This window comes from Bacillus cereus group sp. BceL062, from assembly GCF_051780025.1.
Taxonomy (GTDB): domain Bacteria; phylum Bacillota; class Bacilli; order Bacillales; family Bacillaceae_G; genus Bacillus_A; species Bacillus_A toyonensis.
This window is the reverse complement of the sequence record NZ_JBPWGY010000002.1, coordinates 115343-173013: the sequence shown is the minus strand read 5'-3', so window position 1 is coordinate 173013 and position 57671 is coordinate 115343. Positions and strand designations below refer to the sequence as shown.

The window sequence follows — 57671 nt, the reverse complement described above, 5'->3', positions numbered from 1 at the left end:
TTGTTATAATCGGCGCTATTTTATCAGCAGATTCATCACCTACCATATCTCTATATTCCATATATTCTTCTTTATAATACTCGAATATTGCTTGTTCAGCTTCTTTTGTAAGTCTGTTTATATCAGTAATGAACTTCCTATATGCTTCTTCTTGAACTTTAGGAATTAAATCATCTTCTTCTCCATCAATAGTTAAAGAAACTATTTTTTCCTGCCCAAAAATAGTTATCTTTTGTTGTCCGCTCCAATATAAATCGTGAACAATTTCACCAAATAATTCATGGTTTATTTTTTTCATAATTTTATTCTCCTGAATTTTTTCTCGATAACCAATTACGCCCATATTCCCCGAATAAAAAAAATAAACTCATGTTAAACTTTTCTTATTCTTTAGGAACACAGCTATTACATTTCCATTCTTATCAATAACTACTCTCAAATTGTTAATACGCCTTCAATTAGCTGTAGCACCAATAGATTCTTTGAAAGTTTGTTCGCAACAAATAGTATGATTATAAATTTTAAAAATAAATGTTATAGTCACCCGAAATAAAAAGCGTGAGCTATCTAGCCCACACTTAAGAAGAGTCTTAATTTAAATGTTTTTATAAAAATTATTTTTTAAATTGTTATTTTTATACATTTTTTTGTGCTTGTCCCCATATCTCAATTAAATCTCTAAGTTCAGTTGTTTCTATTTTACATATATTAGGATCATGATTAGAATATAAATCGACTAGCAGAGTTTCTTCTTTTTTCACTTGAACTGCACATAGATTACCTTGAAATTCATTATATTCTTTTATATTGTTTAATACTTCATCGATTTGTTGTAACCACCATTTAATGGGAATCCCTTGGATATCATCTTCTAAAAATGTGGCTACAATTTCTATTTCTTTAGGCAATTCTATTTTTAAAGAATCTACATCTTCATATTTTGTTATTTTATAATCATATTTCATTTTTGGTACCTCACCATCTTTAGTACTTTGGATAAACAGTTATAATTTTATCATTAATAAGAACAAATCTAATTTCCATTCCCTCAGAAGTCTTACCAGAATATACATTGCCATGTCGATGTCTTTTATTTTTAAAAGCCTTATGAATGGCTTCCATTACTTTAGTTCTATCCCAATGTTTTGGGAAAAAGGTCGATGGTGATTCCTTTAGAACCCCATTAACTTCGATTTCAGCAGTATATACACCAAAACGATTAGGTGGTGACTCAGTTCCAGGTTTTATTTTTCCGCCTCCCATCATACTCTCATGATGGTACCCACCAGGTTCTCTATTTCTATTAAAGTTTCCATGAAAAAGATGTTCAACAGCTTTATTATTCAAGAAAACAGAATTAGGGTGTGCTTTGAATTTATCGAAGAATAAAAAAGTATCTTTAGCTTGTGTAAAAGTATTACCTGTAATATTGGATTTTAAAGTAGTTCCACCAGCAAAAGCAAATTGGTCTTTCAATGGTATTTGATTCGAAACGGAAGAGATACCTTCTGAGAATTTTGCTAGATTCGCGCCTTCACCGAGTGTAGTTATTTTCCCTACTCTGCCTATCCCTTTATCCCCAATCCATCCTATCCCAACTTCCATAAAAGTACTTGTTCCCCATTTTGCACGACTTTCTGCATCACCATGCCAAAAATCATTTACAAATGAATCAGAAAAAGTATTATACATGGTATATGCTGTCTCTAAGGGATGACCTATAGCATACTTAATATTTTCTTTTGTTACTGTATCATCTAGTGAATTGAATCCTTCTACAATCCCTCCGATAACTTGCCCAGAACCAACGTATATACCATCCCAAATTTTTCTGAGCATAGATTTTTCAGTGGGGGTATCATACATTGTACCTTCTTCGATATTATCATCTGATAAATTATTATTTACAAAATTGTCCGCTTCGCGTGCCTTAGCTTCTGTCATTTTTTGAATGGAAGTCGTCCAGTCCATATTCAACCCCTGTGTACTAAATGTACCACTTACGGGACTAAACCCTTTCCCACTTTGAACTTCCGCAAGACCTGCAGCAATACTAGTTGCTAATTGAATTGCTGTACTATAATTATTACTAGAGGTCTGATTGAATTGATACAAATGATCCAGCTTTTCTTGCAGTTTTTGCCTCATAACAATAAAAAGATTTACCATGGCATCCATACCTGGGATTGGCATAGCTTGATTAACAGCTTCCATACTTGTTTCAATTACATCTGCCTGAGCTACCTGTGATTGAAATTAATAAAAAACTGAAATAACATCAAGAACTTGCAGATTTACAATATTAAATATCTATCAATATGATTTATTCTATTGATAGATATTTAATTAATTTTACACTTCAACTAAAGCTTACAAGTATTCGTATGACTTATCTCAAAATCCTTATCGATGTTAAAGTTATTTATTTTTAAGACTAGAAACAAATTAATATTGTAAATTCAAATTTTAAGGGCACTACCCCAACCTTCAAATAAAGAATATATTTATGATTAAAACTAATTATATTTTTTTACCTTTAAAGGAATAGATATAAAATACAAATCTATAGCATAAATAGTAATCAAAATACCTTTACCTTCATCAGCAAACTTTGATTGATGAAACTGTTCTGAAACTTTTCTTTTTCCCCATTTTTTAGGAAACCATTGAAATCCTGAAAACATATAATTAATCTACCTTTTCACTAAAATTTTGATAGTTTATTTCTTAACTCTAACTCTTCAACTGTTTCAAAACCTTAAAAAAATAAACTAGCAATTTGATTATGATTAAAAAATACATTGTATTCTTTAGACAAATTTCCGTGAGGATATGGACAAGACACGTAATCCCACATTCTTTTAACAGAACAATAGAACCATTTGGTAAAAACTTTTCTTTAGATAATTGCGTAATTTCCCGTCCTTCCTTTATCTAAATGTAATTCTATATTCATGATGTTGTTTCTCCCTTCTCTTTTCCATAGTCTTTACTGACTAGAAGAGGACCGCAACCACAATACTTAAAATTCAATAAACCTCTTTAAAAGGTTGTATGTGTTCTACCCCCATCTTCTATATGCTTCCTTAAATAATAGTACCTATGGAGTTCCATAATGAAATGAAACAAAATAAACGAAAGCATGGAGTATACACACAGTAATACAATTGCTACCATCTTTTGTGTTGCAAAACCAAGACTGATATTAGCAACGAGTTGACCCAATCCTATAAAAGCAACTACTCCGAAACCAGAGTTTTTTTTCGATGATTTTGATTTTTTGATTGGTTCCTGAAGTTTTTTAATATGATTTTTATAATAATAATTCAAAGCAAAAATATACAAACCAACCGAAAAAATAAAGTAGATGGGAGTTTGTAATCCTAACATTCCATATGCAAACTTTTGGGTTATAACTAATAATCCTACTGAACATACGATGCCAAATACCCCACGAAATAGAGTATATTGTAATTGCCGCTTCCTAGGATTTATAACAATCCATATTGCCCATAAATTTAAAAAAGCAACTGGTGGAACTATTATGTACATATATATCGGTTGAACAGGATTCGCAAAAGCAGGTAAAAGCACAAATATATCTGCTATCCCAATCACAAGAGTAATTATAGTCGATCTTATATCATTTGCAGCATAAAGAGCCATATAGTATTCAAAAGCTTTTTTATTATAATCTGTATTTTTTTTCATGTTAATTAAACCACCCTGCTACTGTTGACCAAGTTTTTTTCGCACCCGTGTTCACCATATCCTTAATACTATCATCTTCACCCTCACCATCTAAATCAACATCTCATTTTACACCTTCTGTGAAATATTATTCGCTTCTCGAAAAAAAGATCAACCCATTAATAAGATCTAGACTTATCAAAAATTTAAAAAAGCCAAAGATTTTGCTGGTATCGAATCTATTGGGACTCACACCATGCGCAAAACCTTCGGCTATTGGTTCTATAAACAAACTAAAGCTGTAGCCGTGTTGCAAGAAATTTCAAATCACAGCACACCACAAATCACACTAAAATACATTGGTATCAACAAAGAAGAAAAAGATAATATTCTTGATACATTTTTTATTAAAATTTATCGAAAATCAACATAGATTTCCTTTTCCATACTGATTACACATCTTTTGTAGATTAATAATATCAATATGTCCAAGTTTAGTAGATTACTTGCAAGAATTTCGCACCAAAACCACCTTAAATCAGTATGCCACAATTATCATAAAACAAGTTAAACAGCAACGTAATCAAAAGTTATTCGAAGCATCTAGAGCAGCATATGAAATTGGCAGAAAGGCAGATATTTAGATAGAAAAGAATTTTTTTCATAAAAAAGACATACTAAATTATAGCATGTCATCTTTTAAAGATTTCTCCCAAGACGTTTAAAGTATTCTTACTAAAAGGATATTTATAAACAAAAGCTTTATTTACATTTCTAATAACTTTTCACGTAAAACTAATTCTTCATCTGTCATGTATCCTTTATGCATTTCTTCTGTGATTTTATCGTAGTTAAAACACAACACATTCTCATTACCTATAAATCCAATAGGGTAAAGAACACCTACATAATCAAATTCACGTTTATCTTCTGAAATAGCCATTCTGCCAATAATCATAACGCTTTGTTCCATATCTTCTAGCTTAACTACTGTTCCAATTGGTAATAGTTTCATTGATACTTTTGCCTCCTAAATATTAAATGAATTTCGCGAATTATAAATCTACTGTTTTTTCTTATTGTCTATACGTTTATAGATATACTCTACTGTAAAGTATGCAATAACATTGCAAATTAGTAGCACACCTATAAGTAAAAGTTTATCTTCTAACCGTATAGTAGAAGAAGCCCCAATTAACAACATAAACATAATACATACAGTAAAAGTCAGAATTCTATTTATTGTACGCATATCTTAATTACTCCAGTCTTATATTAATCCCGTTTTTTTGTAAATTTATCATAAAATTTCTCTTGCGCCCACCGTCCGAATTTTAAAAAACATATTAAACCTGCTCCCAAAAGAATGAGAACGATAGTTCCTAACAATTTTTCCCACCAATTGTTGGATGGAGTAATCATTAACCCTATAATAGATACGGATATTACGACATACACTAAAATATATAATGGTTTATACGATGGTGTTTTCATATCATTTTTTCTCCTCAGGTTTTTCAAATTTAAAACTACTTCCCACAGTAAACCCCTCTAAAACAGGAACTGTTATACCAGTTTCTTTTCCAACGCTACCTTTCAAACCTATTGCACCCAATCCCAAATCACCTTTAATTTTTAGGTCTGTACCTCCAATAATTGGCAACCAATCTGGAAAATGTAGCATACTTACCTCTACTTCATACTTAAGTGTAGAAGCTTCCGATGCTGCTTTTAAGGAGTAATCGTCAATACCTGCTACAACTTCTCCTGAAAAAATTTTTTGAGTAACTGTAACCTCTCTATCTTTTAATTGTATAATACCTAAAGGTGTCATGAAAGGAATTGTGGATTTAAATTTATATGAGTTATCTAAAATACCTGCTTCCCCTTTTAAGCCAATAACTTTACTAGCAAATACATCTTCTTTTAAACTCTTCCAATCATAGGGTATATTCACATCCAATTGCCCAGCTATAGCCTTTGTTGAAAGCTCATCAATATATCGTTCCTTAGTAAGCTTATCACCATTAGAGAAGCTGCTCTTTTTTTCCATTATAGACCCTTCAGCCTCAAATCCAACTCGCTTTCCTTCTTTACCCTTTACTGATCCCTCCATGAACTTAGCATCTTCGTCTCGTGAATTTTTCTTATCTGCTTCAAGAGTTTTCTTTTCTGTAATTTTCTGAATAGGCGCTATCCAATCCATATTCAATCCTTGTGTACTAAATGTACCGCTGACAACACTAAACCCTTTCCCACTTTGAACTTCCGCAAGACCTGCAGCAATGCTAGTTGCTAATTGAAGTGCTGTACTATAATTATTACTAGAGGTCTGATTGAATTGATACAAATGATCCAGCTTTTCTTGCAGTTTTTGCCTCATAACAATAAAAAGATTTACCATGGCATCCATACCCGGCATTGGCATAGCTTGATTGACAGCTTCCATACTTGTTTTCATTCGGTCAATTTCTCGAATTTGTTCTAACACTTCTTGTTCAATAACATCTGCCTGAGCTACTTGTGATTGAAATTGACTTGGAAAGGCATTATTCTGACGGATTAGCTCTTCACATAAGTAAATAATTCCTTGCGCTAAAGGACGAAAGGTTTGTACAAAAAATGCTTTTGCACTGCTATATGTTTGCCCCTGTAACACAGTATCAGTTGCAAAAGCGTCAATCGACTGAATGGCTTGTTCCATACCTTGAATGGTAGCGGTACATACAGCATTCATACTTTGAGTTTGGCTTCGTACTTCTCCCAAATACATATTTAAACTCATGCATTGACCTCCCTTGCTAATTGTTGTTGTTGATAGGAAAGGGCGTTTTCTAAATCATTAAGGTCTCGTTTTTCTTTAAGCAACGTTTCTTTTTTGTTTTCCAATTCAAATGTGACTTTTTGTTCAATATGTTGTGCATCTTGATACGTATTCATAAAAAACTGGGACATTTCTCTATCACCATGCCAAGTTCCTAAAATTCGATCAAACAAACGACGATTTCGACTTCTACATTCATAAAAATCTGCTTCCGCTTGTTCTTGAGCTTGAATCGCAGATTGATTTCGGTCTTGTTCTTCAAATACACTTCGTAACTTTTGATTTACTTGATTAATTTGTTTTTCAATATCTTGACTCATCTTTTTCCTCCTACTATATTACTTTACGTAGGTTGTCACATTAGCGAAAAGTATTGTGAAGTTCGTTATCCATTCTCTCAAATTCATTAGATACCGAATGAATATTATCAACCGCTTGTTGAAAGGCAGCGGAAAATTGTTTCGTCAAGTCTAACATTTGTTGATTCGCTTCTTTTGCTTTGAAGTTAACAGATAATGTTGTACGCGTCGCCTTTGTTATAGAACGAGTTGTTGCACTTTGAATCCTATCAGAGGCTGATGCCATTTTCGTAGCAATTTGCGTTGCTGTTTGTAAATTACTTTGAAATTGTCCCATTCTTTCAAACCCTTTCTATAAGTTTTCCAAACGCATCAAAGAAATCTCATAAAATATATATCCCTATCAATATCACTCGCTCTAGGCATGCAATCAAATGAGCCATACAATATAAGCTGTATGGCTCATTTGAAATGCTTGTTATATAGAGTAAAGCAATTTTTATTTCAAACCGAAATTACGTGATAATTCTTCATCATGAGAAGCAACAGCCTCTGCAGTTTTATTAAGCTGCATATTAATTTCTTGCAATAGCTGTGCAAAGTTTTGTACTTTTGGCTTTAATTCATTGAACTGTTGATCAAAACCTTCGAAAGCACGACCTTCCCATTCTCCTCTTAATTCATTTTGTAAGTTTTGTAATTGACGTAAAATATCCTCAATTTGATTTGCACCTTGTCCATATCGAGTCGCTTTTGATTTAAGCTCCTCTGGTGACATACGAATTTGTCCAGCCATTTTCATTTCCCCTTTAATACATAATAAGCAAAATATATATTGGTTAATTTTACTAAACATATTATAATCTATTATTCTGAACTTTTAAACATTTTATCTTTCTATTGAATATTAGAATATTATCAATTCTAATCATTAAATATTCTACTTCTTCTCGCTTTAATTGTTTCTAAAATATAGAAAAGAATCCCTAGATCAAATATCTTTTCAGCGTTAGAGATATTATTTCCGAATGTAATAATAGTTGCATTTAATCCAAATCTTTCATTCCATAGCAGCAAATGTTCCGTCGATGTGAGAAAGAGCATACACAGCGCCCTCAACACTATCTATTGGATGTAAAATTGTGTTTAATATTCCTTTAAGTTCATCTAACACCGCTTCATTTTGCCTTTTTTGTAGTTATGATATTGCCCGATAATAGGAGTATTTTCTATCTGGCGAATAAATTTTTCGTACAACTGATCCATCGCTTCTACGTTATTTTCAACAGTATCTTTAAGTTTATCAAACAACGTTTCTTCTATGTTCTTCGTTTACCTGAACTCGATTTTCTTTATCTAAAAAAGCATAATTCATTCATATATAATTTAAAAACCTCTACTTATATGTAGGGGTTTTTGTATGACGAAAAAACACGTAGTTCCATTGTTATTTTACAAACCCCAAATTCTTCCTCATCTTAAAGTGGAACAAATTTATCACTTAGAGTGTCTAATAAGTGTATTTCTAATATTAGTTGTCCAGATTGGATACAACATATCCCGTTTGACATCTATTTTTATGTATTACAAAAAAATGAAAGGACTTATTATTCCCAAAAGTAAAAACATGTATTGTAATACTTTCACAGGTGAACCATTACAAGTGAAAACAAAAAAGAAACAACCCAAACCGTGACTTATCAATCATATAAACGTTTTTGATGTCATTTAACCTGTGAGATATTAACTGCAGTAGTATTGTTCCCCTATGCCATCTTTAATTGCATTGGTATTTAGAATACCTAGACAAAATCCATATATTCTTGAAAGAGGTTGAAAATTTATGTTCATTTTAAACAAGTTCTTAAACATTTTACATTACAAAAAGATTGTACCTGTAGTATTGCTTTCATGTGTATCACTTATAGGCTGTTCCAATAGTAACACTCAATCTGAATCACCTAAACAAACGAATCAAGCTAATCAAATTAAACAAGAAAATACAGGTAATCAATCTTTTGCTAAACTTGAAAAAGAATATGATGCTAAGCTTGGTATTTATGCACTGGACACAGGTACGAATCAAACTGTTGCTTATCATTCAGATGATCGTTTTGCATTTGCATCTACATCTAAATCATTAGCTGTGGGCGCTCTTTTACGCAAGAACTCATTAGAAGCTCTTGATCAAAGGATTACGTATACTCATGAAGATCTTTCTAATTATAATCCAATTACTGAAAAGCATGTTGATACAGGAATGACATTAAAAGAACTTGCAGATGCTTCAGTTCGATATAGTGACAGCACAGCACATAATTTGATTCTTAAACAGTTAGGCGGCCCCTCTGAATTTGAAAAAATCTTGAGAGAAATGAGAGATACTGTTACTACTTCAGAACGATTTGAACCTGAATTAAATGAAGTGCATCCAGGAGAAACACATGATACCAGTACACCAGAAGCGATAGCTAAGACACTTCAATCATTTATATTAGGAACTGCACTTTCAATAGAAAAACGTGAACTATTAGTAGATTGGATGAAGAGAAATACAACTGGAGATAAATTGATTCGTGCGGGCGTACCAAAAGGATGGGAAGTAGCTGATAAAACAGGCGCGGGATCTTACGGAACAAGAAATGATATCGCAATTATTTGGCCACCAAATAAAAAGCCGATTGTTCTTGCTATACTTTCTAATCATGATAAAGAAGATGCTAAATACGATGATAAACTTATTGCAGACGCAACCAAAGTCGTGTTAAATACCTTAAAAGCTACGGAATAAAGGATAATAGGTTAAAAGTTTTCTATTTTAGGCGGGTGTTTTCATCAACTAAAAATTTAATAGTGTCCCAAAAACGAAATTTGGTGCTAACTTGTAATAAAAAGCTCATTTTTACGTTCTGGGGTGGTTCTATTTTCTTAAGGTGATGGCGATTTGGTGCTACCCCTAAAACATCTGGACTATAATAGCCAATAAAAAAATGCAAACAAAACGCCCCTTAATCCGTCGTTTTGTTTGCATTTCCTTTTTCTAAAACCACAGAAAAGATAAGTACTATAGTTAACAGCATAATAAACCTTACTTCACTTCCATCACTTACAAAAAATGAATACAAAGTATAAATTAAAATTAATATTCCATAAATAATTTTGTGCAATGTACTCCCTCCTTTTTGCCGTATATATTTTAGTATAAAAGTTTGATTCAAGTCCTATATCCAAATGAAAATCACCTGTTATATACACAAATTACTTTTCTCTTGTTAATTTATCTATTTTCTTTTTATAACTCAAATTTCTTCGAATCGTACTTTTCTAGAGTTTGCTGCAATTCATTTTGTTCATATTGAGTATGCTTATCTGTCTGTACATCTTCAACATTTTCTCCACCTGTTAATAATCTCCTGTACTTAAAAGAGTGCCCTGTTAATACTGTTGTAATCATTTTGTATTGCCCTCCTTTTGTTTGATTACTTGCATCATAAAACAAGTATCTGAAGTTGATATGTAGTTTATCTAGAGTGTATGTAAATTTAAAAAATCTCTAATAAAATGTTTGTATTGTAACGTTACCACCAAAACTAGCGCTTCCAACACCATGATTTGAAGAGACAGTAACCCATATTTTAGCTTGAATTCCCGCTACAGTTCTATATTCACTAAAACCAGTTGATCCCTATAATATAAAAAGAGCACCACTTTTTGGATGCTCTTCGTTATAACTATATATTATTTAATTTCCTTCTTTTGCTGGTACCATTTTTCCTTCTTGAGAGTCTGTACCCTCTGTTCTTTCAACAGTTTTTGCATGTTCTAGTTTTTCAGGGGCTCCCATTTCAAATCCAGGTTGAGAATCTGTACCTTCTTTTGTTGGTACCATTTTTCCTTCTTGAGAACCTGTACCTTCTGTTCTTTTAACAGTTTTTGCGTCTCCTTTAGGAGTTGCTGGCACTGCATCTTTAGGTAAATCAAAGTTTTGTGAGAAAGACGTTGTTCCATCTGCACTCTGTGTAATTACTTGATTTGAACTATTTTCATTTGACTTTAAATTGTCCATTTTCGCATCATCTGCACCTACTGCACCTCCCGCTACCAATCCTGTACTTAAAAGTGCTCCTGCTAATAATGTTTTAATCATTTTTCATTACCTCCTGTTTATTTGTAATATTCATCAAAAAAGTATCTAGAGTTAATGTTTTAGTCATTATCTTTATCTACTTGCTTTTTGATTACATTTAGCATAAGACAAGAATCTATAGTTGATATGGACCGTATCTGGAGATTATGTAAAGAAAAATAGATGATCAATTGTATATCCTAATGAATGCTTAGACAAGATTGAAACTTTATATGAGTTTAAACAATTGAGTTCCCCTTTGTTTTTGGGTGTGTGGTTTTTAGCTGGAGTGGAGTGAAATGAGGGACTAACCTTTTCTAATATGAAAGCAAACTTTTTATTATTAGTTTACATTCAAAACACTGTAAATAAAGCTGTTAAAAATCCGTGAACAAAAAAAACATCTCATTGATGTCCAATCCATCTGTAGCAAAAAACAAATCGAAGATATGAAGTGGGCTCTTAAACGTCATTGCTCCAAACGAGATTATATTTTGTTCCTATCTACTCCCTATCATAATTAAGTATGAGAATTATGCATTTTTAACCATTAAATTTTATAAAAAAATACTCTATGAATGATAATTCATAGAGTATAACATAACACACAATTATAAATATTTTTATTTACCTTCTATATTTTTAAGATAATTCGCTAAACGAATCTTGTCATTTTCATTATCGGGAGTAATACCAAGGTATTTGTATTTCCATATTATCTCCCTTTCTGTAGGATTATGTTCAGGCGATAGCACGTCTGTATAATCATATTCTATTTTGAATTTTCCTGAATCATGTAGAGTTAATGTCAAGTTTGTCCATAATTCTTGTTCGTTTTCCTTAAATTCTTCACGTAATTTCTCTAATGCGTCGTATAGTTCGAATAATAAGTCATCATAAATTCCCTCATCTACATCATATACTTTTGGGATATTATTCGAATAAATAAATCCATCTTTTTTAGGGGAAGTAAAGAAGAAATACGCTTCTGTCGAATCTTCTAATGATTCAGCATATAGATAAATCTCGTTCCATTCTCCAGGTATAATTTCATCTATTTTTGTACCTATTTCTTGATAAATTATTTCCATTTTTTTAGTTTCCATACTTATCCTCCAGATTGATTTTTCATCCTAATTTTTTTAATTTCTCCATTAATCTCATAAGCTATTTTAAATTGAGAAGGTCTTATACTATCATCCGAATATATAGGCTCTATTTTTACTTTTACCGTTTTTCCATCCGCTAAAGCTTGCGACCACTTTTGTTCAAGACTATACCATTTACCACCAGAACGATTTATTTGTGAATTCATTGCCACCAAATTATCAATATCACCAGATCCCTCAAACATACTTGCGATTAAATGACCCCATCATCATCTTTTAATCTATCATTTCTTCCATTTGGTCCATTTTGCCCAGCTTTTCGTTGTGCATAAGGATTACTTTTAGCATCCCCTATTTTTAATTCTCCTTCTACACTGGTAATTCGCCTCTCACTATCAGTTTTATAAGTATGACCTGATGGTGATGTATACTCTACATCTGGTGCAAGTACTTTTCTGCGTTTAACTCTTTCATAATGATCTCCATATTTTACTTTAGCGGATAAAAGAGTATCCTTTGCTTGGTTAAACCCAGGCATATTAAATCCGGATCGTCCACCACTTCGAATATATGAACAATTCGACCCAACATATCAACTTACCTACAAATTCCGCAGAAACTACCGCCAAAATCCCCCAGCAATCCCACCCCCGCTCCTTACAAAGAAAACAAAAAAGCACCAGGTCCCCCCAATGCTTTTCCTCAAATCTAAAATAAATGACAAGCCACCTTATGCCCTTTCGCAATCTCGACCATCTTCGGTACTTCCTGCGCGCATTTTTCAGTGGCGAATTTGCAGCGCGTTCTGAATTTGCAGCCGGATGGTGAGTTGAGCGGGCTTGGAACTTCACCTTGCAGGATGATTCGTTCTTTGCCTGCGTTTGTTGGGTCTGGTTCTGGCATGGATGAGAGTAGTGCTTGTGTGTATGGATGTGCCGGTTTTGTGTATAGGTCTTCACTGTCGGCAATTTCTACTATGTTTCCTAAGTACATGACTCCGATTCGGTCTGATATGTGTCTTACCATAGATAGGTCATGTGCGATGAATAAGTATGTGACGCCTGTTTCTTCTTGGATATCTTGCAGCATGTTTACGACTTGTGCTTGGACTGAGACGTCGAGTGCTGAGATTGGTTCGTCACATAGGATGAAGTCCGGTTTTACAGATAGTGCGCGCGCGATGCTAATTCGCTGTCTTTGGCCTCCGCTAAATTCGTGCGGGTAGCGATATAGGTGTTCTTCTTTTAGGCCAACTTTTTTGAGTAGGTCTAGAATGATTTCTTTTCTTTCTTCGGCTGTGTAAGAGCCGTGAATGTTCATCGGTTCGCTAATAATTTGGAACACATTCATTGCCGGGTTTAATGACGCGTATGGATCTTGGAAAATGATTTGCATTCGTTTTCGATATTCTTTTAGTTCACTTTCCTTTAAGCTTGCGATATCTTTTCCATCGAATAAAACGTTGCCTGAAGTAACATCGTGTAAACGAATGATACTTCTTCCTGTCGTTGATTTTCCGCAGCCAGATTCTCCTACTAATCCGAATGTTTCACCCTTTTTAATTGTGAAGCTAAGGTCATCGACTGCTTTTAATTGCTCTGTTTTTCTGCCGAATAGTCCTTTTTTAATAGGAAAATACTTTTTTAAGTTCCGAACTTCAATTAAGTTTTCTTCATGCATGAGAATCACCTACCGCCCTATCATTTAGCCAGCACATAGAGCGTCTTTCGTTTCCGATTTCAAAATATGGCGGACGTTCTTTTTCACAAATGTCCATCTTATGCGGACAACGCTCTGCGAATGGGCAACCTTTCGGCGGATGTAGTAAGTTTGGTGTTACACCTTGAATTGGCGCGAGTCTTTCTTTTACGCCGTTCGATATTTTCGGCAAGGAGTTTAATAGCCCTTTCGTATATGGATGATTCGGCGATTGGAATATATCAAGTACAGGTCCTTCTTCCATAATAAGCCCGCCGTACATAACGATGACACGTGTACAATTTTGCGCGACAATTCCTAAGTCGTGCGTAATAAGAAGTAACGCCATATTCGTTTCGTTCTTTAAGCTTTTCATTAAATCTAGTATTTGTGCTTGTATCGTTACATCAAGTGCTGTCGTCGGTTCGTCCGCAATGAGAAGGTCTGGATTACAAGACATCGCCATTGCGATCATAACTCGCTGCTTCATACCGCCGCTTAGTTCATGCGGATATTGTTTTACCCTTTCTTCTGGTGAAGAAAGACCGACTTGTTTTAACAAGTTGATCGCGATCTGCTCTGCTTCTTTCTTTTTCACTCTTTGATGTCGTATAATTACTTCCGTCATTTGCTTCCCAATTTTCACGACTGGATTTAGCGCCGACATTGGATCTTGAGAGATAAGTGAAATTTGATTTCCTCGAATAGAACGCAATTCTTTTTCAGATTTAGAAAGGATGTTTTCATTATGAAAAAGAATCTCTCCTTCTTTCACTTTCCCTGGCGACGTAACGAGAGACATAACGGATTTTGCCATTACACTCTTTCCGCTTCCAGACTCCCCAACGATACCGACTACTTCTCCTTTATTTAAGCGGAATGTAACGCCGCGAACTGCTTCAACTTCGCCACTTTCTATGAAAAAAGAAGTCTTTAAATTTTTCACTTCTAGTAGTTTTTCAGACACGTTTCTCACTCCTCTCACTTAACACGTTAGTTTTCATGTCCAGCTCCTTTTGGTGCGAAAGCTTTCTTAAGCGCTTCACCAATTACGTTAAAACTAAGTACCGTTAAAAGGATAAGAAATCCTGGGAAGAGTGTTAAATACCAAGCTTCACCAATATATCCTTGCGCATTGTTTAGCATGCTGCCCCAAGAAGAATCTGGTTCTCTAATACCTAAACCTAAGAAGCTAAGTGATGATTCCATTAAAATTGATGTCGCAATAGTTAATGTCGCGGCGATTATAATGGTTGATAAAATGTTAGGAATGATATGTCTTACAATTATCATGAGTGATTTTTGTCCTGATACTTTTGCGTATAAAACGTACTCTCGCTCTTTTACAGATAACGTTTCTGCCCTTACGATACGCGCAGTGTCCATCCACGTTAGTAATCCAATAATAAGAACTAACGTCGTAATTCCTGGTTTTAAATACGCATTTAATAGTAGCATTAAAAAGAATGATGGAATTGACATAAGTACTTCAACAACTCGCATTAAAAAGTTGTCTAACTTTCCGCCAAAATATCCGCTAATTGTTCCAACTGCAGTGCCGATTGTAATAGAAACAACCATCGCAAGGAAACCGACCGCAAGTGAAACGCGTCCGCCATATAACGCCCTCGTTAAGTAATCCCTTCCATAATCATCCGTTCCGAAAGGATGACTTAAACTCGGTTCTTGTAAACGATCTGGAATCGACATTTTACTAGGATCGTATGGCGATACGAATGCAAAAATTGATGCGATCGTTAAAACCGAAAGTATAATAACTCCCATTACTACAAACTTATTTTTTGTAAAACTACTTTTTATCGTTTGAAATCTCCTATTATTCATTCCAAATCACCCCCTCATGCGAATGCGTGGATCTACTACGCCATATAAAATATCAGCAATTAAGTTACCGAGAATTAACATGAATGATGATAGTAATGTAATTGCCATGATAATCGGATAATCAAATCTAAAAATAGCATTTACCCCCAGTGAACCAAGTCCTGGCCATGAGAATACTGTCTCCGTAATAAACGCTCCGCCTACTAAACTTGGAATCGATAATCCGAAAATTGTAATGATCGGTATTAATACATTTCGAAGTACGTGATTAAATAACACTGTTTTCTTTGAAGCGCCGTACGCATATTGAATTTGTACATATTCTTCTTCTAATTGCTGAATCGTACTTGAACGAATATATCTCATATAAACAGATACATTTTGGAACGCTAGCACCATGCAAGGTAAAATGCCGTGTTGCACAATATCCCAGACAGAATCTTTACCTACGGTGCGCATACCCATACTCGGAAGTAGGTTCAATTTTAAAGAGAATAAGTAGACTAATAGTAGTGCAAACCAGAAAACCGGCATAGAAATACCAACGTATGAAATAAAGTTTATAATGCGGTCAAAGTATGAATTCTTTTTCACACCTGTAAATAATCCAAGTGGTATTGCGATTACGAATGAGATGAGTAAAGATGATCCCATTAACCCAATTGTTGCAGGTAATCTTTCTGTGATGAGCTCCAAAACAGGACGATGATTTTGAAGTGAGTAACCAAAGTTTCCTGTTAAAATGTTTTTCAACCATAAAAAATACTGCACGTAAATGGGTTGATCTAGTCCTAAACTTTTGCGAATACGCTCCACGTCAATTGGACTCATATTCGGCGTGACAAAGTTTCGAACCGGATCCCCTGGCGCTAATTTTATTAATAGAAAAGAAATAATAGAAATAACAAATAAAAGTGGAATTGCATTTAAAAGTCTCTTTGCAATTACTTTATACACAAACTTCCCCCCTCAGGATAAAGCGAAACTTTAATCAGCCTGCACCAATTAGGCTTTAACGGACAATCCGACGACTCCCGCCCTACTTTCCTCGCATTCTTCGAGTTTTGAGGAGGGAGTCTTACTGCCCGTTAAAGCGGGATAAAGAAGCTGATTTCCACCAGCTTCTTTACTGTTTCTTATTTCACTTCATAAATCTTAGATAGATCTTCAAACATTGTGACAGGAATTGCTTTCGCTTCTTTCAATCCATCAAACTTTTTATCTACTGCAATAACTGCTTTCGGATAAGCGATTGGTAGATAAGGTACGTCTTCTCTAGCTGTCTCTTGAATTTTATGGTATAGCTCTGCGCGTTTTGTTTTATCAGTTTCAACTGCAGCTTCTTCCCATAACTTATCGAAGTCAGCATTTTTATAACGTGCATAATTGTATTCTGCATTACTTAAGAATAAGCTCTTATATGAATCTGGCTCAGGTCCCATAATGTAACCACCAAATGTAATGTCATATTCTTTATTCTCTTTATCTAAGCCTTTTTCGCTTGCCGCACTAGCATCTAATGCATTTAGTTCAACTTGTAAGCCAACTTCTTGTAATTTTTGTTGTGTATATAACGCTAAGCTTTCCATAATTTTATTATTCGTTACATACATAACTCGTACTTTTTCTTTATCTTTCACGCCAGCTTTTGCTAATAAATCTTTCGCTTCTTTTTTATCATACTTATAGTCTTTAATATCTTTCGCATAATACATAGCATCTGGCGTTAAGATTGAATTTGCTGGTTCTGCAAATTCACCTGAAACGAATGCTGAGTTAATCATTTCTTTTTTATCTAACGCATGCGCAATTGCTTGGCGTACTTCTTTTTTCTTCATCAAATCTGTATTCATGTTATAAGATAAGTAGAATAATCTACCTTCAGGGAATGTCACCATTGAGAAGTTCCCAGTGCTATCTAATTTCTTAAAGTCTTGCGGCTCAATCATCTTCATGTTGATTTGACCATTTTGCAGTGAAACATTTGCTGTATTACGGTCTTTTACAACGCGGTATACGATTGAGTCTAATTTAGCTTTACCACCTACATAATCATCGAATCGATCTAATGCAACGTACTCATCTGATTTATACTCTTTAAACTTAAACGGACCTGATCCAACAGGCTGTAAGTTTTTCGTACTCTTCGCTAAATCTGCTTCCCCTTCAAATACATGTTTCGGAATTGGGAAGAAATCATTCATTACACCTTCGAAAGATGCACTTACTTGCGGTAAAACAAATTGAGTCGTTAACTCATCTACTTTTTTCACCTCAAGCGGTTTTCCTTTAAAAATAAAGTTTTCACGACTTGAGCTATTTTGCTTCTCATCTAAAATAGATTGGAATGTAAATGCTATATCGTCTGATGTAATTTTCTTACCATCATGCCATTTTAAATTATCTTTTAATTTCAACGTCCACGTTAATTGATCTTCTGAAGGCGTAAAGCTCTCAGCAAGAACAAACTTTTTCTTACCGTCTTCCATGTGATATAGCGGCGCATATAAAGCTTGCTGCACAGTTAATGACACACGATCGTTCGCATAAAGCGGATTCATCGTATCTGGATTATCGCTAACACCAATCGTTAACGCCCCTCCATCTTTCGGATTCCCTGACTTACTAGTGCCCGCTTGCTTCGAAGAATCTTTTTCCCCAGAACAAGCCGCTAATGCAATAAGTAGTATTAGGACAAATGGTAATGCAAATAACTTCCGTTTCATCTTTCGGCCCCCTCGAACTGTTTATACCCATAAGAAAACTCGGAATTAATTCCGAGTTTTCTTATAAGTTTTAAATTACCACTACCAGTATATAAAGTCAAACTTTTTTGTAAATGTTGAAAGTTTTAAATCTATTAATAGAAACGAATACCTCCCACAAAAAAAGACCACCAAAAGGCAGCCTCAAAACTCAATCCTATTCCCTATCCCACGCTCCACCGCTTTCTCATACAAATACTTCGCAACGATAATATCTACTACAGCCAAGCCAACTGATTTGAAAATAGTAATCTCTTCCTCATTCTCTCTACCAGCTTTTTCACCGCTTATAATTTGACCAAGTTCGGCGTGTATGTCGCTAGCTTTAAATAAACCTTCTTTTATTGGCACTTGAAGATCGCCCGTTTCTTCTAATGCTGCTTCTTTTGATTCGACTACTACTTTGTTTGCGTTCGCGATGGCGTGAGATGGTAGTTCTTGCATGCTCGGTCTGAATGAACCGACGGCGTTTATGTGGACACCTTTTTGTAGTTTTTCTGAGAAGACTGGTGTGGATGCATTTGTTGTTGTGACGATGATGTCTGCTTCGCTTATCGCTTCATTTGGATTTCTATAAACGTAAGCAGGTTTGCCGAATGTCGTTTGTATATGTTGCGCGAATGCATACGCTTTTTCTTCCGTTCGATTGTATAAAATGACTTTTTCAATATTTTTAACCGCTAATACTGCTTCTGCAATTCCTTTCGCCTGTTCACCGGTTCCAATAATACATAAAGTTTTTGCGTTATGACGAGCTAAATGTTTTGTTGCTACTCCTGATAAGGCACCTGTTCGGATCATCGTTAAGTACGATCCTTCTAAAAGTGCGAGTGGTTCTCCCGTTTGAAAGTCTGATAGCATTACAATCCCGTTTATCGTTTTCTTTCCTATCTTTTTGTTCTGCGGGGCGACTGTTACTACTTTTAAGCCGAGCGCCTCAAGTCCTTCCGCTACTGAAGGCATAATTAATGCCGTATTTTGTTCGCTTGCAAATGGTAATGAAGTACGTATTGGTGTGATTGTTCTTTCTGCGGAAAATTCTTGTAAAGCAAGCGCCGCGTATGCAATGACTTCGTTCATATTTACTAAATTTCTTTGTTCTTCTGCGCTTATAACTAGCATATCTTTCCACCTCTCCCTTCTATCCCGTATTAACGGGCAGTAAGACTCCCATCTGAAAATTCGGTTGGACAAAGAAGTTATATGGGAGATCAACTGCCAGTAAAAACCCGATTGGTGTGGGCTAATAATCAATGGAGGATAAACCCCTCCGCTGATTAAAGTTTCACTTTATCCTAACAAAAATCCCCGATTCAAATCATCTCTCGGATCTAATACAAACTGATGAAATCCTGTAATAAATGCCTGCCCGGTTACTTTCGGAACGATTGCTTCATATTGAGCTACCTCTGTTACAGATAATACTTCTCCCACAAAATGACCATCTGTGATACATTCGTGGATAAAAGTTTCTCCCTTTTGTAAGGAACCTTTTTCAAAAAGAGTTGCGAGTCTCGCAGAAGTTCCTGTGCCGCAAGGAGAACGGTCTACTTGCCCGTCAGCAAAGATTGTCACATTTCGTAAAGTAGCATCTTTTTCTTTCGGTTCATCTGAGAAAATAACACCGTATATTCCTTTTAAACCTTCTTCCAATGAATGTTTTACTTCCATTTGACTTTCAATATAATGTTTAATTTTTCCGCCCCACGTTTGAATAGCAGGTAAGTCTTTGAAATCGACTTTCAAACCAAATTCTTTACTATCCACTACAGCATAAAAGGCTCCACCAAACGCGATATCTACTTGAAATTCATAGTTATCTATTTTGATAGGAACGTCTTTTTTATATACAAACGAAGGAACATTTTCAAATGATACTGACTCTACTTCACTCCCGTTAAACTTTGCGTACGCAATAACTTCCCCGGCAGGGCTATCAATAGTGAATTTTTGCTTTTCACCAGTCACTTCAAACATACCTGTTTCAATTCCTACTGTAATAACAGCAATAATGCCGTGACCACACATCGTACTCCAGCCTTCATTGTGCATAAATAATACACCAAAATCAGCATGAGCACTTGCGGGCGGCGTAATGATGCAACCGTACATTCCGTGATGCCCTCTCGGTTCATACATAAGAATTTCACGAAGGTGATCCAAATGTTCCATGCAGTATGCGCGTCTTTCTAATTGCGTTTCCCCTTTTATTTCTGGCACGCCGCCCGTAATAATTCGAAGCGGTTCCCCAGCTACGTGCGCATCAATAGTTGTGTATATTTTGCTAACCTTCATTTCTATCTCTCCCCTATATGTTGATACTATTTTTAATGCAAGTATCATGCCAACGGATAGAGTATAAAGTGAAGCTTTAATCAGTGGGGGTTTTGTTCATCCCCCACTGATTATTAGTTGAACCAATCGGGCTTTTACAGGCAGTTGATTCCCACCTAACTTCTCTGCTTTCGCTGAATTTTGAGGCGGGAGTCTTACTGCCTGTTAATGCGGGATAAATCTGTATACATTTTTCAAAAAAACATACACTACTGTCTACTTTTTTATACAGTAAACAGTTGGTGACTATTAGCCTCCAATTTAGCCCCACACTCACCAAACCTCAAAACAAAAAAATCCCCCGAAAACCCTGGGGGACCCATCAAACCCTCACCGCCACCACATCCGGCACTTGCTTAGCAATTTCCTCACCAATCTTTATACTTGCCGTTGCAGCTGGAGATGGTGCATTACAAATATGTAGAGAATTGATGCCAGGAATAATGCAAAAGTCATCAACCATATTTCCGTTTGATAAAATAGCTTGTGCCCTTACCCCTGCATGTGTTGGCACGATATCTTTCTCTGTTAGTTCTGGTATGAGGCGCTGTAAGCTTTTTAAAAATGATTGTTTACTAAATGAGCGCACCATCTCTTTTATGCCTTCTTTCATATTTGGCATCGCCATTTTCCAAAAGCCTGTGTATGTCATTGTTTCCATGAAGTCTTTCATATTAAAGTCCGTTTTCGTATAACCTTCGCGCTTGAAGCTTACTACTGCGTTTGGTCCTGCATGTACGTCTCCGTTTATCATTCTTGTAAAATGAACACCTAAAAACGGGAATTCTGGGTTTGGAACTGGATAAATTAAATGTTTTACAAGATGGCGTTTTTCTGGGACAAGTTCGTAATATTCACCACGAAACGGAACAATTTTCATATCAGTTAATATACCTGTCTTTTTCGCAATGCGATCACTATGCAAGCCAGCGCAGTTAATGAGAAATTTCGTTTTAAATGTGCCTTTGTTTGTCTCAATTGTTACGGCATCTTTCTTTTCCGTAATACGCTCTGCGGCTGTTCCTAAGTGTACTTCACCGCCGCTTTCTTGAATTAAGTGAGCAAATGCATAACTGACTCCTTTATAATCAGCAATCCCGCAAGAAGGAACACGGATGGCCCCTAGTCCCTTTACATGAGGTTCAATTTCAGCTAATTCTTCCTTATCTATTTTTGAAATGTGTAAATCGTTTTGTAAGCCTCTCTCATATAAATTATGTAAAAGAGGAAGTTCTTCTCTTTCTGTAGCGACAATTACTTTTCCGCACATGTCATAAGCGATGTCATTTTCTTTACAAAATTGAACCATAGCTGCATTTCCTTCTTTGGCAAACTTCGCTTTATAACTCCCTGGTTTATAATAAATGCCAGAATGAATTACTCCGCTATTATGTCCAGTTTGATGGTGTGCAAGTTCCTTTTCTTTTTCAATGATCGCGACTTTCGCACGAGGGAATTTTTTCGTTAAAGCCATTCCAGTTGATAGACCAACAATTCCTCCGCCAATAATTATAAAGTCATACACTCTAATTCCCCCTTAATCGTATAAAGTGAAACTTTAATCAGTGGGGTTTCGTCCATCCCCACTAATTATTAGTCTTCACCAATCGGGCGTTTACGGGCAGTTAATCTTCCACCTAACTTCTTTGCTTCAGCCGAATTTTAAGGTGGGAGTTTTACTGCCCGGCAAATAGTGGGATAAAAGGCAGGTCTATTCAAAAGACCTGCCTTACATATTATTTAGAAAAACAACCGCGCTGACGCATGAGTTCTCTATATAAATCTTTATTTTTCTCAAATGCAGCTCTTCCGTGCATCCAAAATAAATTGTTTAAAAGAACTAAGTCACCAACTGGTAATTTTAATGCATGTGTTGCCCGTGAGTTTTCAACTGAATAGGATAAGTCTTTCAAATAGTTTGCTTGTTCCATATTATCTGGATAAGCGAACTGATCAATAAAGCAAATACATGGTGCGTTATTTACATCAAAAAACGTTTCACGATAGACGATTTCTTGCGCATTTTTACTTGGTGGTGCTTTATACGTAATTTTAACAGATGCGAGTGAATGGTTTCTAAATTTTTGAAGATCTTCCCAATCGTCTAAATGTAGTAAACGAGATTCTCCTCCTACTGCATTTTGCTCTTCCATTTTCATCATAAGAAGCCAATCTGTCGGTTCATCAACGAATGTACCGTCTGTATGAAGTGTAAACAATCGGTACGCTTGACGAAGGTAAGAATCACTACTATCCGTATCTTTCACATTAAATCTTGCATAATACGTTCCTGTCATTGCATCGAAGTTTGGCGCCCCAATTAAATGTGTTAATGCTGTTGCAAATTTCACGTAGTCTGCTGGATCTGCCGTTTCACCTTGCACCCCAATTGTAAATCCGCCCGTTTCACGGTCATGAATAATGCCGCGAATGTTATCCATAAATGATTGCCCAAAAATCTTTCTCATTCCATCCGCAAGATTAAACCGTGAATACGGAATGTATTGTAATGACTGCTCTGAATGCTCTTTTACCTCTTCAAAAAACTGCTTAAGCAATTGCTGATTTAATATAATATGATATAAACGTTTATGCTCCGGATGAGGAATAATTTCATACCCCTCATATTTTTTTGCAAACTTCATCTTCGTACTTTGTTCTGTAATAATCGACATTTCAATTCCTCCCTAATTGAAATATGAAGAACGTATTGACGCTTTTTACAGACAGTTATCCTTATCTTCTTATGCCGAGATTTGGTCTTACTGCCCTAACAGCAAAAAGCCAGTCATACGCACCACGACAGAAAATCGTAGAAACGTACAACTGGCTTATCATTACGAGTGTCTTTAATCTCTTAAAGTACAATAATAATAGACAGTTCATATGAAAATATGTGCAAAACAGGAAAACAAGATCGAATTTAGAGAAGGCTAATTTCTCGAATGGATCTTATTAATTAAATAATAATTCTAAATATTCTAACTGTCAATTCGTTTTTTATTATTTCCTCGACATACTTTACACATTTTATAAATCCCCTTTTTTCGCTTCTTGTTTTACAACTTGAATTTCTTTTCACGTATTCATCTCACTTACTCCCAAATAAAATAAGCCAGTCGCATCTCTTTAAAGGAAATACAACTGGCTCTCATTTATCGTTATAAACTAGACATTGATTATAAATTTGTTTCCTCGTACTCTTCCACAGGCTTTTCATCATTTAAATAACTTACATATTGGCGATGCAAATCTTTGACCGCACTGACGATAGCATTTTGCGCTTTTCCTTGATAATGATCTGTAATATCTTGCACAATTTCTTCAATACCATCTCGTAAACTATGTCCTCTTAAAATTTGGGCGACGAAGCCTCTCCCGTGCTCTGTTGCAAGTGTACATGACGCTTCAATAATGACATGATATTTATGATCTGCTTCAATTGTAATTGTTAACGTTTCGTACATACTGCGAACCGCCATCCCTTTTGGAAGCCTCGAATGTCCAGCCATGAAAAAAGTTCCTTTGCGCATATTTCACCCTCCGTTACTATGTTAAAAGCCAGAAAAGCATCGTATACAGCTGCATTGAATTTTATTTACTCCCCTTATCCTTCTAGCTCGTACTCCTGCTAAAGAAGCTCAAGTGGAAAGAAGCTACTCTCTTCATTTTCAAATATAAATCCGGGCTTACAGCGAGGCTACTCACTGCCATCCGATACTAAATTAATCATAATGTAAATAAACTGAATATTCAATATTAATTTGATGAGAAAGTTCCAAATCCCCACAACATATACTGTTCAAAAGAAAAAAGGAAGTGGTCTCATGTATTACGGAACAAAAGGCTGGTACGTAGCTGAACTTAAAAAATTAGGTGTCCGCTATCATGAAGGACGAAAACTAGAAAGTTACCGCGGACACGTATTGCGCAATTTATTAATCGCACAACAAGAGAAAACGAAAGAAGAGGAATCTAACATCGATTGATTCTCGAAATATATTAGCGGTTCAACATAGTATATCGACTTATCGACAAATCATCTCCCCATTCCACCAACCAATTACACATTCATACAAACCAAAAAGGCCACCCTAACGGGTGACCTTTTTTCTTATTCACAAACCAGAATTTGTCTAGAAAATGATCCTTTTCTTGTGATACAGCGGTCTGTAATTTCAAATCCCGCTTCATGAATCATGTCGTCCATTGTTTCCATCGTGACAACGACTACTTTTTTTGCGATACGGCGCGCACTTGAAAGAATCGAGAGTTGATCTTCTGGTGTTGCGTGCGTAAATAGGTCGTATGGCATATCGATAATTGCGACGTCGTAGTTCTCAGTAATTTCTTCAATTGGGCCTTTTGTTACTGTTCCTTCAAACCCGAAATGTGCGATGTTTTTTCTCGTTCCAAGAACTACAAGTGGATTTATATCTCTACCAACGATGTTAATCCCCATAGAAAGTGCTTCTACTACTACTGTTCCAATGCCACAGCACGGGTCAATTGCTCGTACTCCATCTGGGTTTGGTACAGCGATATTTGCGACAGCTCTAGCAACACGTGTGCTCAGTGATGTCGAATAGCTATGCGGTTTTTTTATGTGATGATACCAAACTGGATTACTTTCTACATAGTGCCCGAAGTACCAACGTCCTCCAAGAGGAACAATCCCGAATACGCGCTCTGGATTACGAACGTCTGCTTCTCCTTCAATATGCATACCGAGGTCTCGTTCAATAAGGCGTCTTTCCCCATATTCAATTTTATTTTCTTTACCAAGATCATTGATTTTAACGAAGATAACTTTGAATGTCGCTCCCGCTAAATCAATTTGTTCCACTTGTTCTAAAATGCTTTCTAAGTCGTCCCCTTCATACATAACCTCAACGCGCTCTTTAATAAACGGACTTCTACTCGGAGCAATCTTGACTTCACTTTTCAAAATATTAACGTGAGACTCCATCCCAAAGAACGAGCGCATTTCCAAGTAACATAAAGCACGCTCCTCTTCGCGAAACGCATACGTATATATACATGCAGGTGTTTTACTATGATTACTCAATCTATTATCATCCTTTATCGTTTAAAATTGTTATGATTACAATTACTCGAATATTTTTGTATATAAAATTAAATGATATCATATGCCGGAAATAAAGAGAAACCTTTCTAAATCCTTTCGCAAATAAAAGAGACTGCCTATTGACAATCTCTTTATGTTTATTAACAGAAAGAAGATACATTCTGAGCTTGTTCTTCCTAGTAATCTAGCATACCACCATAAATTGCTTCTCCTAATGTATCATTTGAAATTGTCCTTAACATATACATTCCCTTCCTCCAAAGGAAGCTTTTTCTGATCAACCCGTTTCGCTTTTCCCGTTTCAAGATCGGTTTGGAAAGTTGAAAAATACCACATTCCTTCTCCATTATCATAATTCCCAATAAGAAACTTCCCTTTATCTAAAGCTTTAAAACAAGTTCCTGTAATACCAAAATCATCTTCATCAATTTTCACTTCGAGCACTTTCCCTTTATGAATGTAAAAAGCTTTCACTGTTGAAAAATTAGAAGACTCACGTTGCAGTGCTATGAAAAAATCTGGTGTACCTTTACTTACAAATCCATTTTTTCTAGACGTATTAAATACAAACTCTCCAATTTTCGCCTCTTGCAAATATAATGTCGCGCTTGTAGATTGTAAGGCAAGCTGATATTCACCTTTATATATTTGATCCCCTTCTTGTGCACCAACCCAAGGTTCTTTTTGCGTTTCATGTTGTTCATTATTCGAAAAAACATGCAAAGTATACGCTTCTCCCTCAGTAGAATTCATTAAAACAGTGTAGCGACTTTGCACTTGTGGATTTATTTGTGAACCTTGTATTTTTCTACTCTCTTTTTTATTCCCCTGGGTATCCTCTACCTTCGTCACTACTTTTTCATCTGAACCTTCTTGAGCACATCCACTTAACATTAAACTTACAACGATACTCCCCATCAATAATTTTTTCATCTTGCCCCCCTAAATGAAAAGCTGATTAAAAATAATATTTTTAATCAGCCCACTTTATTTTCTATGAAATTAGTCTTCAATTAAATTAGACATTACATACGCATATACTAATGATTCTGTATGTGCAATGGAACTCTCATGCGTACGTTCAAAAGCGTGAGAAGAATCAATACCGGCTCCAATTAATGCATGTTTCACATCAAATCCAGCGCGAATCGCAGCTGATGCGTCAGATCCGTAGTACGGGTAAATATCTACTTTATATTCAATATTGTTCGCTTTCGCAAGTTCAACTAAATGTTTACGTAATGCATAATGGTATGGACCACTAGAATCTTTTGCGCAAATAGATACTGTATATTCATCAGATGTTTGTCCATCACCTAACGCTCCCATATCAACTGCTAAATATTCTACAGTTTCTTCTGGAATGTTAGAGTTTCCACCGTATCCAATCTCTTCATTATTAGAAATTAAGAAATGCGTCGTATATGGTAATGTTACATTTTCATCTTGCAATCTTTTAATTAATTTTAATAGAATTGCTACGCTTACTTTATCATCTAAATGACGTGATTTTATGTATCCGCTCTCTGTAATTTGAACGCGTGGATCAAATGAAACGAAGTCTCCTACTTCAATTCCTAATTCGCGTACTTCATTCGCAGAAGAAACACGCTCATCAATACGCACTTCAATGTTTTGCTCATCACGTTTCGCTTCGCCTGCATTTTTATATACGTGTACAGATGTTTGATGCATTAAAATCGTTCCTGTATACGCCTTACCGCTTGACGTTTCAATTTCGCAATATTCCCCTTCTACAGAGTTCCAGCGAAATCCGCCAATCATAGATAAACGAAGACGACCGTCAGATTTAATTTCTTTTACCATCGCACCTAACGTATCAACATGAGCAGTTAATAAACGATGTTGATCATCATTTTTCCCTTTTACCGTTAAAATAAGAGCGCCTTTATTATTACGCTTCGTCTCTACGTTCCACTCACTCACATAGTTTTCAATGAAATTAATAATTTTCGCCGTATTTCCAGATGGACTCGGAATAGAGACAAGCTCCTTAATGAGTTCCATCGTTTCTTTCGTATGATGTGCCATTGTCGTTTCCTCCTCATTTTCTCTATTATTCAGTATACAAAATTTGCTATGAAACCTCTACTTATATAGTCTAATTTTCTAAATTATAGTAAAATTCTCTTTAGTATGTAAAAAGGAGCTACAAAATATGAATATATCAAAAAAATATATACACATTGCACTCATTTGGTTTTTAGCATCATTACTTTGTTTACAAGTTTCTTATGCCGTTCATACTACTACTTCTATTACAATCGGCTGGGGATTAACGGCTATCTTCTTCATTATTAGCTTCATTGCAGCAAAAAAGCATAGCGTTAGTGAGTAACGCTATGCTTTTCCTATAAAACTATTCTTCTGAAACATCTAATAAATAAATCCCTCTTTCAAATCCACCGTGCTCTTCTTTTTTTTTCTTACGAAGGCGTTCTACGTCTTCAATTGTTGCTCCTTCTGCACGCGCTAATGACATAATTACTTCCAGTGCATCCGCAAGAGAATCTAACGCATGTTCACGCTCTTTCATAGAAGCAAATTCACGAACTTCTTCCGTTCCAATTTTCGCTAAAGCTTGTATGTATGCTTGGCCTGTTAATTTTTGTGCTGTATATGTTTTTCCAGACATTAATATTTTCTCTGGAACACGGTCTCTTACTAACTTGTTATAAGTTGACATCATTCATCCTCCTATGTTCAATAACACCCGAGCTCTGCTTTATAGAAAAACCACTCTTTTTTCACACACGCACTTAACATATCAATTCCTGATCCGTGCGCCCTTACATGCGGAAAGAAATAGTGCTCTGATTTTTCTTCTTCATTACCATATAAAGTTTGGTACTCATCTGGAATCGCTTCTTTTTTCACATCTTTTTCTTTCGTCACCCCGCCAGAAAACGCAACACTTGGATGCCCTTCAAAAAATAATGCAGTTCGTACAGCCATAGATGGTGTACTGTGCAAAGCATAATATACAAACAAAATTATACCGGTAATACCTATAATTTTTTTCATGTATGACTCCTAAAAAAAGTGCTAACACAATTATACTAAAATGTGTTAGCACTTTCTCCCTTTTATCCCGAATTAATGGGCTAATAATCAGTAGGAAGTGAGCAAAATCCCTCACTAATTAAAGTTTTACTTTATTCCCCTTTAAATGCTGGTAGACGTTTTTCTAAAAACGCAGCAATGCCTTCTTTATGGTCAGCTGTTTGTCTCATCGCATATTGACCGCGTTTTTCAAGCTGTAGCGTCTGTTCTAAATTAGAGCGATTGACTTCACATAAAATTTGCTTCGTTTGAATCATCGCCTTAACCGGTTTTTGTAACCATTCATTAATTTTTTGTTTCACAGCTGTTTGGAAGTCCTCGCCGATTACTTCATCAATTAAGCCGATATCTAACGCTTCTGTTGCTGATAATTTCTTGCCTTCCCAAATAATTTGCTTCGTCATATTTTCACCGACGCGCTTTTGTAGGAAGAAATGACCGCCACCATCTGGAATTAAAGCGATTCCAATAAAGTTCATCGCAATAACTGACGATATATCTGCCATCACATAATCAGCAGTTAATGCAATACTTAATCCAAGACCAGCAGTTGGTCCATGAATTGCACTAATCACAAGCTTCGGCATCGTATATAAAGTTACAACGACTTCAGAAATGGTATTCATAATACCGTCAAACTTGCTTTCATCATTACTTGAAAGCATCGATTTAATATCCCCACCCGCAGAAAAACCACGGCCGTTCCCGCATAGCACAACAATATGCGCAGAACTCTCCGCTACTTCTTTCAACTTTTGTAATAGCTCTTTTAACGTTGGCTCATCTAATGCATTTAACACTTCTGGGCGATTGACCATCACCGTTGCTACGCTTCCTTCATATTTCACAACCACAGATTCTGTTTTACTCGTTACTTCCATCATATACCCCTCTTTTCTACATAAAGATTATACTTATATAATTATAGAAAACAGGTAAAAAATCCTTCTTTTTTCTTAATTTTCTGTCTAATAATCTCGCAATTTGTATATATCCTGTATAAAACATACCATTTCGTTAAAAAATATAGCAATCAAAGTCGTTTTATCCATACCTTTCATCTATCTATCATTACAATGAAATAATGTCTTCTTGCATGTACTGCTTAAAAACAAATATTGAAATTCATTCGCCTTACTATAAAGTGAAGGCTTTTACGGTCCGCAGGGCTTCCACCTAACTCCTTTGCTCCAGCTGAATTTTAAGGTGAGAGTTTTACTGCGCGGTAAATAGCCCGATAAAAAGGTATTTATCCCCTCACTCGGGTGCTGAAATAAAAGAATGAAGAAATGGAGGAACATATGGTTAATAAGTTGAAACAGACGGATAACTACTTCCCACATTTCCTACTGCTATTCATTGTGTTTCAACCAATTTTAGATTTACTAACATCTTTTTCAATCTATGTATTACACATGAGCGCAACAGTCGGAATCGTAGTCCGTTTCGCCTTTATGCTTCTTGCATCAGGGTATCTACTTCTTCATCATAAACAACAAGGTGCGAAAAAATACATTCTCTACTTATGCTTACTTGGAACTGTACTCACAATCGGCCTTGTTAATAATTTAATGGTCAAATCTCCAGTTTCTTTCGGAGAAGAAGTGAAATTCATTTTAAAAAGTGCATATCCAATGGTACTACTGTTTGGGTATATTATCGCTCTTAAAGAGTTAAAAAATAACGAATATGCGTTTCATAAAATCATTATCTATTTCTTATATGCAACGTTAATTTTGAGTATCTCAATTATTGTGGCAATGTTGACTAGTACAGATTTCCCAAGTTATCCGAACTCAAAGATCGGTTCAAGGGGATGGTTCTTTGCTGGAAATGAGTTAAGTTCCATTTTCGCCATTACGTTCCCCATCGTTGTCTTGTACTCAATTCATAAAACAACTTCTTTCTCGAAAATCTATTACTGGATTCCAACTGTACTTGCGATGTATGCAAGCATTATGATTGGAACGAAAGTAGGCTATGGTGCCATTGTTATTACACTTGGTATCGCTCTTTTTTTCTTATTCATTGAATATATTATTCATCGTAAAAAAGAAGGAAAAGGATTCACATATCTTGTAAATACAATTGTTGTTGCTATCGTATTAGGAGGTATACTCATACTTACACCATATACTCCTATCGCCAAAAACATGAGCATCCATTTACAAATATATAAATATAAAAATCCAGTACAAGAAGGAGAGGTAACGAAAGAAGAACGTGAGCAGGGTGAACTAACAGACTCTGAAATGAAGAGTTTAATTTACAGTGATCGTGACAAGTTTTTAAACGTATACAAACAATACTATAAAGACGCACCACTATCTCAAAAACTATTTGGAATGGGCTACGCTGGTAACTATACAACTACACCTAAATTAGTCGAAATGGATTTCTACGACCTATTCTTTGCGTTCGGCATTGTTGGATTCCTTATGTATTTGCTGCCGCTTCTTTATTTCGGTATTAAAATATTCATTCACATCATCACTAACTTCAAGAAACTATTAAATGTAAAACATATGCTACTAGCTAACACACTCGTCTTATCGCTCGGCATCGGCTTTATGTCTGGTCACGTATTAACAGCACCAGCCGTAAGTATTTTCTTCGTTGTTATACTTGCTTATATGATTGTTGATTTGGGAATTGAATAACAAAAAGAAGGTACTCTGAAAAGTCCGTTATACTGGATTTTCGAGCACCTTCTTTTTATTTCATTCGTATTTTACATACTCTAAATTTTCTTTTGCGATATTTTTATTATACCGTCTAAACACCTAAAAAATTCAATTTCTCTTTCTGTTCATCGTTCGCCATTACTACAATTGTTTTTTCAATACTTGGATGTACTTGTTCAAGCGTTACACTCGCTCCAGCTTTATTTGACTGCTCAACAAAATTTAATAATGCCATCGCTCCTGACACATCCATATAGCGCACATCTTTCATACGTAAAACAATCGGTGACTTCACATCTTGTAAAGTAGTAAAAATACGATCTACTGATAGGAAAGAGAGCGGTCCTTGAATCGTATACGTTGCTTCTCTTTCTTTTACAATCGAAGTTTTACGTTCTTTACATTTCACAATGTATAGGATGAAGGAAAGAATAATCCCGAATGCAACAGCGATCATTAAATCAAACTTTACTGTGACAATCATCGTTACGAGCATAACAATAACATCACCTTTTGGCGCTACATGCATTTTCTTCATGCTTTCCCAATCGAACATTCCAATACCCGTTAAAATTAAAATACCTGATAATACAGCAAGTGGAATGTATTGTACGACTGAACCGAGTCCCATAATGAAAATAAACAATATAACACTATGCATACTTGCCGAAAGCGCCGTTTTACCGCCACTTCTTATATTAACGATAGATCGTACAGTCGCCCCTGCACCTGCTAATCCGCCGAACAATCCGCTCACCATATTACCAATACCTTGTCCGACAAGTTCTTTATTACTTTTATGACGTGTACCTGTCACATTATCCATTACGACTGACGTTAATAAAGAGTCAATCGAACCTAATAAAGCAATACTAAGCGCTGGTAAAATAAGTTCTGCTAATCCTGTTCCACTTAAAGATGGAATATGAAGCGTAGGCATCGCTTCTGGAATCGTTCCAATCTTTTCAATTACTTTATTTAGTGAAAGATTTCCGATAATCGGTACCTTCACTGTAAGCCCTTCTAACAATGAAGAAAATAAAGGCAACAACGCAGTCACACCGACTAACGCAACTAAACTAGATGGAATGGCCTTAATCCATTTTCCAGAAACAATCATTACAATGATCGTTAATACTACGAGCAGAAAACTATTTTGCACGTGTTTTATTTCACCTAAAATAATAATCAGTGCAATACCGTTCATAAATCCTGAAACGACAGGATACGGAATATATCGAACGTAAGAGCCTAGCTTACATACCCCGAATAAAATTTGAAAAAGTCCCGCCATCATAAATGCTATAAAACTCGCCTCTAACCCGTGCGTCGCAATAACCCCTGTTGCGATAACCGTAATCGGTCCAGTTGGCCCAGTAACCTGCCCAGGTGTACCACCAAATAACGCTGCGAATAAACCTGCAAAAATTGCACCGTACAATCCGACCAGTGCTCCTTCAGACGTTCCCGTTGCCGCAATACCAAACGCAATGGCAAGTGGCAACGCAACAATCGCAACCGTAAATCCTGCTAAACATTCCTTTGCAATTTTTTGAAACATAAAATAACCACCTTCGTATAAAGTGAAACTTTAATCAGTGGGGGTTTTGTTCATCCCCCACTGATTATTAGCCCACACCAATCGGGCGTTTACGGGCAGCAGGGCTTCCACCTAACTTCCTCGCATTCGCCGAAATTTGAGGTGGGAGTCTTACTGCCCGTTAATGCGGGATAAAGTCCACGTTCCATTGTACACCTAAAAAGATTTATTCGTTAGCGTACTTTTTACAGTCTCGTGAAGTAAACGTATTCAATGAAAAGTTTCCCCCTTACCTTTGGAAACAATTGCAACTATGCTATAATGAACAAATTAAATCTTTTACTATATACTTGGAGGCACTATGCTAACTTTTGAAGAAAAATTATCGATCATCGAATCTTTCCCTGAATTAGAAAGAAAGAACGTATCATTAAAACGCGTAAACTTTCACTTTGAAGAAAGTCGTTTAGATAAAAAGAACGTTGTATATCATTTACACCCAAATGGAAACGGATTTGTATATGCAAGCGGTATTAAAGGTTACAAAACGGACGATAAAGGTATGATTAACATCCGTGAATTTTCAGCGGAAGAATTACGTTCAGTAATTGAGCAATCAATTGAACTATTATCACAAGAAGAAGTAGTAATCCCTGCAGAACCTGCGAAAGAAGAAGAATGGCATAACGAAGATGGTCATATTCTTACTCTTATATCAGAGGATGACATGTGGAACGTTTACGCTGGCGTAAACTTAGACGGTACATTCAACTCTTATCCAGAAGCAGCGGAATACCTTGATGAAGAAGGTTTTTCACGTAAATAATAAAAATGCCTTTCCAAATTGGAAAGGCATTTTTATTATTTTTTCGTACCTTTTAACGACTCTCTCAACACAAATTTCTGCAGTTTCCCACTCGCATTACGAGGAAGTTCATCCACAAATAAATAATGACGTGGGCGTTTATAATCTGCTAATTCATCACTTTCTTTACAATACTTTTCTAAATCAGCTTCTGTGATCGCTTCATCTTTCTTTACAATAACGGCTACAACACGTTCTCCCCATAATTCATCAGGTTCACCAAGCACTGCAACATCTAATATACCAGGGTGACTATGGAGGTAATCTTCAATTTCACGAGGATAAATATTTACACCACCGCTAATTACCATATCATCCACGCGATCTGCAACGAATAAATAGCCGTCTTTATCAAAGTAACCTAAGTCACCTGAATGATACCATCCTTTATACAGCGATTTTGTGTTTGCTTCTTCACGATTATGATAGCCAGCCATCATAGTCGGACCGCGCAAAATAATTTCTCCCACTTCATAAGGAGGTAATACATCATCTGGCTCTGCAGGTGCATCTTCGTTCGGCTTTACAATACGAATTTCATGGCTAAAACATGGCGTCCCTGCTGAACCAGCTTTCGTAATTTGATCCTCTTCCACGAGAAACGCAACAACTGGCCCCATTTCTGTCATTCCGTATATTTGGACGAGATCAATATAAAGACGTTCTTTACATTCCTTCACTAAAGCTGGTGCCATTGCTGCTCCGCCATATATACCAATTTTCATCGAAGTTAAATCATATTGGGATAAATCTTTTTGCAGCAACATATTCCACATCGTCGGTGCTGCAAAGAACGTTGTAATCTTCTCTTCTTGAATCGTATGTAATACTGTTTCAGTATCAAAGTGATGCAAAATAACATTCTTTCCGCCAACTTGAATGCGCGGTATAATCCCAGCATTCAACTCACCACAATGATATAAAGGTGCTACTACAAGCCCGACACTATCCCTGTTATATTTTAAGAAATACGTACAAATCATACTATGCTCAGTCATTTCACGATGACGATGCAATACGCCTTTCGGATGCCCTGTCGTACCGCTCGTATAAAGCATAGAGCAATAATCCCTTTCATCAATTTCGATATCTACTTTCTCAGAAGATGCTGCATTTACTTTTTCATGGTAGGAGCTTGCATAGGAAGGTTTATCGTCTTCTACATACCAAAAGGATGTATTTGGAAAATCTCTTTCAATCATAGCAACAGTTGACTCAACTGCTTTTTCAAAGACAACTACTTTCGAGGATGCGTCCTGAAGAATATAAGATACTTCTTTCGCTTTTAAGCGGAAATTAATTGGATTAAAGATTGCACCAATTTTCGCACAAGCTAAGTAAACGTTTACAAATTCACGACAGTTATATAAGTAAACAGATACACAATCTCCCTTTCTTACTCCCTCTTCTAATAGAGCGTGCGCCGTTTTATTTATTTGTTCATCCCACTGTTTATACGTCCAGCGAATATTTTTTTCTGGTTCCACTAACGCCTCTTTATTCGGATACTTACCAACAGATAAATCAAAAATTCTCCCTATCGTCATGTACATGCCAACAATTTCCCCCTTTTCTCTTTCATAAATCTATCATTTCGTCTATAAGTAGACATTGTCCTCTATAAAACTGACTAATTTTTCTGATTATTATCGACATAGTTTTACAAATGAAGGTATGTTTTGATTCACTTCTCAGTAAATAAAATTATATCGGCGGTTTTTTGAATATATCGACCGCAACTCAATATATATCAGCGATTTTTCGAATATATCGACTTACCGACAAAAATTGACAAAATAAAACGAAACTTTAATCGGGTTTTTACAGGCAGCCTTCCCCCCGCAAATAGCCGGATAAAAAAGAGACTGTTCCAAATCGGAACAGTCCTCTTATGCTTACACAAACAGCTCTTCTAAAATTTTCAGTTTATCTTCTGTATATTTTACAAAGCCATCGTTATATGATTTTGGATCTTTCGGATTCGCGAAATGCGTAATTGCGCCCGTCTTCGGATGAACAAACTTACTTGAAGCACCACAGCCAAGCCCGATAATCGATTGTACTTCTTCCATTATGACAATGTTGTAAATACTTTCTTGCGTAGGCATTGCATAACCAACGTTCTCTAAGTTACCTAAAATATTCTTTTGACGATATAGGTAATATGGTACGTAATTATGCTTTTGCGTCCACTCTTCTGCTTCGTGCATCATCGCTGTAATTTCTTCACGACCTGCTACTTTATATTTACGTTTGTTTTGTGTCATTTCAGAAGCACGTTTAAATGATAACGTATGAACTGTTAATGATTCTGGCATTAACTTTTCTGTTTCATCTAACGTATGCTTGAAGATATCTAACCCTTCACCAGGAAGACCAATAATTAAGTCCATATTAATATTGTTCATTCCCATTTCACGAGCTAAATGATACTTCTCAATTGTTTCTTTTACAGTATGATGACGGCCAATTGCTTTTAGTGTTTCTTGATGGTATGACTGCGGATTAATACTAATGCGGTCAATATTCCATTTATTTAACACTTCTAGTTTCGCTGGCGTGATTGTATCTGGACGACCTGCCTCAACTGTTACTTCACGCACATTTTTCACATCTGGGAACGCTTCATACATTTCTTCATACAGCATATCCATCTCTTCTGCTGTAATACTTGTTGGTGTACCGCCGCCGTAATAAATTGTCGTAACTGTCACACCTTTTTCTTTTAAAAACTTACCAATTTCACGAACTTCATAATGTAGACCACCTAAGAACGAATCAACAGATCCTTGGCGTCCGTTAATTGCGTAAGCTGGGAATGTACAGTATGCACATTTCGTCGGACAGAATGGAATACCGATATAAATACTTACTTCCTCTTTCAAACGGTATAAATCCGGAACAACTGCTAATTGACAATCAACAATACGCTGAAGAAGTTCAATTTTCTCTTCATGAATTAAATAGCTTTCACGAAGTTCTTGATGTGCTTCTTCTTTTGACATACCACTTTGAAGCATTTTATGAAGAAGTTTCGTCGGACGTACTCCCGTTAAAATACCCCAGCTTTGTTCAAGACCTGTTAACTGCTGAAGAACAGAAAGATATACATAAGAAACAACATGTTTCACTTGCTTCATACGCTCTTTTTCATCTGTAAAAGCAGATAAATCTTTCGCGAATGTTTCTTCATACACATTTCCAGTAGCAACATCTGTTAAGCGAGCTGATGCTTTCACATTCTCTTCAATGTGTATATCAACGATAAGATTTGCTTCCTCTTGTTCAAATCCAATCGTACTATCTTCAAAAAATAAGCCGCCAATATTTTGTAGCGGACGTAAAAAACGATCATCTTGTAACGTTTTAATTGAAATTAACAACATTATCACCTTTTCATTTGCAAACTCTCTTTAGTTTACTTGAAGGGCGTTTGCAGGTCAATACAGAAGGTTTTACCTTATTCCTTCTATTAATAACTTAAAGGCATAAGAGATAACATTTCTCCTATGCCTTTTATACATCTATTAACTATTTTTAGTCATAAATCTTAAACGTATTCCTAATAACACAAGAACAAAACCAACGAATGGGAGATAGTTCATATCATGTCCTGTGGCTGGAAGTTGTTGATTATTAGAAGAACCTTCCCCTTTTTCGGGTAAGTTAGGCTTCTCTGTTCCTCCACCTGGTGTTTCCGTTCCTTCACCTGGTGTTTCTGTTCCTCCACCTGGTGTCTCTGTTCCTCCACCTGGTGTTTCTGTTCCTCCACCTGGTGTTTCTGTTCCTCCACCTGGTGTTTCTGTTCCTCCACCTGGTGTTTCTGTTCCTCCACCTGGTGTTTCTGTTCCTCCACCTGGCTCTTTTTGATTTGTAATTTGAAGTTTTATAACTTCAATTTTTTGATTAGAAATCGTAAACTTAATTTCCTTATTAGATAAAGTGTATCCTTCTGGAGCCTGTACTTCTTTTAAAATGTAATCTCCTGGTTCAAGTTTCTTGGAAGTTGCTTTACCATTTTTATCTGTTGTTAATTTGTCTATTTTCGTTCCGTCTTTCAAAATTTCAAAAACTGCGCCTGCTAATATTTTATTTGTATCATTCGCATCTACCTTTGTAATTTCTACTTGACCTGTTATTTTTTCTTTCACTTTTTCATTCAATACTTCTTGTTTTACTAATTCATTTGCTACGATGTTTACTTCTACTGTCACTTCCAGCGCTTTATAACCTTCTGGCGCTTTCGTTTCCTCTAACGTGTATTTTCCTGGCACTACGTTTTCGAATTTCACAACACCATCTTTATCTGTTGTTTTCGCCTCTCCAACTACTTGACCAGATTCATTCTTTAATTTAAATTCTGCGCCCGCTAGAACTTTTCCACTCTCTGCATCCTTTTTGATTACTTGTAAGCTTCCTAGTTCTTTCGCATTTTCTACTTGTACTTGTACTACTTTATTTGCTTCCACAACGACTTCAATTTCTTCTTTTAACAACTTATACCCTTGTGGTGCTTTCGTTTCTTTCAATATGTATTTTCCTGGTTCTAATTTTTGAGAGATTACTTTACCTGTTTTATCTGTTCGTAATGTCTCTACTTTTTTACCGTCTTTATACACTTCGAATTCTGCGTCTGATAATAGTTTCTCTTTATCATTTGCATCTACTTTCACGATTTCGAATTGACCTGTTATTTTTTCGTTCGTCACTTCTTGTTTTACTACTTCATTCGCTACGATGTTTACTTCTACTGTCACTTCTAGCGCTTTATAACCTTCTGGCGCTTTTGTTTCTTCTAACGTATATTCCCCCGGCACTAGTCCGTCTACTTTTACAGTTCCAGACTCATCTGTTGTAATTTCTTCTTTTACAACATTTCCTTTCACATCTTTCAATGTAAATTGTGCGCCTGCTAAACGTTTCGTTTGATCTTTATCATCCATTTTAATAATTTGTAGAGAACCTAAGATTTTTTCGTTTTCTGCCTCTACTTTTACTACTTCTTTCTCGTTTTGAATTGTTACTTTCCATTCTTTATTAGAAAGTTTATAGCCCGTTGGTGCTTTCGTCTCTTTCACTGTGTATTCACCTAATGGTAATTTCGGTGACATCACTTTTCCACTCTCATCTGTTTTCAGTTCCGCTACCTTTTTACCATCTTTATACACTTCGAATTCTGCACCTGATAATACTTTCGTTTTATCATTCGCATCTACTTTCACAATTTCGAATTGACCTGTTACTTTTTCATTCGTAACTTCTTGTTTTACTACTTCATTCGCTACAACATTTACTTCTACTGTCACTTCTAGCGCTTTGTAACCTTCTGGCGCTTTCGTTTCTTCTAACGTGTATTTTCCTGGCACTACGTTTTCGAATTTCACAACACCATCTTTATCTGTTGTTTTCGCCTCTCCAACTACTTGACCAGATTCATTCTTTAATTTAAATTCTGCGCCCGCTAGAACTTTTCCACTCTCTGCATCCTTTTTGATTATTTGTAAGCTTCCTAGTTCTTTCGCGTTTTCCACTTGTACTTGTACTACTTTATTTACTTCCACAACGACTTCAATTTCTTCTTTTAACAACTTATATCCTTGTGGTGCTTTCGTTTCTTTTAATGTGTACTTCCCTGGTTCTAATTTCTGAGAAATCACTTTACCTGTTTTATCTGTTCGTAACGTATCTACTTTCTTACCGTCTTTATACACTTCAAATTCTGCGTCTGATAATAGTTTCTCTTTATCATTTGCATCTACTTTCACGATTTCGAATTGACCTGTTACTTTTTCAGGGATTTTTTTATTCAACACATCTACAGTAATTACTTTATTAGCCTCTACATTTACAGGAACTGAACTAGATGATAGTTCATATCCTTTCGGGGCTTCTACCTCTTTTAATGTATATGTTCCAACTGGAAGTTGTTTTGATAAAGCTTCACCTTTACTGTCTGTAATAATTGTTTCGACAACTTTCCCATCTTTATCGATAACATCAAATTTTGCACCTGGTAGAAGTTGACCAGATTCATTATCTTTTTTCAACAATTTAAATTGGCCGTTTTCAACTTTTTTCGTATTCTTCATAACAAGTTCAATTACGTTTGTACTATCAATTGTTACTTTTACTGGTGTATCAACTTTTATATATCCTTCTGGTGCACTAATTTCTTTTACAAAATAATCACCAAGTGGTAAATCTTTTACTTCCGCAATACCCTTTTCGTTTGTTGTAACAGTAGCCACAACAGTATTATCTTTGTCTATAACATCAAATTTTGCGTCTTTTAAAACAATGTTTTCATCGTTTTCATCAACTTTTTTAATTTGTAAATTTCCTTTTTCAGCTGCTGGCTTATTCCACTTTGGCCAGTTAAATTTAAAGTTATGAACCTCAAAACCATCTCTTTGGTGTAATCCTCCAACATAGGCTTGTCCATTAATAGAACCACCTTTTGTTTCTACAACTGCGTTAGGTGCAAACACACTACCTACTACACCATAACCTTTAGTTGTTATCTTTGTAGCATTAGGAAATACCCAAATTACCTTACTAGCTAACTCAGTAAAAGATGAATTAGGGTCGTATGCTTGAGATGTATTAATTAAGTCTGTTGCCATCCCAGTATTTCTTGTATCATACAAAATTGCACCGCCACCAAAACTCACTTCTTCTGCATCTGAATAAATAACAATGAAGTCTTTATTCTCTACATTTGGAAGATAAACGTCTTTTACATCAAATGTTTTCTTTCCCGTTTGGCCTGAAGAGACATAAATATTAGGGTTGTTTACATCTTCACCGATTCCAAAGCTCATATTAAGTGTTGGCTTATCAGTGTGTAATTGGCCCGCATCCCCGATTACACCATCAACGTCTTTTCTAAATTCTTTAAACTTAGCATCAATCTCCGCTTGCTCTTTATAAGAGATACGGTCATATGACGTTTTCATTGCGCCATCTGGGTCACCGTCTTTTGTCATCGCCACTGTTCCATCTTGAATAATTACTTGTCCTGCTCCCGCTTTCTTAAATTGACCGCCTAGTAATAATGATGGATATCCTTCATCTACCCAAGTTGCTCCAGCTAAGTTATTTGCTCCAGTTGCAGCCGCTACGACTGTATAACTTGATGCGTTCATATTTTTCTGAACAGCCATCGCACCTTCAATATCCGCACTCGTTGCACTATGATCTCCAAAAATGATGGCGTTGTAATAAGATACATCACCTAAACCTTTTAATTCTGTTGTAGCTGCCTCTGCTTTAAATGGTAAATGGATTAAAAAATTCATACATATTAGTAATACAACTATTAAACTACTACTTAACTTTTTAATTTTTTGATTAAATGATTTCCTCAAGAAATTCATTCCCCCTTTTAAACTTCCTAAAATCATAAAAAGAAACACATTTCATATGTGCCAGATCTTACTCACATTAACTTAAAATAATCCATTTAAATAAAACAAAGAAACGCTACAACTAATTAATAAAATTACTACAATTCATTTTTGAAATAATACGTGAACTACACTATCATGCGGAAATGTTTTACATACGGGAGCTCAATAAAATTTATCTGAAGAATATTTCATGTGGTGTAACTATTTTGGGAACATCATCCACTTTACATTAGTTTTCTAAAGGATTCAAGTGAATTGTATAGATTTCATACACAATTCACAACCTAAAACGCTTTCATTCCTTTTAGTAAGTTCAACAAAAAAACGTAGCCACAAAGCTACGTTTTTCTTTCATCGTTTCGGTGTATTTTTATGGTTTTTCAAAAACGGAAGTGGGAATTGCTTACGGAAATGCTCTTTAATCATATACTCTACACCGTTCTCACTATTTGAACGTGTAATCCAATCTGCCGCTTGCTTTAACTCTACAGGCGCATTCCCCATCGCTACCCCAAGTCCAACGTTTTCAATGACCTCTAAATCTTCCATGCTATCCCCAATCGCAACCATTTCATTTAGCGAAATATTTAAATGCTCTCCAAGCAACTGTAATCCGCGTAACTTTGATACATTTTGTGGCAAAATTTCTATTCGTTTTGCGTCACATTCAACATACTCTATATCTTGGAATGCTTTTCTTAGCGTAGTTAGCCCTCTTTCCTTTTCACCTTTACTATGGAAAACAACATCAATTTTTGGTGCCGCTACCGGATGATCACGAAGCGCATCGCCTAACGAATCTACAAATTGAACTGGATAAAATAACGGATCTGCGCTTGATAATACAGTACGCGCAATTAAGTTTGGTGTATTTCTCTCCCGGTTTCCGATTGAAAACCGCTCATGAGAAATGCGTACATTACAATCAAAGTGCTCTAACACTTGCACAATGTTAAAAGTCTTCTCTTCAGATAATCTTCTTTGAACGTACGGCTTATCTAACGTTGCTGAAACGAAAGCACCACCATGTGTCACTAATATAGAATCTAATTTTAACGCCTTTGCTACTTTATGAGCGGATTGAAAATTACGACTCGTAAATAATGTAACGTATACATCTTTTCTTTTCACAAATTCAATTGTTTCTCGTAATCCTTTTGCGATTTTTCCGTTATTGTATAGTAGTGTCCCATCTATATTAAGAGCTAGTAAGCGATAAATCATGTCGCACTCCCCCTCTTCGCTGTTGTACTCTATCCATAATTTATGAAATAAATGTAGCAAATAGAACGAGTTAGAATTACTACTGAAAATTTGGTTTACTATATACATATACACTCAGTAAAGGAGATAGTACAATGCAGGCACCACCTTCTTTTTACGAAGGCGACACGTTAGAAGTCGCAAAGAAATTACTCGGCCAAAAACTCGTTCATATTGTAGACGGAATAAAACGAAGCGGAATCATTGTAGAAGTAGAAGCATATAAAGGCCCAGATGATAAGGCCGCACATAGTTACGGCGGCAGACGGACAGATCGCACAGAAGTTATGTTTGGTGCACCAGGGCATGCTTACGTATATTTAATTTACGGTATGTATCATTGTTTTAACGTCATTACAGCGCCAGTTGGCACCCCGCAAGGCGTTCTCATTCGAGCCCTTGAGCCGGTAGATGGGATCGAAGAAATAAAACTAGCGCGCTACAACAAAAACGACATTACAAAAGCACAGTATAAAAATTTAACGAACGGACCTGGCAAACTATGCCGTGCACTCGGAATTACTTTAGAAGAACGAGGCGTATCATTACAAAGTGACACATTACATATTGAACTCGTTCCAGAAGAAGAACACATATCATCACAATATAAAATAACAGCAGGACCTCGTATTAACATCGATTATGCAGAAGAAGCTGTGCATTATCCGTGGCGGTTTTATTATGAGGGGCATCGGTTTGTTTCAAAGAAATAAGCGATATCAACGATTTTTCAAATATATCTATCGTAACTTACAATATATCAACGATTTTTCGAATATATCTATCGTAACTTACAATATATCAACGGTTCGACAAGAAATATCGATTTTTCGACAAATAATAACATTACGAATAAAAGAAGACTGTTCCAAAATGGAACAGTCTTTCCCTCTTACTCTGCACCTTCCGCAGTCGCAATATCATTTTCTAAGTTTTCTCTTGATAATTCAGCCGCCATAAAGTCAGCTGTTTCTGGAAGTGCTAAATGCATATGAGCTTTTTGACAAATTTGGATCGTACAGTTTTCAACAACATAGTCGAAAACATGTCCGCCCCCGCGAATTTCATCATCAATATAATGTAAGTGGAACCCAGCTACACCAATGCCTTGCGCGTAATCTGGTGTCCAAAATCCAGCTAGCGTACCTTCTGTATGTTTAAATGAAAAGATCGGCTGTGATTTCGTCACTTCAACGAGCGGTGTATACGGTTTTTCTTGTCTCGGAACGGTTCTCGTTCTTATTTCACGGAATGTACCGTCCATTCGAATAGCGTAGAATAAGTTTTTACTCGGCATTAATTCATGTAATAACGCTTCAACTTCTTCACGATTCATCGGACGCTCTACCGTATAACTCATTTCTTTTTCAAAAAACGTTACAGTCGCAAATGGCGTTGTTTCTTCTGGCTCTACTTTTTCTGCCGAACCGTCTGAACGTAAATGATAAAATTCATTATCAAATGCAATCATTTCACCATCTAATTGATCAAATGTGCCGATGCCGAAATCACCATGTTTTTTCAAATCTTCAAAGCTAATCACACCATCATATATACCATCTAATAGCGCAAGCATTGTAGATGTTTGATATACTTCATTACTCGTTTTCGTTTTTTTTGCATCAATATCAATTAATTGCGCAACAGTCATCTCAAATCTGCCTCCATTAGTTTAATTGGTTTGGTAATAATTTTTCGCTTAATTTAATGTTGTCACGATAGTCAATTGGAATATCAATAATGACAGGACCATCTGCTGCTAATGCTTCTTTTAATACCCCTTCTAATTCATCAGGCGTGTTAACACGAAGACCTAACGCCCCGAAACTTTCTGCATATTTCACAAGATCAACATCGCCAAACTCTGTAGCTGATGTTCTACCGTATTTCATCATTTGTTGGAACGCAACCATATCATATGTACCGTCTCTCCAAACGAGATGTACAACCGGTGCATTTAAACGTACCGCTGTTTCTAACTCCATCGAAGAGAATAAGAAACCACCATCACCTGACACGGAAACAACTTTTTTTCCCGGTTCAACTAAAGTAGCGGCAATTGCCCAAGGTAGTGCAACACCTAACGTTTGCATACCGTTACTAAATAATAGTCTACGTGGTTCATAAGAACGGAAACATCTCGCCATCCAAATAGAATGGGAACCGATGTCACACGTAACAGTTGTATCGTCACTAATTAAAGAACGAAGTGTGCGAATGACTTGAAGCGGATGCGTAACACCTTCAGAAGCGCGGTTTGGAACTTCTGCTTGCTCTGATAACTTCGCGCGTAATCGTTCTAACACTGCTTCTGATTCCGTGCTTAATACAAGTTTCGGTAATTTTTCTGCAATGCTATTTACAGTTAAAGCGATATCGCCAATTAATTCACGCTCTGGTTGGTAATCATGATCGATATCTGCTTGATGGTCATCAAGATGAATGATCGTTCTGTCCCCAAGTTTATTCCAAAATTTCGGATCGTACTCAATTGGATCATAACCGATAGAAATAACGAGATCCGCTTCTTCTAGTAAAATATCACCTGGTTGATTACGGAATAATCCAACGCGGCCGAAGAAATGATCTTCTAACTCACGTGAAATTGCACCAGCTGCTTGATACGTTTCAACGACAGGAAGTTCTGTATCAGCAATTAATTCACGAACAGCTTTCGTCACTTCATTTGTGCTCGCTCTCATACCGAGTAAAATAACTGGTAATTTCGCTGATTTTATTTTTTCTACCACATATGTAATATCATGTGTGGGAGCGATTCCAAGCTGTGGCTTAGAAAGCGCACCGATAGACTCTACAGTCGTTTCCGCAGTCATAACATCTTGCGGAAGACTTACTAAAGTTGCTCCCGGATTTGTGGAGGTAGCACTTCGAAATGCATTTGATAGTGCTTCTGGTACGTTATCCGGATGCTCTACTTCTACGCTATATTTTGTGATTGGTTCGAATAGTGCAGCATTATCCATAGATTGATGGGTACGTTTTAATCGATCCGTACGTGGAACTGCACCAGCTAAAGCAACAACGGGATCACTCTCCGCATTCGCAGTAACAAGACCTGTCGCTAAATTTGATGTCCCTGGTCCTGAAGTCACAAGACACACACCCGGTTTCCCTGTTAATCTACCAATAGCAGCTGCCATAAATGCTGCGTTTTGTTCATGACGACAAACGATTAACTCTGGTCCTCTTTCTTGCAATACATCAAATACAGAGTCAATCTTCGCTCCTGGAATACCGAAAACATGTGTAACACCTTGTTTAATTAAACAATCAACAACAAGATCTGCTCCTTTTGTTTTTGTCTTCACGTCGTTTGCTTTTACACCTGTACTCATCAAACTAATCATCCCTTTATTTCATAATGTGTGTAATAAAGATTTTAATTTCACCTAGTTAATTAATATGGTGAAGTATCATGTATCATTATATTACAAATGCATTATTTTTCCAACAATATGAATTTGACAGTATTTTGACAACCCTTAAAGAATACGCTTACAATTAATTTGTTTTTTAAAATAACATTTACTTTTAAACTTAATTCCCTAAACAAAAAAGACGCCCCATAAAGGAGCGTCTTCCACTATTACGCTTGTTGCGCGCTATATAATTCTTCAAGTGGCTTCATGATAATTTTGTTAACGTCACCGATTACAACGTTTAGGCGTTGCTCAGTTTCCATTAATTTTGTGATTTTAGCATCTTGTTGAATGCGAGCTACAACTTCTTGTGCTTGTTGGTTGTCTTCTTCAGTGATTTCTTGGCCTTGCATCATTTTTTGTTGTAGGCTAAGTTGCATCGTACGGAACTCTTCAAATAAGTTCTTTGAAGCTGCATCTCCTTGTACTGCCGCATAGCTCTCTTTTAAAGTTTTGAAGTCTTCGTTTTCAGCGATTGCTTTTTGTAATTCATATGCTACATCATGAATGTTTTTTGTCATTTTATTTTTCCTCCTTTAGAAGGCTAGCGCTTTTCGCTCACACTGCCTTTTAAGTGCATTTACATACGCACCTCTTCTTACCATATCAAACTATGCAAGAGATGTGAAGAAATTTCACTCTTATTTCTATGTACTTATCTTTACTACCTAAGGAACAACAGTAACAACCCTTGCACGAGTCCAATCATTCCGCCTAATAAGGCACCTAAATACGTAATCATTTTCAGCTCATTTTTTGTAATGGACAGAACTAAATCTTCTAGTCTCTCTGTTGAAAATGTAGACACTTCTTGCTGGACAATTTCCGCAAGATGTAGATTATTTAGTATGGTCTCTACATTTTCTGTCCCCCACTTCAAGCCTTTCGTTACTGCGCTTGGAACCACTTTTTCAATGATTGTTTCTCGAACTGGCGCACACACTTGCTGTACAGATTGGTTTAAAAACTTACTCACTGTTTCCTCAACTTTAACTGCAGACAATATGGAGCTTACAATCATTTCTTTTTCTACAAACGTTTCTAATTCTTTTACATCTCTTCCCTTTAACTTTTCCCACTCTTTTTGCAGTACATTAGTTAAAAGCTTTTCCGTACCATCTTGACCTAAAAATTTAATTACCTCTGGCTGCACACGATCCACTACACTTACATTCCCTAGAAACATCCCGACTAAGTTAAGTAATGTTCCACGAGAAGCAAAGAAATCATCAATCATTTTTGAAAGGCGCGCTTTCCCTTCTTCACTTTCAAAAAATTCAATTCCTCGCTCTAAAATAAAAGCCGAGACATTTGGAATTGCATTCTCTATTTTTTCATGTACAGAATGAGGTAAAGCTTGTTCCCATGTATATGTATAGTACTCCGCTAAAAATTCCTGAACTTTTTTTGTAATCACATGCTCGATTTTCCCGGTCGCCTCTTCTTCTACATGTGCTACATTCCATTTTTCTAACATATGTCGCAGTGATTGTTCATTCGTAATGACTTTATCCACTTCCACTTGCACCCAGTGAATTAAACTTTTTTGAAACTCTTCATTTGTTAGCTTTTTTCCGATTCCTTCTGGCGTTAACAAATGCTCGACTACCATTTTCCCTAATTGAACAGCAAGCTCATCACGTCGCTTCGGAATTAATCCAGGTGTAAATGGCAATTGAAACTTTCCAATATAAATAGGACGATGGGGACGAAATAACATTTTTATTGCTAAGTGGTTCGTATATCCTCCAATAATCGCTCCGAGCCCTGTCGTCGTTAACATATTCAACCATATATTCATTACAATCAACCTTTCGCTTCTCCAAAACTATAGCATATCATCATACGGACAAAAGTATAATGGTATAAAAATGTATTTGCAATATATAGCTTCGCCTATTATGCCAACACTTTGTTAGTAAAGGAGTGATTTCGTTGGTTCTCGGTATTTTAACTTCCCGGCCTCATTATGAGCAAACGTATTACACCGAAATCGCCAAACGCGCTCGGCTTTATCATAATGTCGTTGCCCAGTTTACACCATTTTGTATTGATCCTAAAACAGACCTTGTTTCTGGTCTTATTTATGATACAGATACAGGAAAATGGAAAGAGCAAACATTCCCTATTCCTTCTTATATATACGATCGTTCTTCTTTTAACGAGGATACAGACTTTGAAAAAGCTAAATCAATTATTCATTCATTACACAACCGTCCTTCCACTACCTTTTTAAATAACACACTTATTGACTTAAGCGAACTACATGATTTATTTCTTACTAATAAAAAATTATTTCCTTATATACCAAAATTTGAAATAGCAACGATACACAACATTTTCAAACTTTTATTAAAAACAAAAGATATTATTATACGTCCTACTCATACACATTCCAATGAAAGTCTGTACCGGATCGCTTATAAAAATAAAACGTTTCATATCGATACAATACATGACGCATATCATACTTCTACTCCAATCAAACGGACAGATGAGTTTATATCTTGGTACAAATCTAACATACAATCAACACGTTATATCGCCCATACGATGCTACAACCACCGAACCAACTAACGTATCCACTCCACATTCGAACCATTTTGCAAAAAAATAAAGAACAAAAATGGAACGTTATCGGTCAATTTATACAAAAAAGCTCATTTCCGAATCAATTTTTACTTTCCGTAACGGATGATTCCTCGCTGCATTCATTATCAAAAATTAAATATGTACTATCTAATACCGGTGTGCAACTATTACAAGACGCTTTACACGACATTATAAATGAAGTGTTTCAAACATTAGATCAATCTTATTCTTCTTTATTCGAACTAGAACTTTCCACAATTATGGATCAAAAAGGGGCGATTTGGCTTATGTATGTCAACACGATTCCCCCTTACGAACGTTACATTCATCATAATGATTCGTTAGCTGAAAAGATCTTTCACGGACCACTAAAATTTAGCCGCTTTACACCATAACGAAAGGAGGGAATCCCATTTTGAAAGAGCACATATATACATTAAACATTTCAGATGAGCATCCAAATAGTATTACTTTACCTTACATTTTTTCTATTACACCACCTATTACATCCCTTTCCTTCGGCAGACGCCATGTTGCAAGTGAAGAGGTAAAAATTCATTATTCCTTTACTCGTGAAATTATGATTGGAAAACGAATTGCAGAAAAACTTTTACTCCCTCATTCCACTACCATTCATGCCTTTACACAAAATGAAACAATTATTTTCGGACCATTAGTCGGTATTTTCACAACTGGTTTTAACGATGACTCACCTATTCCTTTAGGAAACCGTTCCACATCTCTCAGTGAGTTGCTAACACCACCATTTACATTACGACCGTTCGTATTCGTTTTTGGCGTTCAACATATAAACTGGGAAGAAGAAACGATTGATGGGTATTTCTTTCAAGAAGGAAAATGGCTAAAGAAAAAAGTTCCTTTGCCAAATGTCATTTACGATCGACTACCAAATCGTAAAGCAGAAAATTATAAACCAATCGTTAGAGCAAAAAGGAAATTAGAACATGACTATAACATTCCATGGTTTAACCCAGGATTTTTTAATAAATGGGACGTTCATCAACTTCTCATGAAGGACGATTCAATTGTGCCTTTATTACCAAACACAGAGACATTTCAGCACTTCGAACAAGTAGAACGGTTTCTTGGCACATATAAATCAATTTACATGAAACCGATACACGGTAGCTTCGGAAGAAATATTCATCAACTATTTTATTCTCAAACAGAGAATTGCTACTACTGTCGTTATCGCGAAAATGAAGAGAATAAACTAAGAAAGTATCAATCATTAGAAACACTTCTGAACCACGTATTAAAAGGACATGATTTAAAGAAGTTTATCGTACAGCAAGGTATTTCTTTACTTCGCTTCGACGGGCAACCTGTTGATTTTCGCATTCATACAAATAAAAACCATTTCGGTAATTGGGTCGTCAGTGCCATCGTCGCCAAAATTGCTGGCAAAGGTAGCTTAACCACACATGTAAATAGCGGTGGTGATACAAAATTACTACAAGAACTTTTTCCAGATTCAACGAAACAAGTTCAAATTGAAAATAAATTAAAACAAACAGCCTTGCAAATAAGTTACGCGCTCGATGGGCAAGTAACTGGGAACATTGGAGAAATCGGTTTTGATATTGGTTTAGACATGCAGGAAAATCCGTGGCTATTTGAAGCAAATTCAAAACCTGGGCGAACTGTATTCCAAGATGAAAAGTTAAAAGAACAAAGTGAACTGACGCGCCAATTATTTTACGAATATGCTATCTACTTAACTGAACATTCTTTGCGCGATGCAAAAGAAAAAATGTCCCAAATGAAATTAGGGACTTCATCAAACACCGAACATATCCCTTCTCCTATGATTCACTCACAAATACGAAAACAAAAACTTCCACCTCATTCATAAGGTGGAAGTTTTCTATTTACACAAGTTTTACTACAACCTCAGTTTCCACGTTACATACTCCGCAATAAAAAATATGATTGCAATATTCTTGTGAATGATTATGTGTTAATCCATCTACCTCACTTAATAATTCCTGATCCATATACGCACTATAATCGTCTATGTAATCTACAGTTTTCCCATAATCTTGGAGTATACCTTGGCAATTTTGACAAGAATAGGTTTGTGATTCGAATGCGTTGCAAAGCGGGCAAATCCCCATCATGATTCCTCCATACATTATCGTTTAACATCATTTAAAGTTCTTTCTTTTTAGGTTGAAGAAAGCATCTAGCCATGAGTAGATACGGTCAGTTCCTTTCTTTCCCTTTCCCTTTCCATGCCCCATCCCTAGTTAAACCAGAAATGAGAAGTTAATGCCTTTTTAGTTTTTATATTACTAAGCTGCAATTGTAATGTATCTCACTTTCATAAACCATCAATAAAAAGCTAATTATTAGCCCTAACATAGTAGGGTTCAAAGAGAACACCATATTTAATATCGCTCTTAGTTTAGCCTTCTTTCTTAAAAATACAACGATTACTCTTATTTCATAATTTACGAAATCACTACGTTTTTTTGACAAAATTTACAAATTATTATTTTGTATATCTTTCTAGGTAACATCCATACTATGAGTACAAACTTAATTACCGATGGATTAGCGCCAAACGGGGCGATAATATCTGGTTCAAATCCAGCTAGTCCAACCAAAAAAATTTTTATAACTCTAAGGAGGATATATTCCTATGGCAAACCAAAGTTCTTACAATCAATTAGTAGTACCAGGAGCAACAGCTGCAATCGATCAAATGAAGTACGAAATCGCTCAAGAATTTGGTGTACAATTAGGAGCAGATTCTACGGCTCGTGCTAACGGTTCTGTTGGTGGAGAAATCACAAAACGTCTAGTTGCAATGGCTGAGCAAAGCCTTGGCGGATTCCAAAAATAAATATATATGGCAAAAAGGTCTCAAGGCATATGCCTTGAGACCTTTCTTAATTATTGAAGCATTTGTAAAAACTTCTTCGTGCGTTCTTCTTTTGGATTTGTAAATACATCTTCTGGTGTACCTTGTTCGACAACGACACCGCCATCCATAAAAATAACGCGATTCGCAATTTGATGAGCAAAACGCATCTCATGCGTTACAATAACCATCGTCATGCCTTCTTTAGCAAGTTCTTTCATTACCTTTAGAACTTCTTGAACGAGTTCAGGATCAAGTGCTGACGTCGGTTCATCAAATAGTAACACTTCCGGCTCCATCGCAAGCGCGCGAGCAATTCCAACGCGCTGTTGTTGTCCGCCTGATAATTGGAACGGATATAAATCCACTTTATCTGCTAAACCAACTTTTTCAAGGAAATAGTTTGCTTTTTTCTTCGCTTCTTCTTTCCCCATCTTTTTCACTGTAACGAGCCCTTCCATTACATTTTGAATGGCTGTTAAATGCGGGAATAAGTTATGATGTTGGAACACCATTCCTGTTTGTGTACGAAGATTTACAATATCTTTCTTCGATACTTTTTGAGCGAAATCAAGCTCTTTATTGCCGATACGAATGCTACCAGCGTTCGGTGTTTCTAGAACGTTTAGGCAACGTAGAAACGTCGTTTTACCAGATCCAGAAGGTCCGATAATAACAACAACTTCACCCTTCTCAACTGATAGATCTATATGCTTTAGTACGGTATTATCTCCGAAACTTTTTTGTAAGTGCTGAATTGAAATCATAAAAACAAAAACTCCTTTTGTAAAAGGATTATTTTAATGTGTAGCGTTCTGAACGCTTTTCTAACATCTGTTGTACGATTGATAATAAGAAACAAATAACCCAATAAATAAGACCTGCTTCAAAATAAACAATTAAAAACTCATAGTTCATTGCCGCAATTTCCTGCGCTTTTCGGAACATTTCTGTTACTAAAATTAACGATGCTAATGAAGTATCCTTCACTAAGCTAATAAATGTATTCGAAAGCGGCGGAATTGATACGCGCGTTGCTTGCGGTAAAATAACACGTTTTAATGCTTGTGGATATGTCATCCCAATTGTATAAGCTGCTTCCCACTGTCCTTTCGGAATTGAAAGGATAGAAGCACGAATAATTTCAGATGCATACGCACCAACATTTAATGAAAATCCAATAACTGCTGCTGTATACGGCTCAACTTCAATATTAAGAGTTGGAAGACCATAGAAAATAATAAATAACTGTACAAGAAGTGGCGTTCCGCGAATGATAGATACATAGATACGAGCAATCCATTGTAAAATACGACTACCTGAAATACGCGCGAGCGCTGTTAACGTCGCCAGTATAATTCCGATAATGAATGTAATAAGCGTTAATGGAATTGTCGTAAAGACAGCTTCCTTCAGCATAGGCATGAAGGAAGACTGCATAATATCTATCCAAGTAGACAATCGATCTGAAACCAATGCACTACTTAGATACATTTTCACCGAACCATTTTTTCGCTATTTTGTCGTACGTACCATCTTTTTTCATATCTTCTAACGCTTTATCAACTTCTTGTACAAGCTTATCGCTACCTTTACGGAATAAGAATCCACTTTGTGAAGCTTCTTTTTCTGTATCTACAATTTTAATTTTTGCATCTTTTTTCGTTTCTAAGTAGTTTAATACTGATAACTTATCATTAATTGTGAAATCAACACGGCCAGTGTTTAACAATTCTGCCGCTTGGCTAAAGCCTTCTACGTTAGTAATTTCCGCACCATTTTTCTTAGCAATATCTGCATAGTTACTTGTTAAAGATTGCGCTGCTTTTAACCCTTTTACATCAGCAAATGTAGCAGGTTTATCTTTATCTTTTGCAATAACTAATACTGCTGAAGATGAAACGTATGGTTTAGAGAAATCATATTTCTTTTGACGATCTTCACGAATACCAACTTCGTTCGCAACCATATCGAAACGCTTCGCATCTAAACCAGCAAGTAAGCTATCCCATTGTGTTTCTTTAAATACAGGTTTTACACCTAAACGTTTTGCAACTTCTTCTGCTAATTCAACGTCAAATCCAGTTAATTTATTGCTTGAATCGTGGAACGTAAATGGTGGGTATGTACCTTCTGTACCAATTACAAGTTCACCGCTTTGTTTAATCTTTTGTAATGCGTCTTGACTAGCTGTATCTTTTTTCTCTTCTTTACCGCAGCCGGCTACAATCCCGATCGCTAATGTAGTTACTGCAAGCACTGAAAATAATTTTTTCATGATGGTAATCCTCCAAGTATTCTGATAGGAATTTAAAAACTATATTGATTGTATGCAATCTTGAACAATTTTTCAATGAAAATGTTCTTATTTAGTTTATCCTTTTTCTTCATAATCAAACAAAATGGAAAAATAACGCTACATACAAAAAATAAGTAACATTTTTTAATATAGCATTAATTGTAGGAAAGGTAAAATAATACTTCTTATTATGTACCTTTATCGCCGACATTTTGCCAACAAAAAAGAACTTGCGACAATCGCAAGTTCTTCCCCGCATTAAGCGCTCTGGTTTCCTTCCATTTGCGTTTTGTACATATCGTAATAACGCCCACGCTTTTTCATCAATTCATCATGAGAGCCTTTTTCTAAGATTGTTCCTCTATCGAGTACAATAATTTGATCCGCACTTTTAATTGTTGAAAGACGGTGAGCAATAATAAACGTCGTTCTCCCTTTTTTCACAACTTCTAGCGCTTGTTGAATCATTGCCTCTGTCTCTGTATCAATACTAGATGTTGCTTCATCTAAAATTAAAATGGCTGGATCAAAAGCGAGTGCCCTAGCAAACGATATAAGCTGGCGTTCTCCGGTTGAAAGTGTACTTCCTTTCTCCGTAATTTCTTCGTTTATATTGTTCGCAAACCTTTCCGCACCCACATCACGTAATGCTTTTACGATGCGATCTTTTGAAATTTTTTCGTTCTCTAAGCTTACATTGGAAGCGACCGTCCCGCTAAATAAAAACGGATCTTGTAATACGATTCCCATATGCTCACGAGTTGCTTGTTTCGGCATTTCTTTTACATCGTGACCGTCTATCGTAAGCTTCCCTTTTTCAAACTCATAAAATTGAAAGAGTACATTCATAATGGAACTTTTTCCTGATCCAGTATGACCGACAAGTGCTACTGTCTCGCCTTGTTTCGCTTCAAAAGAAATATTTTTTAGCACTTCATCTTTTCCATTATAAGAAAACGAAACATTATCAAACTTCACATTTCCTTGTAAGCGAGGCATGCGCTCTTCTTCCACTGCCTCTCCCTTTTCCTCTAGCAATTCGAAGACACGCTCTGATGCAACGCGCGATTGTTCTAAGTTAGCAAGCTGATTTACCATATTTGTAATTGGTGAGAACAATCTCGTTAAATAATCGACGAACGCATACAGTATCCCTAGAGAAATGATGCCTGAAGCACTTAATGAAGCTCCCCCGAAATACCAAATCACACCTGTGAAAGCGAAATTTCGTAATACAGACACTAAGTTATGCGAAGTTGCTGCATTTAAATTTAAAATTTTATTTTGATACCTAAAATAATCGCCATTTAATTCTTCAAACTCTTTTTTCGTTTCACGCTCTTGACGGAACGTTTGAATAATTGGCATCCCTTGAATCGATTCATTCACTGTACCGTTAATATCGGATAAACGTGAACGCATTTTATGATTGTATACAGATGCATACTTTCTATATAAAATCGCCCAAACAATTAAAATCGGGATAATTAATAAACAGAACGACGCAAGTTTCACATCGAGTAAAAATAGCGCTGCAAATATCCCGATAATATAAATGAAACTAGAGACGAATGTCGCAAGCACTGTTACGTATAAATCCCGAATCGCCTCTGTATCATTCGTTACACGCGAAACGATTTTCCCTGCTGGTAAATGATCAAAGTATCTAATCGGTAACGTTTGAATATGAGAGAAGACGTCTTCCCTCATAATTTGAATAATTTTGTTTGCTGCCTTCTGTAAGAAAAACTGCTTTCCATATGCAAATAATGACACAATTACTAATAGAGCAAAATAGCCTCCACCAAGTAACAGTAGGGGGTTTATTTCTGGCTTATAAAACGCAAACACTTCTTCCTTCGTTAATGCTTTCGCTTTATACACTTGCACCGCCTTACCATTTTGAATGGTAATCATATCCCCTTTCACAGAACGTGACCCTTCAATATTTACTTTATTTGGTACAAAGTAATATTGAAAACCGACTTGCATCACGCGTACTTCTTTTCCTTTTTTTTCACCTTGTTCAAAGCGATCACTTCGCTTATAATAGGCGCCATTATATGCAACAGCATCTTCACTCTTTTCTGTCTCATACCAAGATTTTTCTATCGCGACGATATGATCGTCAATCATCGTTTTAGCGACGAACGGACCGGCAAGCTCAGCGATAACGAAAATAAATAACATCGCCATCGCTGCAAAAATCGTCCCTTTTACTTTCATCGCATATTGAAACAATCGTTTTGAAACACTCATATTTTCACCCCACTATCCGCACTCTCATTTTCACCTTGTTGTCTTTCAAACTGCTCAGCATACCAGCCTCCGTTTCGAAGTAACTGGTCATGCGTGCCTTCTTCCATAACTTCGCCGTCATCCATAACGAGAATCCAATCTGCATGTTGTACGGCAGATAAACGGTGCGTCGTAATAATCGTCGTCTTTCCGCTTCTTTCCGTTCTTATATTTTCAATGATCGCCGCTTCCGTACGAGCATCGACAGCTGATAACGAATCGTCCAAAATTAATATTTCTGGATTTTGAATAACCGCTCTCGCAATCGAAATCCTTTGCTTTTGCCCTCCTGATAACGAAACACCTTTCTCTCCAACGAGCGTTTCTAATCCTTCTGGTAAAAACTCTAAGTCTTTTGTAAACGCAGCAATTTCAATGGCTTTCTCGAGCTCTTCTTCAGTCGCTTCCCTGTTTCCGAATAAAATATTTTCCCTCGCTGTTTTTGAGAATAAAATGTGCTCCTGAGGTACATATCCAATCCACCCGAGTACATTATCACTCGTCATTTTATCTAATGTCACATCAGAAACTGCAATATCCCCTTCTCCAAGCGGATATTGACGAAGAAGCTGACGTACGAGCGTCGTTTTTCCGCTTCCTGTTTTTCCGACAACCCCTAGCGTTTCTCCTTGTTTTAATGTAAAAGAAACCTTTTTTAAATTTTCTTCAGCTGATGAAGGATAGGAAAAAGAAACTTCATCAAACTGAATATAATCAGGATCTTGTACAAGCTTTGGATTTTTCGGATTCTTTACATCTGGTTCATATGCTAACGTTTCATTCACACGATCTAACGAAGCATTTCCTCTTTGCATAACATTAATTAATTCGCCAATTGCAAACATCGGCCAAATCATCATCCCTAAATACACGTTAAAGGAAACTAGTTCGCCAAGTGTCACCTTTGATTGAAATACAAGGTATGCACCGTACACTAAACCAATTAAATAACTAAGACCGACAAGCATTTTCACAGTTGGTTGGAATAACGCATCGATTCTTGCTACCTTCATATTCTTTTCGTAGACGTCATCTCCTAAATGATGAAATCTTTCCTGATCTGCGTTCTCTTGTACGTATGCACGAATCACGCGCACGCCAGCAATTGATTCAAGTACTTTATCATTCATATCACCGAACGCATCTTGCGCAACTGTAAACCTTTCATGCAATTTCTTTCCATATATATTCATCGCATATGCCATAATTGGCAGCGGTATAAGGGCCGCTAATGTAAGCTCCCAACTTATTGTAAATCCCATCATAAAAACGATTGTAAGCATATATAAACTAGAATCTACAAGCGTTAATATACCAAAACCAGCTGTCATAGCGATTGCTTTTAAATCGTTTGTTGCTCTCGCCATTAAATCGCCAGTACGATTTTTTTGATAAAACGTCGGTGTCATCTTGAGTAAATGCCCCATAAATTTCGAGCGCATCGTCTTCTCAAGTACGAACGCACCTCCAAATAATTGATGCTGCCAAACAAAAGTAAGGCCATATCCAACTATCGTAACTCCTATTAAA

At 36.1% G+C, this 57671-nt stretch carries 58 protein-coding genes and 4 pseudogenes (2 of these 62 running past the window's edge); 11 read left to right on the top strand and 51 right to left on the bottom strand.

Annotated features, from left to right (window positions below; genetic code table 11):
* From ACS2MN_RS06065 to ACS2MN_RS06040, 6 genes and pseudogenes are all read right to left on the bottom strand, one after another.
* A protein-coding gene (locus ACS2MN_RS06065; RefSeq protein ID WP_052943405.1) for a DUF6985 domain-containing protein crosses the window boundary here: on the bottom strand, positions 1-298 show its 5' portion. 179 nt of this gene lie to the left of the window's left edge; only the first 298 of its 477 coding nucleotides appear in the window; the start codon lies at positions 296-298; its stop codon lies beyond the left edge, outside the window.
* A 337-nt stretch (positions 299-635) separates the two neighbouring features.
* The gene (locus ACS2MN_RS06060; RefSeq protein WP_000872946.1) at positions 636-965 is read right to left on the bottom strand and encodes a hypothetical protein; all 330 of its coding nucleotides are present in this window, start codon (positions 963-965) and stop codon (positions 636-638) included.
* Between the two features lie 19 nt (positions 966-984).
* A pseudogene (locus ACS2MN_RS06055) lies at positions 985-2256 on the bottom strand (EndoU domain-containing protein); the annotation flags it as partial.
* 260 nt (positions 2257-2516) lie between these two features.
* On the bottom strand, positions 2517-2684 hold the full coding sequence (locus tag ACS2MN_RS06050) for a hypothetical protein (RefSeq protein WP_000490950.1): 168 nt from the start codon (positions 2682-2684) through the stop codon (positions 2517-2519).
* 74 nt (positions 2685-2758) lie between these two features.
* Entirely contained in the window at positions 2759-2857 is a 99-nt protein-coding gene (locus tag ACS2MN_RS06045) for a DUF4176 domain-containing protein (protein WP_080990434.1), read from the bottom strand.
* 185 nt (positions 2858-3042) lie between these two features.
* Positions 3043-3711, bottom strand: a complete 669-nt coding sequence (locus ACS2MN_RS06040; RefSeq protein WP_052943406.1) for a hypothetical protein — start codon at positions 3709-3711, stop codon at positions 3043-3045.
* 127 nt (positions 3712-3838) lie between these two features.
* Here ACS2MN_RS06040 and ACS2MN_RS06035 point away from each other — a divergent pair.
* A pseudogene (locus tag ACS2MN_RS06035) lies at positions 3839-4123 on the top strand (tyrosine-type recombinase/integrase); the annotation flags it as partial.
* A 333-nt stretch (positions 4124-4456) separates the two neighbouring features.
* On the opposite strand, the gene ACS2MN_RS06030 reads toward ACS2MN_RS06035, so the two are convergent.
* The 8 genes and pseudogenes from ACS2MN_RS06030 to ACS2MN_RS05995 all read right to left on the bottom strand — a co-directional run.
* The gene (locus ACS2MN_RS06030; protein ID WP_000771621.1) at positions 4457-4705 is read right to left on the bottom strand and encodes a DUF4176 domain-containing protein; all 249 of its coding nucleotides are present in this window, start codon (positions 4703-4705) and stop codon (positions 4457-4459) included.
* 260 nt (positions 4706-4965) lie between these two features.
* A complete protein-coding gene (locus tag ACS2MN_RS06025; protein ID WP_000856866.1) occupies positions 4966-5184 on the bottom strand; it encodes a hypothetical protein in 219 nt (72 codons plus the stop codon).
* 1 nt (position 5185) lies between these two features.
* On the bottom strand, positions 5186-6475 hold the full coding sequence (locus ACS2MN_RS06020) for a T7SS effector LXG polymorphic toxin (RefSeq protein ID WP_346994057.1): 1290 nt from the start codon (positions 6473-6475) through the stop codon (positions 5186-5188).
* On the bottom strand, positions 6472-6834 hold the full coding sequence (locus ACS2MN_RS06015) for a DUF3958 family protein (protein WP_052943409.1): 363 nt from the start codon (positions 6832-6834) through the stop codon (positions 6472-6474). Before ACS2MN_RS06015 ends, ACS2MN_RS06020 begins: the two co-directional genes overlap by 4 nt.
* Before the next feature lie 40 nt (positions 6835-6874).
* On the bottom strand, positions 6875-7150 hold the full coding sequence (locus ACS2MN_RS06010; protein ID WP_052943410.1) for a TIGR04197 family type VII secretion effector: 276 nt from the start codon (positions 7148-7150) through the stop codon (positions 6875-6877).
* Between the two features lie 162 nt (positions 7151-7312).
* Positions 7313-7609, bottom strand: a complete 297-nt coding sequence (locus tag ACS2MN_RS06005; protein WP_000918596.1) for a WXG100 family type VII secretion target — start codon at positions 7607-7609, stop codon at positions 7313-7315.
* Positions 7610-7737: 128 nt separating this feature from the next.
* A complete protein-coding gene (locus tag ACS2MN_RS06000; RefSeq protein WP_052943411.1) occupies positions 7738-7917 on the bottom strand; it encodes a hypothetical protein in 180 nt (59 codons plus the stop codon).
* Positions 7877-8145, bottom strand: a pseudogene (locus ACS2MN_RS05995) (hypothetical protein); the annotation flags it as partial. The gene ACS2MN_RS06000 and the pseudogene ACS2MN_RS05995, both read right to left, overlap by 41 nt.
* Before the next feature lie 511 nt (positions 8146-8656).
* Between ACS2MN_RS05995 and blaIII the strand changes: the two are divergent.
* On the top strand, positions 8657-9604 hold the full coding sequence (blaIII, locus tag ACS2MN_RS05990) for a class A beta-lactamase BlaIII (protein WP_346994056.1): 948 nt from the start codon (positions 8657-8659) through the stop codon (positions 9602-9604).
* A 217-nt stretch (positions 9605-9821) separates the two neighbouring features.
* Here the strand turns inward: blaIII and ACS2MN_RS05985 are convergent, their stop codons facing one another.
* From ACS2MN_RS05985 to ACS2MN_RS05975, 3 genes are all read right to left on the bottom strand, one after another.
* A complete protein-coding gene (locus tag ACS2MN_RS05985) occupies positions 9822-9980 on the bottom strand; it encodes a hypothetical protein (RefSeq protein ID WP_000548946.1) in 159 nt (52 codons plus the stop codon).
* Positions 9981-10105: 125 nt separating this feature from the next.
* The gene (locus tag ACS2MN_RS05980; RefSeq protein WP_000633632.1) at positions 10106-10267 is read right to left on the bottom strand and encodes a hypothetical protein; all 162 of its coding nucleotides are present in this window, start codon (positions 10265-10267) and stop codon (positions 10106-10108) included.
* A 288-nt stretch (positions 10268-10555) separates the two neighbouring features.
* Positions 10556-10960 carry an alpha-ketoglutarate permease gene (locus ACS2MN_RS05975; protein ID WP_088056121.1) on the bottom strand — a complete coding sequence of 135 codons (405 nt, stop codon included), beginning with the start codon at positions 10958-10960 and terminating at the stop codon, positions 10556-10558.
* 362 nt (positions 10961-11322) lie between these two features.
* Between ACS2MN_RS05975 and ACS2MN_RS05970 the strand changes: the two are divergent.
* Positions 11323-11442, top strand: a pseudogene (locus ACS2MN_RS05970) (tyrosine-type recombinase/integrase); the annotation flags it as partial.
* A gap of 120 nt (positions 11443-11562) precedes the next feature.
* Here the strand turns inward: ACS2MN_RS05970 and ACS2MN_RS05965 are convergent.
* From ACS2MN_RS05965 to ACS2MN_RS05905, 13 genes are all read right to left on the bottom strand, one after another.
* Entirely contained in the window at positions 11563-12045 is a 483-nt protein-coding gene (locus tag ACS2MN_RS05965; RefSeq protein WP_098805364.1) for an antitoxin YezG family protein, read from the bottom strand.
* 2 nt (positions 12046-12047) lie between these two features.
* The gene (locus tag ACS2MN_RS05960; protein ID WP_371411024.1) at positions 12048-12254 is read right to left on the bottom strand and encodes a DNA/RNA non-specific endonuclease; all 207 of its coding nucleotides are present in this window, start codon (positions 12252-12254) and stop codon (positions 12048-12050) included.
* A gap of 47 nt (positions 12255-12301) precedes the next feature.
* Positions 12302-12586: a DNA/RNA non-specific endonuclease gene (locus ACS2MN_RS05955; RefSeq protein ID WP_200203694.1), complete on the bottom strand. Its 285-nt coding sequence runs from the start codon at positions 12584-12586 to the stop codon at positions 12302-12304.
* Between the two features lie 170 nt (positions 12587-12756).
* Positions 12757-13728: an ABC transporter ATP-binding protein gene (locus tag ACS2MN_RS05950; RefSeq protein WP_346994055.1), complete on the bottom strand. Its 972-nt coding sequence runs from the start codon at positions 13726-13728 to the stop codon at positions 12757-12759.
* Positions 13721-14713, bottom strand: coding sequence for an ABC transporter ATP-binding protein (locus ACS2MN_RS05945; RefSeq protein WP_200203693.1), 993 nt, complete (start codon positions 14711-14713; stop codon positions 13721-13723). The genes ACS2MN_RS05950 and ACS2MN_RS05945 overlap by 8 nt, the downstream gene beginning before the upstream one ends.
* A gap of 26 nt (positions 14714-14739) precedes the next feature.
* Positions 14740-15591: an ABC transporter permease gene (locus ACS2MN_RS05940; protein ID WP_001065314.1), complete on the bottom strand. Its 852-nt coding sequence runs from the start codon at positions 15589-15591 to the stop codon at positions 14740-14742.
* A 6-nt stretch (positions 15592-15597) separates the two neighbouring features.
* Positions 15598-16548, bottom strand: a complete 951-nt coding sequence (locus ACS2MN_RS05935; RefSeq protein WP_098709072.1) for an ABC transporter permease — start codon at positions 16546-16548, stop codon at positions 15598-15600.
* 179 nt (positions 16549-16727) lie between these two features.
* Positions 16728-18317, bottom strand: coding sequence for an ABC transporter substrate-binding protein (locus ACS2MN_RS05930; protein ID WP_000823575.1), 1590 nt, complete (start codon positions 18315-18317; stop codon positions 16728-16730).
* Between the two features lie 183 nt (positions 18318-18500).
* Positions 18501-19478 (bottom strand): ornithine cyclodeaminase family protein, encoded by a 978-nt coding sequence (locus tag ACS2MN_RS05925; protein ID WP_346994054.1) that lies wholly within the window; start codon positions 19476-19478, stop codon positions 18501-18503.
* Positions 19479-19646: 168 nt separating this feature from the next.
* Positions 19647-20699, bottom strand: a complete 1053-nt coding sequence (locus ACS2MN_RS05920) for a proline racemase family protein (protein WP_015000183.1) — start codon at positions 20697-20699, stop codon at positions 19647-19649.
* Between the two features lie 313 nt (positions 20700-21012).
* Entirely contained in the window at positions 21013-22215 is a 1203-nt protein-coding gene (gene lhgO, locus ACS2MN_RS05915; RefSeq protein ID WP_088056108.1) for an L-2-hydroxyglutarate oxidase, read from the bottom strand.
* A gap of 211 nt (positions 22216-22426) precedes the next feature.
* Positions 22427-23365 (bottom strand): glutarate dioxygenase GlaH, encoded by a 939-nt coding sequence (gene glaH, locus ACS2MN_RS05910; RefSeq protein ID WP_098821592.1) that lies wholly within the window; start codon positions 23363-23365, stop codon positions 22427-22429.
* A 504-nt stretch (positions 23366-23869) separates the two neighbouring features.
* Entirely contained in the window at positions 23870-24223 is a 354-nt protein-coding gene (locus ACS2MN_RS05905) for a DUF3870 domain-containing protein (RefSeq protein WP_001225458.1), read from the bottom strand.
* 234 nt (positions 24224-24457) lie between these two features.
* Here ACS2MN_RS05905 and ACS2MN_RS05900 point away from each other — a divergent pair, with 234 nt between their 5' ends.
* Positions 24458-24679, top strand: a complete 222-nt coding sequence (locus ACS2MN_RS05900; RefSeq protein ID WP_179192255.1) for a YflJ family protein — start codon at positions 24458-24460, stop codon at positions 24677-24679.
* Positions 24680-24804: 125 nt separating this feature from the next.
* Here the strand turns inward: ACS2MN_RS05900 and ACS2MN_RS05895 are convergent, their stop codons facing one another.
* The 3 genes from ACS2MN_RS05895 to ACS2MN_RS05885 form a co-directional block, all read right to left on the bottom strand.
* Entirely contained in the window at positions 24805-25758 is a 954-nt protein-coding gene (locus ACS2MN_RS05895) for a TRM11 family SAM-dependent methyltransferase (protein WP_088056106.1), read from the bottom strand.
* Positions 25759-25998: 240 nt separating this feature from the next.
* Positions 25999-26712, bottom strand: coding sequence for a hypothetical protein (locus ACS2MN_RS05890; RefSeq protein WP_088056105.1), 714 nt, complete (start codon positions 26710-26712; stop codon positions 25999-26001).
* Positions 26713-26781: 69 nt separating this feature from the next.
* Complete coding sequence (locus tag ACS2MN_RS05885; RefSeq protein ID WP_000930092.1) at positions 26782-27831, bottom strand: M42 family metallopeptidase; 1050 nt, start codon at positions 27829-27831, stop codon at positions 26782-26784.
* Between the two features lie 127 nt (positions 27832-27958).
* Between ACS2MN_RS05885 and ACS2MN_RS05880 the strand changes: the two genes are divergently transcribed.
* Complete coding sequence (locus ACS2MN_RS05880; protein ID WP_001027088.1) at positions 27959-28138, top strand: hypothetical protein; 180 nt, start codon at positions 27959-27961, stop codon at positions 28136-28138.
* Positions 28139-28159: 21 nt separating this feature from the next.
* On the opposite strand, the gene ACS2MN_RS05875 is transcribed toward ACS2MN_RS05880, so the two are convergent.
* The 3 genes from ACS2MN_RS05875 to ACS2MN_RS05865 form a co-directional block, all read right to left on the bottom strand.
* Entirely contained in the window at positions 28160-28486 is a 327-nt protein-coding gene (locus ACS2MN_RS05875; protein WP_052943765.1) for a nucleoside triphosphate pyrophosphohydrolase, read from the bottom strand.
* A gap of 17 nt (positions 28487-28503) precedes the next feature.
* Complete coding sequence (locus ACS2MN_RS05870; protein ID WP_000720136.1) at positions 28504-28824, bottom strand: hypothetical protein; 321 nt, start codon at positions 28822-28824, stop codon at positions 28504-28506.
* A 131-nt stretch (positions 28825-28955) separates the two neighbouring features.
* Positions 28956-29744, bottom strand: a complete 789-nt coding sequence (locus ACS2MN_RS05865) for an enoyl-CoA hydratase (protein ID WP_000454186.1) — start codon at positions 29742-29744, stop codon at positions 28956-28958.
* Positions 29745-30164: 420 nt separating this feature from the next.
* On the opposite strand from ACS2MN_RS05865, the gene ACS2MN_RS05860 reads away from it, so the two are divergent.
* A complete protein-coding gene (locus ACS2MN_RS05860) occupies positions 30165-31523 on the top strand; it encodes an O-antigen ligase family protein (protein WP_052943766.1) in 1359 nt (452 codons plus the stop codon).
* Positions 31524-31638: 115 nt separating this feature from the next.
* Here ACS2MN_RS05860 and ACS2MN_RS05855 read toward each other — a convergent pair whose 3' ends face one another.
* Positions 31639-33108 (bottom strand): SulP family inorganic anion transporter, encoded by a 1470-nt coding sequence (locus tag ACS2MN_RS05855; RefSeq protein WP_438894670.1) that lies wholly within the window; start codon positions 33106-33108, stop codon positions 31639-31641.
* 340 nt (positions 33109-33448) lie between these two features.
* Between ACS2MN_RS05855 and ACS2MN_RS05850 the strand changes: the two genes are divergently transcribed.
* Positions 33449-33913: a hypothetical protein gene (locus ACS2MN_RS05850; protein ID WP_000955010.1), complete on the top strand. Its 465-nt coding sequence runs from the start codon at positions 33449-33451 to the stop codon at positions 33911-33913.
* Positions 33914-33948: 35 nt separating this feature from the next.
* Here the strand turns inward: ACS2MN_RS05850 and ACS2MN_RS05845 are convergent, their stop codons facing one another.
* The 4 genes from ACS2MN_RS05845 to ACS2MN_RS05830 all read right to left on the bottom strand — a co-directional run bounded on the left by ACS2MN_RS05845 (position 33949) and on the right by ACS2MN_RS05830 (position 42585).
* The gene (locus tag ACS2MN_RS05845) at positions 33949-35505 is read right to left on the bottom strand and encodes a fatty acid--CoA ligase (RefSeq protein ID WP_346994053.1); all 1557 of its coding nucleotides are present in this window, start codon (positions 35503-35505) and stop codon (positions 33949-33951) included.
* Between the two features lie 342 nt (positions 35506-35847).
* A complete protein-coding gene (locus ACS2MN_RS05840; RefSeq protein WP_346994052.1) occupies positions 35848-37338 on the bottom strand; it encodes a coproporphyrinogen III oxidase in 1491 nt (496 codons plus the stop codon).
* A 141-nt stretch (positions 37339-37479) separates the two neighbouring features.
* The gene (locus tag ACS2MN_RS05835; protein ID WP_438894669.1) at positions 37480-41355 is read right to left on the bottom strand and encodes an MSCRAMM family protein; all 3876 of its coding nucleotides are present in this window, start codon (positions 41353-41355) and stop codon (positions 37480-37482) included.
* 357 nt (positions 41356-41712) lie between these two features.
* On the bottom strand, positions 41713-42585 hold the full coding sequence (locus ACS2MN_RS05830; protein WP_000640434.1) for a Cof-type HAD-IIB family hydrolase: 873 nt from the start codon (positions 42583-42585) through the stop codon (positions 41713-41715).
* A 134-nt stretch (positions 42586-42719) separates the two neighbouring features.
* On the opposite strand from ACS2MN_RS05830, the gene ACS2MN_RS05825 reads away from it, so the two are divergent.
* On the top strand, positions 42720-43337 hold the full coding sequence (locus tag ACS2MN_RS05825) for a DNA-3-methyladenine glycosylase (RefSeq protein WP_001148784.1): 618 nt from the start codon (positions 42720-42722) through the stop codon (positions 43335-43337).
* A gap of 179 nt (positions 43338-43516) precedes the next feature.
* Here the strand turns inward: ACS2MN_RS05825 and alsD are convergent, their stop codons facing one another.
* The 4 genes from alsD to ACS2MN_RS05805 form a co-directional block, all read right to left on the bottom strand.
* Positions 43517-44275: an alpha-acetolactate decarboxylase gene (gene alsD / locus ACS2MN_RS05820; RefSeq protein ID WP_346994907.1), complete on the bottom strand. Its 759-nt coding sequence runs from the start codon at positions 44273-44275 to the stop codon at positions 43517-43519.
* Between the two features lie 16 nt (positions 44276-44291).
* Positions 44292-45980 (bottom strand): acetolactate synthase AlsS, encoded by a 1689-nt coding sequence (gene alsS, locus ACS2MN_RS05815; RefSeq protein ID WP_000103521.1) that lies wholly within the window; start codon positions 45978-45980, stop codon positions 44292-44294.
* A gap of 251 nt (positions 45981-46231) precedes the next feature.
* On the bottom strand, positions 46232-46585 hold the full coding sequence (locus ACS2MN_RS05810) for a YlbF/YmcA family competence regulator (protein ID WP_000164615.1): 354 nt from the start codon (positions 46583-46585) through the stop codon (positions 46232-46234).
* A 143-nt stretch (positions 46586-46728) separates the two neighbouring features.
* Positions 46729-47865 (bottom strand): DUF445 domain-containing protein, encoded by a 1137-nt coding sequence (locus tag ACS2MN_RS05805; protein WP_023441161.1) that lies wholly within the window; start codon positions 47863-47865, stop codon positions 46729-46731.
* Positions 47866-47999: 134 nt separating this feature from the next.
* On the opposite strand from ACS2MN_RS05805, the gene ACS2MN_RS05800 reads away from it, so the two are divergent.
* Positions 48000-49052, top strand: coding sequence for a YheC/YheD family endospore coat-associated protein (locus tag ACS2MN_RS05800; RefSeq protein WP_000242729.1), 1053 nt, complete (start codon positions 48000-48002; stop codon positions 49050-49052).
* Positions 49053-49072: 20 nt separating this feature from the next.
* Complete coding sequence (locus tag ACS2MN_RS05795; RefSeq protein WP_000658085.1) at positions 49073-50533, top strand: YheC/YheD family endospore coat-associated protein; 1461 nt, start codon at positions 49073-49075, stop codon at positions 50531-50533.
* A gap of 16 nt (positions 50534-50549) precedes the next feature.
* On the opposite strand, the gene ACS2MN_RS05790 is transcribed toward ACS2MN_RS05795, so the two are convergent.
* Positions 50550-50795, bottom strand: coding sequence for a hypothetical protein (locus ACS2MN_RS05790; RefSeq protein WP_000510453.1), 246 nt, complete (start codon positions 50793-50795; stop codon positions 50550-50552).
* Between the two features lie 527 nt (positions 50796-51322).
* Here ACS2MN_RS05790 and sasP point away from each other — a divergent pair.
* Complete coding sequence (gene sasP, locus ACS2MN_RS05785; RefSeq protein ID WP_000013349.1) at positions 51323-51526, top strand: small acid-soluble spore protein, SasP family; 204 nt, start codon at positions 51323-51325, stop codon at positions 51524-51526.
* Positions 51527-51576: 50 nt separating this feature from the next.
* On the opposite strand, the gene ACS2MN_RS05780 is transcribed toward sasP, so the two are convergent.
* From ACS2MN_RS05780 to ACS2MN_RS05760, 5 genes are all read right to left on the bottom strand, one after another.
* Positions 51577-52311: an amino acid ABC transporter ATP-binding protein gene (locus ACS2MN_RS05780; protein WP_000623596.1), complete on the bottom strand. Its 735-nt coding sequence runs from the start codon at positions 52309-52311 to the stop codon at positions 51577-51579.
* A 28-nt stretch (positions 52312-52339) separates the two neighbouring features.
* Positions 52340-53038: an amino acid ABC transporter permease gene (locus tag ACS2MN_RS05775; protein WP_000281495.1), complete on the bottom strand. Its 699-nt coding sequence runs from the start codon at positions 53036-53038 to the stop codon at positions 52340-52342.
* Complete coding sequence (locus ACS2MN_RS05770) at positions 53025-53822, bottom strand: amino acid ABC transporter substrate-binding protein (RefSeq protein WP_000732848.1); 798 nt, start codon at positions 53820-53822, stop codon at positions 53025-53027. The genes ACS2MN_RS05775 and ACS2MN_RS05770 overlap by 14 nt, the downstream gene beginning before the upstream one ends.
* Positions 53823-54101: 279 nt before the next feature.
* On the bottom strand, positions 54102-56102 hold the full coding sequence (locus ACS2MN_RS05765; RefSeq protein ID WP_088054682.1) for an ABC transporter ATP-binding protein: 2001 nt from the start codon (positions 56100-56102) through the stop codon (positions 54102-54104).
* Positions 56099-57671, bottom strand: partial view of an ABC transporter ATP-binding protein gene (locus ACS2MN_RS05760; RefSeq protein ID WP_000493209.1) — the 3' portion only. It continues 188 nt past the right edge of the window; the window shows 1573 of its 1761 coding nt (coding positions 189-1761); its start codon lies off the right edge, out of view — the gene reads right to left on this strand; it ends in the stop codon at positions 56099-56101. The genes ACS2MN_RS05765 and ACS2MN_RS05760 overlap by 4 nt, the downstream gene beginning before the upstream one ends.

Coding starts and splice junctions, on each gene's coding strand:
- ACS2MN_RS05770 (WP_000732848.1), bottom strand. CDS start 53,822: ATGAAAAAATTATTTTCAGTGCTTGCAGTAACTACATTAGCGATCGGG.
- ACS2MN_RS05860 (WP_052943766.1), top strand. CDS start 30,165: ATGGTTAATAAGTTGAAACAGACGGATAACTACTTCCCACATTTCCTA.
- ACS2MN_RS06060 (WP_000872946.1), bottom strand. CDS start 965: ATGAAATATGATTATAAAATAACAAAATATGAAGATGTAGATTCTTTA.
- alsD (WP_346994907.1), bottom strand. CDS start 44,275: ATGACTGTTGCGCAATTAATTGATATTGATGCAAAAAAAACGAAAACG.
- ACS2MN_RS05905 (WP_001225458.1), bottom strand. CDS start 24,223: ATGCGCAAAGGAACTTTTTTCATGGCTGGACATTCGAGGCTTCCAAAA.
- ACS2MN_RS06030 (WP_000771621.1), bottom strand. CDS start 4,705: ATGAAACTATTACCAATTGGAACAGTAGTTAAGCTAGAAGATATGGAA.
- ACS2MN_RS05775 (WP_000281495.1), bottom strand. CDS start 53,038: ATGTATCTAAGTAGTGCATTGGTTTCAGATCGATTGTCTACTTGGATA.
- blaIII (WP_346994056.1), top strand. CDS start 8,657: ATGTTCATTTTAAACAAGTTCTTAAACATTTTACATTACAAAAAGATT.
- alsS (WP_000103521.1), bottom strand. CDS start 45,980: ATGAGTACAGGTGTAAAAGCAAACGACGTGAAGACAAAAACAAAAGGA.
- ACS2MN_RS05835 (WP_438894669.1), bottom strand. CDS start 41,355: ATGATTTTAGGAAGTTTAAAAGGGGGAATGAATTTCTTGAGGAAATCA.
- ACS2MN_RS05955 (WP_200203694.1), bottom strand. CDS start 12,586: ATGCCTGGGTTTAACCAAGCAAAGGATACTCTTTTATCCGCTAAAGTA.
- sasP (WP_000013349.1), top strand. CDS start 51,323: ATGGCAAACCAAAGTTCTTACAATCAATTAGTAGTACCAGGAGCAACA.
- ACS2MN_RS05780 (WP_000623596.1), bottom strand. CDS start 52,311: ATGATTTCAATTCAGCACTTACAAAAAAGTTTCGGAGATAATACCGTA.
- ACS2MN_RS05870 (WP_000720136.1), bottom strand. CDS start 28,824: ATGAAAAAAATTATAGGTATTACCGGTATAATTTTGTTTGTATATTAT.
- ACS2MN_RS05965 (WP_098805364.1), bottom strand. CDS start 12,045: ATGGAAACTAAAAAAATGGAAATAATTTATCAAGAAATAGGTACAAAA.
- ACS2MN_RS05890 (WP_088056105.1), bottom strand. CDS start 26,712: ATGAAAAAATTATTGATGGGGAGTATCGTTGTAAGTTTAATGTTAAGT.
- ACS2MN_RS05830 (WP_000640434.1), bottom strand. CDS start 42,585: ATGATTTATCGCTTACTAGCTCTTAATATAGATGGGACACTACTATAC.
- ACS2MN_RS05790 (WP_000510453.1), bottom strand. CDS start 50,795: ATGGGGATTTGCCCGCTTTGCAACGCATTCGAATCACAAACCTATTCT.
- ACS2MN_RS05885 (WP_000930092.1), bottom strand. CDS start 27,831: ATGGCACATCATACGAAAGAAACGATGGAACTCATTAAGGAGCTTGTC.
- ACS2MN_RS06045 (WP_080990434.1), bottom strand. CDS start 2,857: ATGTGGGATTACGTGTCTTGTCCATATCCTCACGGAAATTTGTCTAAA.
- ACS2MN_RS06025 (WP_000856866.1), bottom strand. CDS start 5,184: ATGAAAACACCATCGTATAAACCATTATATATTTTAGTGTATGTCGTA.
- ACS2MN_RS06000 (WP_052943411.1), bottom strand. CDS start 7,917: ATGCTCTTTCTCACATCGACGGAACATTTGCTGCTATGGAATGAAAGA.
- ACS2MN_RS06020 (WP_346994057.1), bottom strand. CDS start 6,475: ATGAGTTTAAATATGTATTTGGGAGAAGTACGAAGCCAAACTCAAAGT.
- ACS2MN_RS05875 (WP_052943765.1), bottom strand. CDS start 28,486: ATGTCAACTTATAACAAGTTAGTAAGAGACCGTGTTCCAGAGAAAATA.
- ACS2MN_RS06005 (WP_000918596.1), bottom strand. CDS start 7,609: ATGGCTGGACAAATTCGTATGTCACCAGAGGAGCTTAAATCAAAAGCG.
- ACS2MN_RS05940 (WP_001065314.1), bottom strand. CDS start 15,591: ATGAATAATAGGAGATTTCAAACGATAAAAAGTAGTTTTACAAAAAAT.
- ACS2MN_RS05900 (WP_179192255.1), top strand. CDS start 24,458: ATGAGAAAGTTCCAAATCCCCACAACATATACTGTTCAAAAGAAAAAA.
- ACS2MN_RS05765 (WP_088054682.1), bottom strand. CDS start 56,102: ATGAGTGTTTCAAAACGATTGTTTCAATATGCGATGAAAGTAAAAGGG.
- ACS2MN_RS06050 (WP_000490950.1), bottom strand. CDS start 2,684: ATGTTTTCAGGATTTCAATGGTTTCCTAAAAAATGGGGAAAAAGAAAA.
- ACS2MN_RS05855 (WP_438894670.1), bottom strand. CDS start 33,108: ATGTTTCAAAAAATTGCAAAGGAATGTTTAGCAGGATTTACGGTTGCG.
- ACS2MN_RS06015 (WP_052943409.1), bottom strand. CDS start 6,834: ATGAGTCAAGATATTGAAAAACAAATTAATCAAGTAAATCAAAAGTTA.
- ACS2MN_RS05925 (WP_346994054.1), bottom strand. CDS start 19,478: ATGCTAGTTATAAGCGCAGAAGAACAAAGAAATTTAGTAAATATGAAC.
- ACS2MN_RS05865 (WP_000454186.1), bottom strand. CDS start 29,744: ATGGAAGTAACGAGTAAAACAGAATCTGTGGTTGTGAAATATGAAGGA.
- ACS2MN_RS06040 (WP_052943406.1), bottom strand. CDS start 3,711: ATGAAAAAAAATACAGATTATAATAAAAAAGCTTTTGAATACTATATG.
- ACS2MN_RS05975 (WP_088056121.1), bottom strand. CDS start 10,960: ATGATTAAAACATTATTAGCAGGAGCACTTTTAAGTACAGGATTGGTA.
- ACS2MN_RS05960 (WP_371411024.1), bottom strand. CDS start 12,254: ATGAATTCACAAATAAATCGTTCTGGTGGTAAATGGTATAGTCTTGAA.
- ACS2MN_RS05850 (WP_000955010.1), top strand. CDS start 33,449: ATGCTAACTTTTGAAGAAAAATTATCGATCATCGAATCTTTCCCTGAA.
- ACS2MN_RS05805 (WP_023441161.1), bottom strand. CDS start 47,865: ATGAATATATGGTTGAATATGTTAACGACGACAGGGCTCGGAGCGATT.
- ACS2MN_RS05810 (WP_000164615.1), bottom strand. CDS start 46,585: ATGACAAAAAACATTCATGATGTAGCATATGAATTACAAAAAGCAATC.
- ACS2MN_RS05845 (WP_346994053.1), bottom strand. CDS start 35,505: ATGTACATGACGATAGGGAGAATTTTTGATTTATCTGTTGGTAAGTAT.
- ACS2MN_RS05880 (WP_001027088.1), top strand. CDS start 27,959: ATGAATATATCAAAAAAATATATACACATTGCACTCATTTGGTTTTTA.
- ACS2MN_RS05950 (WP_346994055.1), bottom strand. CDS start 13,728: ATGCATGAAGAAAACTTAATTGAAGTTCGGAACTTAAAAAAGTATTTT.
- ACS2MN_RS05840 (WP_346994052.1), bottom strand. CDS start 37,338: ATGTTGTTAATTTCAATTAAAACGTTACAAGATGATCGTTTTTTACGT.
- ACS2MN_RS05980 (WP_000633632.1), bottom strand. CDS start 10,267: ATGATTACAACAGTATTAACAGGGCACTCTTTTAAGTACAGGAGATTA.
- glaH (WP_098821592.1), bottom strand. CDS start 23,365: ATGTCGATTATTACAGAACAAAGTACGAAGATGAAGTTTGCAAAAAAA.
- ACS2MN_RS06010 (WP_052943410.1), bottom strand. CDS start 7,150: ATGGGACAATTTCAAAGTAATTTACAAACAGCAACGCAAATTGCTACG.
- ACS2MN_RS05825 (WP_001148784.1), top strand. CDS start 42,720: ATGCAGGCACCACCTTCTTTTTACGAAGGCGACACGTTAGAAGTCGCA.
- ACS2MN_RS05920 (WP_015000183.1), bottom strand. CDS start 20,699: ATGATACTTGCATTAAAAATAGTATCAACATATAGGGGAGAGATAGAA.
- ACS2MN_RS05930 (WP_000823575.1), bottom strand. CDS start 18,317: ATGAAACGGAAGTTATTTGCATTACCATTTGTCCTAATACTACTTATT.